The organism is Salinicola rhizosphaerae (genome assembly GCF_014652715.1).
GTDB classification, from domain to species: Bacteria; Pseudomonadota; Gammaproteobacteria; order Pseudomonadales; family Halomonadaceae; genus Salinicola; species Salinicola rhizosphaerae.
Genome location: NZ_BMZI01000002.1, coordinates 517,118 through 574,788, shown reverse-complemented (window position 1 = coordinate 574,788; position 57,671 = coordinate 517,118). Strand labels below are relative to the sequence as shown.

Annotated in this window: 44 protein-coding genes (1 of these 44 cut by a window edge); 20 read left to right on the top strand and 24 right to left on the bottom strand. The window is 62.9% G+C overall.

From position 1 onward, the window contains the following. Window positions 1-535, top strand: partial view of an alkaline phosphatase D family protein gene (locus IE125_RS06060; RefSeq protein ID WP_189443725.1) — the 3' portion only. Its footprint begins 1,049 nt before the window's first position; only the last 535 of its 1,584 coding nucleotides appear in the window; the start codon falls outside the window, past its left edge; the stop codon is at window positions 533-535. Between the two features lie 108 nt (window positions 536-643). Here the strand turns inward: IE125_RS06060 and IE125_RS06055 are convergent, their stop codons facing one another. From IE125_RS06055 to IE125_RS06045, 3 genes are all read right to left on the bottom strand, one after another. After that, window positions 644-1,753, bottom strand: a complete 1,110-nt coding sequence (locus tag IE125_RS06055) for a Gfo/Idh/MocA family protein (protein WP_229808947.1) — start codon at window positions 1,751-1,753, stop codon at window positions 644-646. 87 nt (window positions 1,754-1,840) lie between these two features. Next, window positions 1,841-3,256, bottom strand: a complete 1,416-nt coding sequence (locus IE125_RS06050) for an FAD-binding oxidoreductase (protein WP_189443723.1) — start codon at window positions 3,254-3,256, stop codon at window positions 1,841-1,843. A 144-nt stretch (window positions 3,257-3,400) separates the two neighbouring features. Further along, window positions 3,401-4,018, bottom strand: coding sequence for an NAD(P)H-dependent oxidoreductase (locus tag IE125_RS06045; protein ID WP_189443722.1), 618 nt, complete (start codon window positions 4,016-4,018; stop codon window positions 3,401-3,403). Between the two features lie 236 nt (window positions 4,019-4,254). Between IE125_RS06045 and IE125_RS06040 the strand changes: the two genes are divergently transcribed. Next, on the top strand, window positions 4,255-5,157 hold the full coding sequence (locus tag IE125_RS06040) for a LysR substrate-binding domain-containing protein (RefSeq protein ID WP_189443721.1): 903 nt from the start codon (window positions 4,255-4,257) through the stop codon (window positions 5,155-5,157). A gap of 51 nt (window positions 5,158-5,208) precedes the next feature. Here the strand turns inward: IE125_RS06040 and IE125_RS06035 are convergent, their stop codons facing one another. Both IE125_RS06035 and IE125_RS06030 read right to left on the bottom strand, forming a co-directional pair. Next, window positions 5,209-7,032: a glycoside hydrolase family 15 protein gene (locus IE125_RS06035; protein WP_189443720.1), complete on the bottom strand. Its 1,824-nt coding sequence runs from the start codon at window positions 7,030-7,032 to the stop codon at window positions 5,209-5,211. Window positions 7,033-7,396: 364 nt separating this feature from the next. Further along, window positions 7,397-8,245, bottom strand: coding sequence for a LysR family transcriptional regulator (locus IE125_RS06030; protein WP_189443719.1), 849 nt, complete (start codon window positions 8,243-8,245; stop codon window positions 7,397-7,399). 132 nt (window positions 8,246-8,377) lie between these two features. On the opposite strand from IE125_RS06030, the gene IE125_RS06025 reads away from it, so the two are divergent. Then, window positions 8,378-9,127, top strand: coding sequence for an NAD(P)H-dependent oxidoreductase (locus tag IE125_RS06025; protein WP_189443718.1), 750 nt, complete (start codon window positions 8,378-8,380; stop codon window positions 9,125-9,127). A 46-nt stretch (window positions 9,128-9,173) separates the two neighbouring features. Here IE125_RS06025 and IE125_RS06020 read toward each other — a convergent pair whose 3' ends face one another. The 3 genes from IE125_RS06020 to IE125_RS06010 all read right to left on the bottom strand — a co-directional run bounded on the left by IE125_RS06020 (window position 9,174) and on the right by IE125_RS06010 (window position 12,047). Further along, the gene (locus tag IE125_RS06020) at window positions 9,174-10,373 is read right to left on the bottom strand and encodes a GGDEF domain-containing protein (RefSeq protein WP_189443717.1); all 1,200 of its coding nucleotides are present in this window, start codon (window positions 10,371-10,373) and stop codon (window positions 9,174-9,176) included. Between the two features lie 273 nt (window positions 10,374-10,646). Next, complete coding sequence (locus tag IE125_RS06015; RefSeq protein ID WP_189443716.1) at window positions 10,647-11,576, bottom strand: DMT family transporter; 930 nt, start codon at window positions 11,574-11,576, stop codon at window positions 10,647-10,649. A gap of 141 nt (window positions 11,577-11,717) precedes the next feature. Further along, window positions 11,718-12,047, bottom strand: coding sequence for a hypothetical protein (locus tag IE125_RS06010; RefSeq protein ID WP_189443715.1), 330 nt, complete (start codon window positions 12,045-12,047; stop codon window positions 11,718-11,720). 221 nt (window positions 12,048-12,268) lie between these two features. Here IE125_RS06010 and recC point away from each other — a divergent pair, with 221 nt between their 5' ends. The 3 genes from recC to recD are packed head-to-tail and all read left to right on the top strand — an operon-like array spanning window position 12,269 to window position 22,223. Further along, the gene (recC, locus tag IE125_RS06005; RefSeq protein ID WP_189443714.1) at window positions 12,269-15,967 is read left to right on the top strand and encodes an exodeoxyribonuclease V subunit gamma; all 3,699 of its coding nucleotides are present in this window, start codon (window positions 12,269-12,271) and stop codon (window positions 15,965-15,967) included. Beyond that, the gene (recB, locus tag IE125_RS06000) at window positions 15,964-19,941 is read left to right on the top strand and encodes an exodeoxyribonuclease V subunit beta (protein WP_189443713.1); all 3,978 of its coding nucleotides are present in this window, start codon (window positions 15,964-15,966) and stop codon (window positions 19,939-19,941) included. The genes recC and recB overlap by 4 nt, the downstream gene beginning before the upstream one ends. Beyond that, window positions 19,938-22,223, top strand: coding sequence for an exodeoxyribonuclease V subunit alpha (gene recD / locus IE125_RS05995; protein ID WP_189443712.1), 2,286 nt, complete (start codon window positions 19,938-19,940; stop codon window positions 22,221-22,223). Before recB ends, recD begins: the two co-directional genes overlap by 4 nt. A gap of 158 nt (window positions 22,224-22,381) precedes the next feature. Here the strand turns inward: recD and IE125_RS05990 are convergent, their stop codons facing one another. Then, entirely contained in the window at window positions 22,382-23,614 is a 1,233-nt protein-coding gene (locus IE125_RS05990) for a hypothetical protein (protein ID WP_189443711.1), read from the bottom strand. A 113-nt stretch (window positions 23,615-23,727) separates the two neighbouring features. Continuing rightward, complete coding sequence (locus IE125_RS05985) at window positions 23,728-25,512, bottom strand: ATP-binding protein (RefSeq protein WP_189443710.1); 1,785 nt, start codon at window positions 25,510-25,512, stop codon at window positions 23,728-23,730. A gap of 556 nt (window positions 25,513-26,068) precedes the next feature. Between IE125_RS05985 and IE125_RS05980 the strand changes: the two genes are divergently transcribed. The 3 genes from IE125_RS05980 (at window position 26,069) to IE125_RS05970 (ending at window position 28,400) form a co-directional block, all read left to right on the top strand. Further along, window positions 26,069-26,866 (top strand): amino acid ABC transporter substrate-binding protein, encoded by a 798-nt coding sequence (locus IE125_RS05980; protein WP_189443709.1) that lies wholly within the window; start codon window positions 26,069-26,071, stop codon window positions 26,864-26,866. A gap of 113 nt (window positions 26,867-26,979) precedes the next feature. Beyond that, window positions 26,980-27,654 (top strand): amino acid ABC transporter permease, encoded by a 675-nt coding sequence (locus tag IE125_RS05975; RefSeq protein WP_189443708.1) that lies wholly within the window; start codon window positions 26,980-26,982, stop codon window positions 27,652-27,654. Continuing rightward, a complete protein-coding gene (locus tag IE125_RS05970; protein WP_189443707.1) occupies window positions 27,651-28,400 on the top strand; it encodes an amino acid ABC transporter ATP-binding protein in 750 nt (249 codons plus the stop codon). Before IE125_RS05975 ends, IE125_RS05970 begins: the two co-directional genes overlap by 4 nt. 227 nt (window positions 28,401-28,627) lie before the next feature. Here the strand turns inward: IE125_RS05970 and IE125_RS05965 are convergent, their stop codons facing one another. From IE125_RS05965 to IE125_RS05940, 6 genes are all read right to left on the bottom strand, one after another. Next, window positions 28,628-29,218 carry a sugar O-acetyltransferase gene (locus IE125_RS05965; protein WP_189443706.1) on the bottom strand — a complete coding sequence of 197 codons (591 nt, stop codon included), beginning with the start codon at window positions 29,216-29,218 and terminating at the stop codon, window positions 28,628-28,630. Window positions 29,219-29,588: 370 nt separating this feature from the next. Continuing rightward, window positions 29,589-31,382 (bottom strand): alkaline phosphatase family protein, encoded by a 1,794-nt coding sequence (locus tag IE125_RS05960; RefSeq protein ID WP_189443705.1) that lies wholly within the window; start codon window positions 31,380-31,382, stop codon window positions 29,589-29,591. Window positions 31,383-31,403: 21 nt separating this feature from the next. Beyond that, window positions 31,404-32,552 (bottom strand): mandelate racemase/muconate lactonizing enzyme family protein, encoded by a 1,149-nt coding sequence (locus IE125_RS05955; RefSeq protein WP_189443704.1) that lies wholly within the window; start codon window positions 32,550-32,552, stop codon window positions 31,404-31,406. Beyond that, the gene (locus IE125_RS05950) at window positions 32,549-34,075 is read right to left on the bottom strand and encodes a tripartite tricarboxylate transporter permease (protein WP_189443703.1); all 1,527 of its coding nucleotides are present in this window, start codon (window positions 34,073-34,075) and stop codon (window positions 32,549-32,551) included. The genes IE125_RS05955 and IE125_RS05950 overlap by 4 nt, the downstream gene beginning before the upstream one ends. Before the next feature lie 162 nt (window positions 34,076-34,237). Continuing rightward, entirely contained in the window at window positions 34,238-34,675 is a 438-nt protein-coding gene (locus tag IE125_RS05945) for a tripartite tricarboxylate transporter TctB family protein (protein WP_189443702.1), read from the bottom strand. A 34-nt stretch (window positions 34,676-34,709) separates the two neighbouring features. Continuing rightward, the gene (locus tag IE125_RS05940) at window positions 34,710-35,681 is read right to left on the bottom strand and encodes a Bug family tripartite tricarboxylate transporter substrate binding protein (protein ID WP_189443701.1); all 972 of its coding nucleotides are present in this window, start codon (window positions 35,679-35,681) and stop codon (window positions 34,710-34,712) included. Window positions 35,682-36,068: 387 nt separating this feature from the next. On the opposite strand from IE125_RS05940, the gene IE125_RS05935 reads away from it, so the two are divergent. Continuing rightward, window positions 36,069-37,091: a LacI family DNA-binding transcriptional regulator gene (locus IE125_RS05935; protein ID WP_189443700.1), complete on the top strand. Its 1,023-nt coding sequence runs from the start codon at window positions 36,069-36,071 to the stop codon at window positions 37,089-37,091. A gap of 121 nt (window positions 37,092-37,212) precedes the next feature. Here IE125_RS05935 and IE125_RS05930 read toward each other — a convergent pair whose 3' ends face one another. Then, window positions 37,213-37,965 (bottom strand): SDR family NAD(P)-dependent oxidoreductase, encoded by a 753-nt coding sequence (locus IE125_RS05930; protein ID WP_189443699.1) that lies wholly within the window; start codon window positions 37,963-37,965, stop codon window positions 37,213-37,215. 121 nt (window positions 37,966-38,086) lie between these two features. Between IE125_RS05930 and IE125_RS05925 the strand changes: the two genes are divergently transcribed. Both IE125_RS05925 and IE125_RS05920 read left to right on the top strand, forming a co-directional pair. Beyond that, window positions 38,087-38,995, top strand: a complete 909-nt coding sequence (locus IE125_RS05925; RefSeq protein ID WP_189443698.1) for a LysR family transcriptional regulator — start codon at window positions 38,087-38,089, stop codon at window positions 38,993-38,995. A 140-nt stretch (window positions 38,996-39,135) separates the two neighbouring features. Further along, window positions 39,136-39,423, top strand: coding sequence for a DUF4235 domain-containing protein (locus tag IE125_RS05920; protein WP_189443697.1), 288 nt, complete (start codon window positions 39,136-39,138; stop codon window positions 39,421-39,423). A gap of 83 nt (window positions 39,424-39,506) precedes the next feature. On the opposite strand, the gene fhuE is transcribed toward IE125_RS05920, so the two are convergent. After that, entirely contained in the window at window positions 39,507-41,696 is a 2,190-nt protein-coding gene (gene fhuE / locus IE125_RS05915; protein WP_189443696.1) for a ferric-rhodotorulic acid/ferric-coprogen receptor FhuE, read from the bottom strand. 109 nt (window positions 41,697-41,805) lie between these two features. Continuing rightward, entirely contained in the window at window positions 41,806-42,744 is a 939-nt protein-coding gene (locus IE125_RS05910; RefSeq protein ID WP_189443695.1) for a LysR family transcriptional regulator, read from the bottom strand. 107 nt (window positions 42,745-42,851) lie between these two features. Here IE125_RS05910 and IE125_RS05905 point away from each other — a divergent pair, with 107 nt between their 5' ends. From IE125_RS05905 to IE125_RS05885, 5 genes are all read left to right on the top strand, one after another. Then, complete coding sequence (locus IE125_RS05905; protein WP_189443694.1) at window positions 42,852-43,793, top strand: DUF1177 domain-containing protein; 942 nt, start codon at window positions 42,852-42,854, stop codon at window positions 43,791-43,793. Then, window positions 43,790-44,503, top strand: coding sequence for an AroM family protein (locus IE125_RS05900; protein ID WP_189443693.1), 714 nt, complete (start codon window positions 43,790-43,792; stop codon window positions 44,501-44,503). The genes IE125_RS05905 and IE125_RS05900 overlap by 4 nt, the downstream gene beginning before the upstream one ends. Window positions 44,504-44,585: 82 nt before the next feature. Further along, window positions 44,586-46,229 (top strand): OPT/YSL family transporter, encoded by a 1,644-nt coding sequence (locus IE125_RS05895; RefSeq protein ID WP_189443692.1) that lies wholly within the window; start codon window positions 44,586-44,588, stop codon window positions 46,227-46,229. A 63-nt stretch (window positions 46,230-46,292) separates the two neighbouring features. After that, a complete protein-coding gene (gene pepE / locus IE125_RS05890; RefSeq protein WP_189443691.1) occupies window positions 46,293-47,024 on the top strand; it encodes a dipeptidase PepE in 732 nt (243 codons plus the stop codon). Next, the gene (locus IE125_RS05885) at window positions 47,021-47,677 is read left to right on the top strand and encodes an aspartate/glutamate racemase family protein (RefSeq protein WP_189443690.1); all 657 of its coding nucleotides are present in this window, start codon (window positions 47,021-47,023) and stop codon (window positions 47,675-47,677) included. Before pepE ends, IE125_RS05885 begins: the two co-directional genes overlap by 4 nt. A 107-nt stretch (window positions 47,678-47,784) precedes the next feature. On the opposite strand, the gene IE125_RS05880 is transcribed toward IE125_RS05885, so the two are convergent. Then, the gene (locus IE125_RS05880; protein ID WP_189443689.1) at window positions 47,785-48,546 is read right to left on the bottom strand and encodes an IclR family transcriptional regulator; all 762 of its coding nucleotides are present in this window, start codon (window positions 48,544-48,546) and stop codon (window positions 47,785-47,787) included. A gap of 150 nt (window positions 48,547-48,696) precedes the next feature. On the opposite strand from IE125_RS05880, the gene IE125_RS05875 reads away from it, so the two are divergent. Continuing rightward, complete coding sequence (locus IE125_RS05875) at window positions 48,697-49,836, top strand: MFS transporter (RefSeq protein ID WP_229808946.1); 1,140 nt, start codon at window positions 48,697-48,699, stop codon at window positions 49,834-49,836. A 10-nt stretch (window positions 49,837-49,846) separates the two neighbouring features. On the opposite strand, the gene IE125_RS05870 is transcribed toward IE125_RS05875, so the two are convergent. The 4 genes from IE125_RS05870 to IE125_RS05855 form a co-directional block, all read right to left on the bottom strand. Beyond that, on the bottom strand, window positions 49,847-51,001 hold the full coding sequence (locus IE125_RS05870; RefSeq protein WP_189443687.1) for an ABC transporter ATP-binding protein: 1,155 nt from the start codon (window positions 50,999-51,001) through the stop codon (window positions 49,847-49,849). A 7-nt stretch (window positions 51,002-51,008) separates the two neighbouring features. Next, window positions 51,009-51,902, bottom strand: coding sequence for a carbohydrate ABC transporter permease (locus IE125_RS05865; protein WP_189443686.1), 894 nt, complete (start codon window positions 51,900-51,902; stop codon window positions 51,009-51,011). Further along, a complete protein-coding gene (locus IE125_RS05860) occupies window positions 51,899-52,804 on the bottom strand; it encodes a carbohydrate ABC transporter permease (RefSeq protein WP_189443685.1) in 906 nt (301 codons plus the stop codon). The genes IE125_RS05865 and IE125_RS05860 overlap by 4 nt, the downstream gene beginning before the upstream one ends. Before the next feature lie 217 nt (window positions 52,805-53,021). Then, window positions 53,022-54,308 (bottom strand): ABC transporter substrate-binding protein, encoded by a 1,287-nt coding sequence (locus tag IE125_RS05855; protein WP_229808945.1) that lies wholly within the window; start codon window positions 54,306-54,308, stop codon window positions 53,022-53,024. 1,004 nt (window positions 54,309-55,312) lie between these two features. Here IE125_RS05855 and IE125_RS05850 point away from each other — a divergent pair. Both IE125_RS05850 and IE125_RS05845 read left to right on the top strand, forming a co-directional pair. Next, window positions 55,313-56,683, top strand: a complete 1,371-nt coding sequence (locus IE125_RS05850) for a maltoporin (protein WP_189443684.1) — start codon at window positions 55,313-55,315, stop codon at window positions 56,681-56,683. 98 nt (window positions 56,684-56,781) lie between these two features. Further along, on the top strand, window positions 56,782-57,671 hold an 890-nt coding region (locus IE125_RS05845; protein WP_189443683.1), incomplete at its 3' end, for a MalM family protein.

The following is a 57,671-nucleotide window of genomic DNA, read 5'->3' as shown; positions in this document are numbered from 1 at the left end:
ACGCCAAGCGCTGGTTGATTCCACCGCGACCTGGAAGATCATCGCCGCCGACATGCCGATCGGCATGGTGGTGCCGGATGGCGAGTCGTTCGAAGCGATCGCCAACAACGACCCCGGCCGGCCGCTCGGGCGCGAACTCGAGATTGCCCGGCTGCTGCAGGCCATTCGCGACGACGATATTCAAAACGTGGTCTGGTTCACCGCCGACGTGCATTACACCGCCGCGCACCACTACGCCCCAGAGCGTGCCAGCTTCAAGGCGTTCAAGCCGTTCTGGGAGTTCGTCAGCGGGCCGCTGCATGCTGGCACTTTCGGTCCCAGCGAGATGGACGCGACCTTCGGCCCGGAAGTCATGTTTGCCAAGGCCCCGCCCGAGGGCCAATCGAACCTGCCGCCCTCAGCGGGCTATCAGTTCTTCGGCCAGGCCGATCTGGATGCCGAGAGCGAGACACTGACCGTGCGGCTGAAAGACAGCGAAGGCAAGACACTGCATACGCAGGTGCTGGAGCCGGAGCCCCGCGTGGCGAGCGCGTGATGCGTACCGGACGCTTGGGAGAGGGAGAGGCAGACGCCGCCATCCGCGCCGCGGAGGCGAGCTCAAGCCGCCGCACGGCCAGGTGCGGCGGTTTGCGGGAAGGATTGCTCAGGCGGACTGGGTAATGACGCTTACCAGTTCGTCTTCGGCGGGCAATTTGGCGGGGGGCAGCTGTAGCGCCTGCTCCGGGACGACTCGGCGTTCCCGAGTCATGGGTTCCAGCGCCACCGTTTGTCCGGTCTCGAGCGACTGCTCCACGGCGGCCAGCACGCGAACGTCCAGCAACCCTTCCTGACCGTCCGGCTCGGGATGCCGATCATTGAGAATGCAGTCGGAGAAATACTGGGTTTCCCCACCGAACTGATCGACCGGCTCGAAGCGGTGCGTCTGACTCCCTTCCGCAGTCGTGACGACATAGCTGATCCCCACGTCAGGGCCGAAGCCGAAGCAGGGATGGGATTGCACGTTGGCTTGGGTGCCCACGACCGAATAGGTCTCGACCGCCGCCGTGGCGTAACTCACGGTGAACTGGGCGGTGCGATTTTCCGGGAACAGCAGCGTCACCGCGACCGAGTCGTGGAAATCGAAGCCGCGGGTGGGGTCTTTCGTGCCAATGGCGTGAACGGCGACGGGTTCGGCGGCGAAGAGATTGCGCGCTTCATTCAGCGGGTAGGTCCCCAGATCCGGCACCGGGCCACCCCAGTAGCCGTTATGGCCGCGAGAGTTGTTCTCGTCGACGTTCTGACCGAAGTTGGCGCAAAAGGCCCTCAGCGTGCCGAAATCCCCGCGTCGAGCACGCGTGAACAGATCGACCGTGCCGGGCTCGAAATGCAACCGATAGGCGGTCATCAGCTTGGCATTGCTTCGCTGCTGGGCCTCGAGCATCTGCTCGCACGCCTCGACCGAGGTTGCCAGCGGCTTTTCGCACATCACGTGGATGCCCGCCTCGAGCGCTGCGGTCACGAAGGAGGTGTGGCGGAAGTTCGGCGTTGCCACATAGACGGCATCGATCTCACCTGACTTCAGCAGGGTCTCGTAGTCATCATAAGTATAGGCCCGGATACCATATTGCGCCGCGAGCTTCTCGGCCTTTTCGGCATCACCCGTCACCAGCGCGGCGAGTTCGGAATTGTCAGTCTGGCCAATGCCCGGCATGAACGCCTGCTGGGAAATCTGGCCGCCACCAACGACGGCATAGCGAATCTTTCGAGCGGTCATGTCTAATCCTTTAGTCATGAATGGAGTCGCCCGATCAGCATGGCACAGACCTGCCGAGATGCCAGCGCTCGCGCTCAGGCTCCGTCGCTACACCAGCTTGCCGGGGTTCATGATGCCGAGCGGGTCGAGGGCGGCCTTGATCGCGCGCATCACGGCCCAGCCTTCACCGTGTTCGGCCTCCATGTACGCGCGCTTGCCGGTACCGATGCCGTGTTCGCCGGTGCAGGTACCGCCAGCGGCAAGCGCTCGGTCGATCAAACGTTGATTGAAGGCGGCCAGCGTTTCGAGTTCTTCCTCGCTATCGCGGTCCACGGCAACGACCAGATGGAAGTTGCCGTCGCCGACATGACCGAGCAGTGGTGCCACCAGGCCGCTCTCGGCGACATCCGCCTGGGTCGCCTCGATGCATTCCGCCAGTTGGGAGATCGGCACACAGATATCGGTGGCCAGAAATTCCATGCCGGGGCGTAGCGCCTTGGCCGCGTAGGCCGCATCGTGGCGCGCCTGCCACAGGGCGTTACGCTCCTCTTCCTGCGTCGCCCAGGCAAAATCGCTGCCGCCGAACTCCTGGCACAGTTCCGCCATGATCTCCGCCTGCTCCTTCACCCCGGCGTGGGTACCGTGGAACTCCAGGAACAGCGTCGGCTTCTCGGCATGGTCGAGCCCGGAGAATGCCTTCACCGCGCGCATGGCGAGCGCATCCATCAGCTCGATCCGCGCCATCGGAATGCCGTACTGGATCGAGGCGATGACGGTGTTCACCGCGCCGGCGACGTCGTCGAAGGCCACGGTGGCGCTAGAGATCGCCTCCGGCAGGCCGTGCAGTTTCACGGTCAGCTCGGTGATGATGCCGAGCGTCCCCTCGGCGCCGATCATCAGATGGTTGAGGTCGTAGCCGGCAGCGGACTTGCGCGCCCGCGAGCCAGTCCTGACCACGCGGCCGTCCGGCATCACCACGGTCATTGCCAGCACGTTGTCGCGGATGGTGCCATAACGCACCGTGTTGGTACCGCTGGCACGGGTCGAGGCCATGCCGCCCATGCTGGCATCCGCGCCCGGATCGACGGAGAAGAAAAGCCCCGTGGCGCGCAGGTCGGTATTGAGCTGGGTGCGGGTGACGCCTGGCTGTACCGTCGCGTCCATGTCCTCCGGGCGCACGGCGAGAATGGCGTTCATCTGCGAAAGATCGACGCAGAGACCGCCGTGATCGGCGATCACCTGACCTTCGATGGAAGTGCCCACGCCGTAGGGAATCACCGGCACGCGGTGCGCCGCGCAAGCCTTCACCACCGCGGCCACTTCCTCGGTGGAGTGCGGAAAACAGACCGCATCCGGCGCGGCGGGGTGGTGCCAGGACTCGTCGTGGCCATGCTGCTCGCGAATGCTCGCCACCGTGGTCAGGCGCTCGCCGAGCACAGGCTCGAGCTCGACGATCAGCGCCTGCAACGATTCAGTCGTGGGGCGGGCAGAAGATTCGGCGGAAAACGCGGCAGCGGATGACATGAACAGCACCTCGGATGAGTCGACTCGGGGAGAACCGTCTGAAAGAAATCCGTTCCGGCACGCTGGAACGGGTCGACAGTGAGCACGCTATCGACCCGTTCAGCATACCGGAGTTTCCCCCCTTCGGTCGCATCCGGCGCGCATTCAGGCGTCGAGTGTCTCGACGCCCTCGGAGACGGCCACCCGACCAAACACCTTCTCCAGATGCTCGCGGTACTCGCGCTGGTAGCGCTCGACCTCGGGCGCCTTGATGACGTCGTTGGCGATAAAGCTCGGCAGTCCCTCGAGACCGACGAATTCCTGGGACTTATGGAACGGGAAGTAGACGCCCTCGACGCCCTTGCCCTCGAAGAAGTTACCCGGCTCATCGAAAGCCTCGCGTGGTGCGTTCCAGGTCAGCGAGAGCAGGTAACGGCGGCCCTGGAGGAGACCGCCGCTGCCGTAGTGCTTGCTCGGATCATGGCGCGAACGTCCGTCGCTGGCGTATAGCGAACCGTGGCCGGCGGTGAACACCTCGTCGATATAGCGCTTCACCGTCCAGGGCGCGCCCATCCACCAGCCCGGCATCTGATAGATGACAACGTCGGCCCAGAGATAATGCTGCACTTCGGCGTCGATGTCGTAGCCATCTTCGATCACCGTCTCGCGCACCTCGTGGCCTAGCCCGGCGAGTGTGTCGCGAGCCAGCCCGTGCAGCGTATTATTGAGTTCACCGTGGGAATGGGCGAACGGCTTGCCACCATTGATCAGCAGAAATTTCATCGTCGTGCCTTCTCGAATTCGTTCGAAAACCGGTAAACGAGGCGCTCGAACTGTCAGAGTGCCTCCGGGAATGAGCGATATTCTGGGCAAAACGACACGGAGAAAAACCGTTTCTGAGGCAAGTCACTATTGATCCGGCATCAAGAACGTGGACCCTACGGCGTCAATAATTCTCGCACCAGCGATTATCTTGGGGGCAGGCTTTCCATGCAGGCTGGCATAACAGGACGATGGGAATGAAAAGCACGCTCGAGGAACAGCAGGCGTTCGTCGCCGTAGTCGACTGCGGCTCGATCACCGGCGCGGCCGAGCGGCTATCGCTGACCGTCTCCGGCGTCAGCCGCATGCTCAATCGGCTGGAGAAGAAGCTCGAGACGACACTGATGCGCCGCACGACGCGGCGGCTGGAGCTGACGCAGGAGGGCGAGACCTTTCTCGAACACTGCCGCCGCATTCTCGAAGCGGTGGAAACTGCCGAGGAGTCGGTCGGCAGCCATCACGATCAGCCGCGTGGGCGGCTGCGCATCAATGCGGCACCGAGCTTCATGCAGTACACCATCGTGCCTCTGATCGGCGAATTTCGGCGCCGCTACCCCGGCATCACACTGGAGCTCGATACGCACGACCGTTTCGTCGACCTGCTCGAGCAGGGTGTCGATCTCGCCATCCGCATCGGTGAACTGGGAGATTCGTCGCTACACGCCAAGCCACTGGTAGACGTGCCACGGCGACTCGTCGCGAGTCCGGGCTACCTCGAGCGTTGCGGTACGCCGACTCGCGTCGAGGATCTGGCCGACCACACGCTACTGGGTTTCAGTCAGCTCGATCATCTCAACGACTGGCCATTGATCGACAGCCAGGGCGATCCGTTTCACGTGAAACCGACGATCGCGGCCTCCAGTGGCCCGACGCTGCTCGAACTCGCCATTGCCGGCGAGGGCATCACCTGCCTGACCAACGACGTGCTTCAGAGGCCACGCAGCCGAGGTCAACTGGTCGATGTCCTCGCCGAACACATCCAGCCCAACGCGTTTCGCATCAACGCCGTCTACTATCGCCAGACGGCGCTGACCCAGCGCGCGCGGCTATTCATGGAGTATCTCGCCGAGAAGCTCGCGGGTGACTCTCTGCACCACTGAGACCCATCTCCCAATCAGCCGTCGTCCCACTGTCGGTTCCGATCCTGGCCTTCAATAGTTCCGATCCTCGATCGGGCCGCCGGAAAGCGCATTGGCGGCACAGATCTGCGCCAGATGGCTCAACCCCTGCGGCACGTTGCCGAGAAAGCTGCCGTCGGCCGGGTCGATCATCTCGGTCATCAGGCCCAGGTTGAGATCGGTCACGGCCTGCATCTCGTCCATCAGCGCGCGCGCTTCTTCGTGTTCGCCCATTGCTGCCAGCCCCTCGACCAGCCAGTAAGTGCAGGCGACGAAGGTACCTTCCGTCTCGGCGGCACCGGAGAAACGGTAGGTCAGCGGGCCACGACCCAGCTCTTCGCGAATGGCGCGATAGGTCGACAGCATCCGCTCGCGATTGACCGCGTTGCCATAGCGATGGACCAGCGCCATCGATGCATCCAGCCCCTCGGTCTCGGTATGGAACACATAGGCGCCACGAGACTCCGACCAGCCATGCGTCTCGATCCATTCACTGATCCGTTCGCGTTCACGCTCCCAGCGCGTTTTCCAGGTCGCCTCGAGATAACCGGCTTCGGCGAGCTGGACCGCGTGGGTCAGCGCCAGCCAGCAGGCCATCTTGGAGTGGACGTAATGGCGTTGGGCGGAGCGTTCCCAGATTCCCGAATCCCGCAGCCGCCAGCGGTCGGCACACTGGTTGGCGAGATCGCAGAGCAACCGCGCCGTCTCGAGATCGATCACGTGACCGGCATCGATGAAGAGCGTCGCCGTCGCCAGCATGTCGCCGTAAACGCCGAGCTGGCGCTGATAGCGCACGTCGTTGCCGATACGCACCGGCTTCGAATCGCGATAGCCCGGCAGATCGGGGTGCCACTCGGGGGCGATCATCTCGCCGTCGAGCTGATAACAGACATGCGGATCGGGACCGTGGCGTCGGATCACGCCGGCCAGCCAGGAAAAGGCCGCCTGCGACTCTTCCAACGCGCCGATCTGCAGGAACGACTTGATGGTCAAACAGGCATCGCGCACCCACGCAAAGCGATAGTCGTAATTGTCCACGCCACCGATGCCCTCGGGCAGCGAGGTCGTCGCAGCCGCCGCGATCGCGCCGCTTGGGGCGTACCACAGAAACTTCAGTACCAGCGCCGAGCGCACCACCGAATCGGCGTAGAGCCCGGTATAGCCGAGTTTGTCCGCCCAGTCCTGCCAGGCAAAGTGGCTCACTTCAATGCGCTCATCGATCTTCTCGATCGGCGGAATCGCCAGCGGCTGACTCTCGGAGGCCAGCAGCGCCACCATCGAACGGGAGTCGGCCCGCGTCGTCAGCTCGCCACTCACGCAGCGATCGCCCCACTCGTCGATCGTCACGTCGTCGGAGCAGCGCAGCATCGCCATGACGCCATCGACGTTGTGCACCTTGCCCTGCGGCGTCTCCTGCATCCACGGGCTGAAGCGGTCGTTCTGGGTGCCGACCACGAAGCGGATATCGAATTCGACTTCACCCTCCAGCCCCTCGACGCGCCGCGCCAGCTCGCACCACGGCTGACGTCCGGCGGTGGAGCTGTTGATCGACTCGGTCACGCGGGCCCGGCCACCCTCGGTGATGAACTCGGTCTCAAGCACGTTGCTGCGCTCGCGGTAACGGCGCTCGACGCGGTAATCGCCTCTCGGCGTCAGTGCAAAATGGCCGCCGACCTGCGGATTCAACAGCCGGTCGAACAGCGCGGGTGAATCCATCGACGGCACGCACCACCAATCGATGGCACCATCCAGCGCCACCAGCGCCAACGAGCGACCTTCACCGATCGCGGCATAGTCCTCCAGCGGCGCATTGCCGTCGAGTCGAGTCGGGTTCGTCTTCTCTCTGAGCATCGTCATCGGTTGCCTACTTCCCTGTCTGAGACGTGACGATCGTCCCTGTCGTCACGGGAACTACTCAGTAAAGCGTAGACGCTACGACACAAAAGCAAGCCGGCGAACGATATTCCCGTTCGCCAGAATCCATGCGGGAGTGAGCATCGGGAACGAAGCCGTTGAGTGGAGACCGTTGCGGCCATTCGCGAGCAAGCTCGCTCCTACCAGGATCCGTTCCATCCGGCCCTTTTCTTTCGAACCCGGTCGCCAGAATCCATGCGGGAGTGAGCATCGCGAACGAAGCCGTTGAATAGCCGCGACACCAAACGGCGTGCAGGCTCGGCCTATTAGCTGATCGATGAGTCATGTCATATGAACGTCGATGCATTCAGGCTAGTACCAACCCGGTCGCCAAAGCCTCGAACAGCGCCCGAACACTGGCCGCCCGGCGCATATCCGGATGCGTCAGCAGCCACAGCGGTATCGCCAGCGCTTCGATAGGCGCTCCGACACGACGCAGGTCGGGCATCGAGTCGGCCAGGTAGCAAGGCAGCACGCCCTGCCCCAGGCCGGCGCGGATCGCCGAAGCCATGCCGAGCGTGGCGTCAGCTCGCAGGCTGACGCAATCCGCCAGGCCCTGATCCGTCATCCAGCGCTCCAGCGTCCGGTAGCCCATCGCCGCATCCGGCCCGACCCAAGGCGTCGTCGTTTCGACGACCATGCTTCGGGGTGCGTAGACCGCCTGAGGAATTTCGCCGAGCGACTTGCCGACCCAGTGCTCGGGAGGCGAGAAGGTGGGCCGTAGCGCGACGTCAGCGTCACGCCGAGTGAGGTTTTGGCGTTCGGTCGACGTGCTCACTTCCAGGACGATACCGGGATGGGCGCGTCGATAATCGCCAAGTACCGGCATCGCGACGTTTAGCAGGGCATCCGTGGTCGTAAGACGTAGCGTGCCGGTCAACGATGTCGTCTGACCGAGCAGCAAACGCTCGGCCTCGGCAGCGGCGTCTCGCATGCGCCGCGCCCGCTCGACTACGGTCTCGCCGGCAGACGTGGCCGAGTACCCGCCGACCGCGCGCTCGAAAAGACGAATGCCAACCCTCGCTTCCAGCTTTTCCAGCCGCCGATAGACCGTCGCGTGATTGACCCCGAGCGTTCGTGCCGCCCCCGCGAGCGAGCCGGCCTCGGCAATGGCAAGCACGACGCGAAAATCGTCCCAGTGTTTAGAGGCCTGCATGATCGAGCCTTGCCTTTATGCAATATCGATTTGCCACTATCGGGAATACTCGTGCCTTTTTGCAATCGGTAGCCTGTCCTTTCTCCGCCCTATCACGCCCGACAGGGCACGAGACGCTGTGAGGTAACCGTCATGAACGTACTGATCGTGCATTGCCATCCCGAACCTGAGTCATTCAACGCGGCACTCACCTCCTCGGCGCATGAAGCGCTAATACGGAATGGTCATGACGTGAAGGTCAGCGACCTCTACGCCGAGGGGTTCGAGCCGCTGGAAGGGCCGGAACGCTACGCGACTCGCCGGGAACCTGGCTACTTCCAGGCGCTGGACGAGCAGCGCTGGCATCACGAACGAGACGATCTGGCTGCCGATGTACGCCGCGAGATCGACCGTCTGACGTGGGCAAATCTGGTCATTCTGCAGTTTCCACTCTGGTGGCATGGGGCGCCAGCGATGCTGAAAGGGTGGTTCGACCGTGTCCTCGTCTACGGGGGTCTCTACACCGGCAATCGTCGCTTCGATCGGGGGCCGCTGCGCGGACGGCGCGCCATCTGCTCCGTCACGACCGGCGCCCCGGAAATAACCTTCGGCCCCTTCGGGCGCAGCGGTGATATCGCGACGCTCATGTGGCCCACCCACTGTTCGCTCTACTACGTCGGCTTGTCGGTACTCGCTCCCCATCTGACTTATGGCGTACAGGGGGGCGGTTTGAGCTATCGGCAGGAGGCCGATTTCCGTGAGCATCTGGAGGCAGAGAAGCGGCGATGGGGACAGCGTGTGCTGACATTGGAGGAGGCCTCGCCGCTTCCTATGAGCGGCTGGTCGGATTGGAACGATCAAGGTGTATTGAACGGCGCGCATCCACTGCGCTGGCGCATTTGAAAGCGTCGGCGAGCCATCGATCCGTAGGTACGAGAGGCAATCAGTCTTACGATCTTGCGCCGAAAGTCACCTGCCGCATGTCCGCCACCTCACCGCCGGCATGAGATGGGTCATGGTAGTCGAGATACTCCACCCGGTTGCGCCCGTTCGCCTTGGCCCGGTACAACGCCTGGTCGGCACGCTTTAGCAAAGACTCGATGCCTCGCGTGAGTGATTTCGATGATGCGCGGTTGAGACTCGAGACGCCGACGCTGACCGTCACGCTGGCCTTTTTACCGGCAGCCGCGTTGGGAATCAGCAAACGTTCGACCGCTTCTCGCAACTTCTCGGCCAGATACCGAGCGTCCAATTCGCCCGTGTCCGGAAGCAGCAGCGAAAACTCTTCGCCTCCATAACGCACCGCCAGATCGGCAGGCCGGGAAAGTACGCCGCTCAGCGCCTTCGCGACCTGACGCAGGCAGCGATCGCCCGCGTCATGACCATAATAGTCGTTGAATTTCTTGAAGTGATCCACGTCACACATGATCACGGCCAGCTTGCCGGGATGCCGAGAAAGCCGCGACCGCTCCCGTTCGAGAGCAGCGCCCAGCGCCCGACGGTTGGCCAATCCTGTCAGCGGATCCGTATGGCTTAACGTCTCCAGATACGCATTGTTGAGCGTCAGTTCTTCCTCGGCCTGATCGATCTGCTGGCGAAACAGATAGAGTAGCGTTCCTGATAAAATCAGCACGCCAGCCACACTGCCCGCGTACATGATCTCGACCCATGGCGACGGGACAGGTGCCACAGCGTCACCCGACGCGAACAGAAAGTGCGTCAGCAGATACAAAATACCCAGCGAGGCCATGATCGCAGTGTAAAGCCACTTGGACAGGCGCTGATAGAAAAAGCACAGCACGGCGGCAAAGGTGAAATAGAACAGGTTTACCCCTGCCTCGGCGCCGATGAAATAGGTCACCACGAAAAGCTGCGTGCAGCCGTTGACCAGTAGCACATTGCTTGCCGCGTTGTACCATTGCCGATAATTGCACAGCAGGACAAACAAGTAAGCAGCAATGAAGACCAGGTTGGCTAAGAAGACATCACGGTAGATGGCAAAATCATAAAAGCAATAGAACAGCTGGTAGGGCGTCGTTGCGGCAATACCGAACACGCCGACCTGATTGCACAATGCCACCTGACGGCGCAAATTCACCGAATTGCCGCCCAAGCCGGGTGACCATAGCATCTTAATCATCTCGATCATGAAACCGCCTCTACGACACACTGTGGAAAACCACCTGCCGCTGCTGCCGTATGATCAGCGGTCATCACTCTATCGGCAGACTCTCCAGATTGGCTTAGCCATTATGACTCCCCTTTTCGCCGAGACGGCCATCGTCTAACACGTCACTACCATCACCCCCGCCAGCAGCAGGACACCACCGGTCAGCGATGCCGCCCATTCGCGAGCAAGCTAGCTCCCACCAAGGTCAAAAGCTGTTCCATCGAAAGCAGGAAAGATCGGCAGGACCCGAGTCTAACGCGTCACTACCATCAACCCCGCCAGCAGCAGCGCACCACCGGCGATGAAACCGCCCGTCAGCGGCTCATCGAGCAGTAGCGCGCCGAACAGCACGCCGAAGACGGGAGAGAGAAACGAGAAGATACCGAGCTGGGAGGCGAAGTAGCGGCGCAGCAGCGCGAACCATAAAAGCAGCGCCGCCAGCGAGATGACCAGCGTCTGGAACGCGAGACTCGTCACGGCCGCGCTGGTGAACTGGATATCGCCCAGGTAGCCCAGAAACCCGGTTACCGGCAGCAGTAACAGGCCGGCGAACGGCAGCTGATAGCAAAGCGTGTGCACCGGCGGCACTTCCGAAAGCGTCGAGCGGCGGATGATCAGCGTGGTCGCGGCCCAGGAGAGGCCAGCCAGCAGGCCCAGGAAATCCCCCAGCAGAATGTCGCCGGCATCGTCGATCGCCGTCGATGGTGCCATCGCGAGCACCATGCCACCGAACGCCAGGCCTACGCCCAGCCACTGGCGACGTGAGAGCTGCTCACCCGGCACCAGCCAGTGCAGGCCGAGCGCGGCGAATATGGGCGCCGTGTAGAGGAAGACGGACATGTGGGACGCCAGCGTGTAGTTGAGCCCCCACGCCACGAATACGAACTCCGCGGTGAAGCCCGCACCGACCAGCAACCCCGGTGTCAGATGTGCACGCAAGTCAGGCAGCCGGATGCCTTGGCGAAAGGCCAGAACGGCGATGAACAGTGACGCCATCGCCGAGCGCAGCGCGATCTGCGCCAGCGGCGCGATATCGGTCGCGACCGCCTTGATCGCCACCTGCTGAAAACCGAGCGCAAGACAGAACACGACCATCAGCGAACCGCCCTGGAGATCCAGCCGCCGGCGGACCGATGCGGGTACTGATGATGTCGTCTGCCTCGACCGATCCGTCTGCTGCATGACCTTCTGCTCCGATGAGGACATTTTTTCTGAAAGCTCGGATCGGATGGACGTCAGCCGAGCGGCACCGACAGCGAATCCGCTCGGACGGCGCCTAGACTAGGCCGTCTCGATTTGACCGTCGAGCCTGCCTGGCGCCGATCACGTCGTTGCCAACCCCGCATACCAGTCCGCGTAGGGCGTGTTTTCGACCTTGTACTGGGTATAGTCCGGCGCGCCGTCCTGCCACCAGACCGGGCCGCGTTCGCCCAGTGCCCGCTTGGCGTCGTCGACCTCGTCTCGCGCAGCGCGCTCGGCCTTTTCATCATTCGCTCGCTTGGCCTGCCCCACCGCCCGGCGCGCCCGCATCAATTGCTGCACCCGGCTTTCGCGCTCCGACTCCGCGAGCTCGGGATTCGTGCAGCGCCACAGTCGGCCACGCACCACGATGTAGCGCCCGTCCGGCGTGGTCGGAGGTGACGATGAACTCATGAACTCCCGCTCCCGATACGATGGGAAAAACAACATGGCGCACTCATCGGCTGGCGCCGCCTGGAGAGCAGAATAGTCGGTTTTGCCGGTAGACCTAGCCGACGGCCCCTGATGCCTCCACATCGCGCCCTCGGCATCCACGGAAAGACGCGCGATCCCGACTTCATGCTCCCACCGTTTTACGGCACCATGAAGACCCCTTTCGCGCCGAAGGATGCCTCATGCCCGCCAGCCTTTTCCATGGCCCCGAACTCCAGCCCGGCTTCATGGTGATTCACGGCAATCGCCTGGAGTCGCTGCGCGATCTCGCCGTGGAGTGGCTGCGCACGCATCCGCTGGGGCCGCTGGAGGACGAGGTGGTGCTGGTGCAGAGCAACGGCATCAGCCAGTGGCTGAAGCTGGCGCTGGCCGCCGATCCGCCCGCGGGGGCGGGGATCGCGGCGGCGATGGAGATGCCGATGCCGGCGCGCTATCTGTGGCAGGCGTACCGCGCGGTGCTGACCCAGCGCGACGGCCCGGATGCCGTGCCGCAGTCGTCGCCGCTCGACAAGCCACGTCTTGTCTGGCGGCTGATGCGCCTGCTGCCCGAGCTGCTGAATGATCCTATCTTCGCCCCGCTGGCGCGCTTTCTGTCCGACGACGATGACCTGCGCAAGCGCCACCAGCTCGCCGAGCGACTGGCCGACCTCTTCGACCAGTATCAGGTCTATCGCGCCGACTGGCTGGCGGCGTGGGCCGAGGGGCGTGACGAGTTGATCGACGCCCGCGGTCAGGCACGCCCGCTGGCGGAGGACCAGTGCTGGCAGCCCGCGCTGTGGCGAAGACTGCGTGACGACATCGGCAGCGACGGCCTCGCTGCCAGCCGCGCCTGGGTGCATAACCGCTTCATCGAGGCGTGCCGGGAACTGACACCCGAGAGCCCTCAGCGGGGTTCTGGAAAGAGCAGACCGCGCGACCTGCCACGCCGCGTGGTGGTGTTCGGCATCTCATCGCTGCCGCGCCAGACACTGGAAGCGCTCGCCGCCGTCTCGACGGTCACTCAGGTGCTGCTGTTCGTCCACAACCCTTGCCGCCACTACTGGGCCGATATCATCGAGCACAAGGATCTGCTGCGCGCGGCGCGACGCCGCCAGCGCCAGCGGCCGGGCATGCCGATCGACCTGGACGACACCCAGCTTCACCTGCATGCCCAGCCGCTATTGGCGGCGTGGGGCAAGCAGGGGCGCGATTACCTGCGTCTGCTCGACGAGTTCGACGACCACGGCGGCTACCGTGCGCTGTTCGACGCCGAGTCGCTGCGCATCGACCTGTTCGACTCGCCTACCGAAGACTCCGACGCCGCGCCCGGCCTGCTACAGCAGCTGCAGGACGATATTCTCGAACTGCGCCCGCCGCAGGAGACCCGTGAGCGCTGGCCCGCCGTCGACCCGACGCACGACCGTAGCCTGCGTTTCCATATCGCCCACAGCGCCCTGCGCGAGGTCGAGATCCTGCACGACCAGCTGCTCGCCGCCTTCGATGCCGATCCGAGCCTGCGCCCGCGCGACGTGCTGGTGATGGTGCCGGATATCGACACCTACGATGCCGCCGTGCAGGCTGTCTTCGGCCGCCTGCCGCCGGAAGACCCGCGCCATATTCCGTTCACGCTCTCCGACCGCAGCCGACGCCATCGCCAGCCGCTGCTGGTCGCGCTGGAGTCGCTTCTGCATCTGCCGGAAGCACGGCTGACCGTGAGCGATCTGCTCGACCTGCTCGAGGTCCCCGCGCTGCGGGCCCGCTTCGGGCTGGACGCGGAGGCCCTGCCGGTGCTGCGCCGCTGGATCGAGGGGGCCGGCATCCGCTGGGGGCTGGATGCCGAACAGCGCGCCAGGCTCGACCTGCCGGACGGGCTGGCGGCCAACACCTGGGCCTTCGGCCTGCGCCGGCTGCTGCTGGGCTACGCCGTTGGGCCCGATACGCGAAGCGACGCTGCCGACGAACCCTGGCACGGGATCGAGCCCTTCGACGATATCGGCGGCCTGGAGGCGGCGCTCGCCGGCCCGCTGGTGGACCTGATCGACGTACTGGAAACGCAGTGGCGCGCGCTCTCCGAGCCCGCCGACGTGCCCGGTTGGTGTCAGCGACTGCGCGAACTGCTGGCGGCCTGTTTCCGCGCGCAGGACGAAACGGATCTCGCCACCCTGAGCCGGCTCGAGACGCTGCTCGAGGAATGGCAGGAGACTACCGAAGACGCCGGCCTGACGGAGACGCTGCCGCTCTCCGTGGTGCGCGAACACTGGCTCGGCCAGCTCGACGAAGACCATCTCTCGCAGCGCTTTCTCGCCGGCGCGGTCAATATCGCCACGCTGATGCCGATGCGCGCGATCCCGTTTCGCCATGTCTGCCTGCTGGGCATGAACGACGGCGAATACCCGCGCACCCAGCGCCCGCTGGATATCGACCTGATGGGGCGCGACTACCGCCCCGGCGACCGCTCGCGGCGCGAGGACGACCGCTATCTGTTTCTCGAGGCGCTGCTCTCCGCGCGCGACAGCCTGACCATCAGCTGGGTCGGGCGCAGCATCCACGACAACGCCCCCTGCCCGCCCTCGGTGCTGCTCGGCCAGTTGCGCGATCACCTCGCCGACGGCTGGCGGCTGGTCGGCCATGAGCGAGGGGACGACGGCGGCCCAGCCCTGCTCGATGCACTGACCACCGAACACCCGCTGCAGCCCTTCAGCAAAAGCTACTTCTCTGAAGGTGGCACTCTTTTCACCTACGCCCACGAGTGGCGCGCGGTGCATGCGGCCCAGCCCTCGCCGGTCGCCGCCGATGCCGAACTGCCGCCGCTCGCGCTAGAGACACCGCTGACGCTCGCACGCCTCGCCGCCTTCCTGCGCGATCCGGTCAAGGCGTTCTTCACCACCCGGCTCGGCGTCTTTCTCGAGCGCGACGCGCAGGAGAGCCCCGACCACGAGCCGTTCGCACTCGACGGCCTCGACACCTGGCAGCTGCAGCAGGCGTTGGTCGAATCCGGGCGCCGCGCGGTGGACGACGGCCACTCGCCCACGCCCGCCGTCGACGCCACGCTTGCGCGGCTGGAGCGCGAAGGCCGCCTCGCCATGGGCGGTTTCGCCGAGCGCATGCGCGAAAGCCTGGTCGAGCCGCTGGATAAGCTGTTCGAGGACTACGCCGAGAAACTCGCGGCCTGGCCTCATGCCTGGGAGACCTCGGCCGCCGTCTCGCTGACGCTGGCGACGCCCGAAGGGCCGCTGGCGGTGGAAGACTGGCTCGACGGCCTGCGCGAGAACGACGCCGGCGATCGCTGCCGGCTGGTGCTGATGACCAGCAGCCTGGTCAGCCAGGGCAAGTACAACTGGAAGCACTGGATCGCCTCCTGGGTCGCGCATCTCGCCGGCCAGATCGCGCTCGGCCCGATGACCACCGTGCTGCTCTCCCGCGCTGGCGGCGGCACGCTGGAGCCGCTGCCCGCCGAGACCGCCCGCGTGCATCTGGAAGCCATCGCCTGTGCCTGGCGCAGCGGCATGGCTGCGCCGCTGCCGCTGGCCCGAGATACCGCCTTCATCTGGCACGAGAAAGGCGGCGACGAGCGCGCACTGGCGCGTCTCTTCGCCGACGAAGAGACGGCGGAAGAGACCGACCTCAAGGCGTGGAAGGCCGCGCAGAGAACCTTCGAGGGCGACGACTACAACGCGGGCGAGCGAGACCGCGACCCGTACCTCGCCCGCCAGTGGCGCGATCTCGAGAGCCTGGCCCGCCATCGCGTCGCCGGACGCCACTTCACCGAGCTGACGAATACGCTCTACGCCCCGCTGCATGACCGGGTTAAGACGCGAGGCGACAAGCGCGGGGGCGGGAGCGGAGACAAAGGCGGCAAACAGCTAGCCGGCAAGCCAACGGGAGAGGGAGCATCGGCATGACGGCCAGCGAAGCACAGTCACCGGCCACGCCGCGCCTCGACCCCGTGGCCCTGCCGCTCGTCGGTAGCCGCCTGATCGAAGCCAGCGCCGGCACCGGCAAAACCTTCACCATCGCCCTGCTCTACGTGCGACTGGTGCTCGGCCCGCGCGATACCGACGATCGCGCCAGCTTTCCCCGGCCGCTGACGCCGCCGGAGATTCTGGTGGTGACCTTCACCAATGCCGCCACCCAGGAGCTGCGCGACCGTATTCGCGCCCGGCTGGTCGATGCGGCCACGGCCTTTTCACAGGCGCCTCTCTCTATGGCGCCCGACCATACGCCTATCTCCATGGCGCCTGAAGCCGCGCCATCGTCTTCAGCAGAGCCCGATGACCAACCGGGTGTGGACAACACGGCACCGCCGGGCGGCGATCCGCTGATCGGCGATCTGTTCGCCGAACCGGCTGTGGATAACGCAAGTGTCGAGGCGGCTGCCCCGCCCAGCGGCGATCCGCTGATCGCGCTGCGCGACAGCTACCCGCGCGAGAGCTGGCCGGCCTGCGCCCGCCGTCTGCGGCTGGCCGCCGAGTGGATGGACGAAGCGGCCGTCTCCACCATCCACGCTTGGTGCCATCGCATGCTGCGCGAGCACGCCTTCGACAGCAGCAGCCTGTTCGCGCTGGAGATGGCGCTGGATCAGTCGGAGATGAATCGGGAGATCGCCCGCGACTACTGGCGCACCTTCTATTACGACCTCGATCCGGACGCGCTGGCCGTCATCGCCCGCTACTGGACGACACCGGATGTGCTTAACGACACCGCCGGCCGGCTGCGCAATCACGCCGCCGCCCTGCCCGTCGCCCCGCCACCGGGCGAGGCGCTGGCCCATTACCGCGAACAGCGCGCCGCCGCCCTGGCCGAGCTCAAGGCGCCGTGGCCAACCTGGCTCGACGAGCTGGAAGCCGTGCTCGAGGACGCCGCCAAGCGCAAGGCGTTCAACGGCCAGAAACTCAACGCCAGAAGCCGCGCCAACTGGCTCGCCGCGCTGCGCGAGTGGGCCGTTGATCCCGAACTCGCTAGCCCGGCACTGACCGACGCCGCCTGGAAACGCCTGACGCCGGAAGGGCTAGCGGAGATCTGGAAGGATGGCGCGCCGCCCAACCTGCCGGCTCTGGCCGCGCTGGCCGAACTGCCCGAACGACTGGCCGCGCTGCCCGACCCGTTCGCCGACCTGCTCGCCCACGCCGTGCACTGGATTGCCGCACGCCGCGAAAGCGTGCAGCGCCGCCGCGCCGAACTGGGCCCCGACGACCTGCTCCACCGTCTGGACGCGGCGTTCGAGGGCGAAGCGGGCGAGACGCTCGCCGCGCGCATTCGCGAGCAGTTCCCGGTCGCGCTGGTCGACGAATTCCAGGACACCGATCCGGTGCAGTATCGGCTCTTCGACCGCGTCTACCGCCTGGCCGAGAATCGCGGCGGTGGCGATGACGATCAGGTAATCGTAGGAGCAGGCGCGGCTTCGGGCGCCATAGAAAGCGGCGCGGCCCCGGGCGCCATAGACAGCGCCAGCGCCCTACTGCTGATCGGCGACCCCAAGCAGGCGATCTACGCCTTTCGCGGCGCGGATATTCACACCTACCTGCAGGCCCGCCGCGACACCGCCGGCCGCCACGTCACGCTCGGCACCAACTTCCGTTCCGCCGAGGCGATGGTCGCAGCGGTCAATCGCGTCTTCGGCTATGCCGAGAGCGAACGCGACGCCGGCGCCTTCTTGTTCCAGCAGGGTCACGACAACCCGGTCCCCTTCAGCCCCGTAGACGCCAACGGCCGCAAGGACTCACTCACCCGCCACGGCGCCACGCAGGCGGCGTTGACGCTCTGGCACCTACCGAGCGACAAGCCGCTCTCAAAATCCGCCTATCTCCATGAGCTGGCCGGGCGCTGCGCCAGCGAGATGGCGAGCCTCCTGCGCGAAGGCCTGGCGGGGCAGACCGGCTTCGTCACCGGCGAGGATGGCACCCTACGCCCGCTGGCGCCGTCGGATCTCGCCGTGCTGGTCAACAACGCCAGCGAGGCCCGCGCCATCCGCAGCGCGCTGCTCGCCCGTGGCATTCGCAGCGTCTATCTCTCCGACAAGGAGGGCGTGTTCGAGACCGAGGCCGCCCTGGAGTTGGAGGTATGGCTGGCCGCCTGCGCCGCGCCGGACGACGAGCGCGCCCTGCGCGGCGCGCTGGCCACGCCCAGCCTGGGTCTCGGGCTCGCCGAGCTGGATGCGCTGAACGGCGGCCCGCAGCAGGACGAGCTAGCGTGGGAAGCGCGGGTGATGCAGTTCCGCGATTACCACCGCCAGTGGCAGCGGCGCGGTGTGCTGCCGATGCTGCACCGGCTGCTGGCCGATTTCGGCGTGCCCGGCCGCCTGCTCGCGGTGCCGGAGGGTGAGCGAAGACTCACCGACCTGCTACACCTCGGCGAACTGCTGCAGGAAGCCAGCGCCGAGATCGACGGCGAACACGCCCTGCTGCGCTTTCTGAGCGAATCCCGCGCGCAGCCGCAGGCGCAGTCCGACGCCCACCGGCTGCGCCTGGAGAGCGACGCCGATCTGGTCCAGGTGGTGACGATCCACAAGTCGAAGGGGCTGGAGTATCCGCTGGTATTCCTGCCGTTTATCGCCGCCTTCCGCGCGGTGAAAGCCGGCGATCTACCGCTGCGCTGGCACGATGACGACGGCCGGCTGCATCTCACGCTGGAGGCGGACGACGTGACGCTGGCCCGCGCCGACCGCGAACGCCTGGGCGAGGACCTGCGCAAGCTCTACGTCGCGCTGACCCGCGCCCGCCACGCCACCTGGCTCGGCCTCGCGCCGCTGGAATCGATGGAGCGCAGCGCCATCGGTTATCTGCTCCACGGTAGCGAGCCGCTGACGCCGGATAACCTGCGCGCCGCACTGGAAGCGCTGGCCGGCGGCGATTCGAGCCACATCGCGATCCACGACGCGCCCGATCCCGACCCGACACCGCTGCGGATCGAGGCCGACGAGACCCCGCTGGCGGCAGCCCGCGCGCCGACGCGGGCGATTCGCGAACACTGGTGGATCGCCAGCTACTCGGCGCTGCGCACCGGCGCCACGCCCGAAGGGTTCGATCCGAGCGAGGAGATCGCGCCCGTCCCCGAACCGACCACCGCCGACGAGGCCACGGCGATGGAGGTGATCGACGAGCCCTTCGATGCCAGTGCCGCCACGGTGAGCGAGGGCTCACTACACCGCTTTCCGCGCGGCCCTTCTGCCGGCACCTTCCTGCACGGCCTGCTCGAATGGGCCGGCGAACAGGGCTTCGCCCGCGTCGCCGAGGACGCCACGCTGCGCGAGGATACGCTCGCCCGCCGTGCCAACCGGCGCGGCTGGGAGGGGCAGATTCCCGCGCTGGCCGCCTGGCTGCCGGCGCTGCTGACCACCCCGCTGCCGGTGCCGGAGGCCAGCACGCCGCTGCGCCTGGATGCGCTCGACGGCTATCGCATCGAGCTGGAGTTCTGGTTCGCCGCCCACCGCGTGAATACCCGCCAGCTCGACGCGCTGATCCGTCAGCACACGCTGGAAGGCCGCCCCCGCCCGGCGCTGGAACCCGATACGCTGAACGGCATGCTCAAGGGCTTTATCGACCTGGTCGCCGAACACGACGGACGCTTTCACGTGCTCGACTGGAAATCCAACCACCTGGGCGCGGACGACGCCGCCTATACCGAGGCCGCCATGCGGGATGCCGTGCTCGAGAAGCGGTATGACGTGCAGTACTGTCTCTACCTGCTGGCGCTGCACCGGCTGCTCGAATCCCGCCTGCCGGATTACGATATCGAGCGCCATCTGGGCGGCGCGCTCTACGTCTTCCTACGCGGAACTCAGGCGCCCTCTCGCGGCGTGCACGTCGAACGCCCGCCGAGCGCGCTGATTCTCGCACTCGACGCCCTGTTCCGTGACGCCGAGGAGGCCGCCGCATGACGACGAACGATTTCCATCAGCGGCCCCTTTCACAGCGGCCCGAAACCGCCGCCAGCATTTCACAGCGGCCCGAATCCGCGCCGTTCGACCCGGTCGCACTGGCGCTGGCCCCCGAGCGCGCCCTGAGCGAGACGGCGATGCTGTTCGCCCTGCTCGACCGCTGGGTGGATCGCGGCTGGCTACGCTCGCTCGATCGCGCCTTCGCCGCCTTTCTGCGCCGCGAAGTGCCGGATGCCCCGCCCCTGCTGCTGCTTGCGGCAGCGCTGGCGAGCCATCAGCTCGGGCGCGGGCATGTCTGCCTGGACCTGCAGCAGACGCTGACCACGCCGGATCTGGCGCTCTCGCTGCCGCCGGAGGGCGACAGCCTGGAAGACCCGCCGCCGCTGCCAAGCCGTGTCATGGCCGGGCTCGATCTGGACGTCTGGCGTTCCGCGCTCGATCGACCCGAATTGGTCGCCTCGGTTCTAGGCGCTGGCTCCGGTCCTGGCTCCAGCCCCGGCAACACGCCGCTGGTGCTGGCCGGCACCGGCGAGCGCCCGCGTCTCTATCTGCGCCGCTACTGGCAGCACGAGCAGGATATCCACACCCGGATTGGCGCTCGACTGGCTGGCGAAGCGGATGAGAAGGCGGGAGGCCAAGCCGAGCGCCAAGCACCGGACGCCACCCGCCTGCGCCCGATTCTCGACGCGCTCTTTCCCGGCCGAAACGGCGCGAATCCTCCTATTGACTGGCAGAAGACCGCCTGCGCGCTCGCCGTGCGTTCGCGCTTCGCCGTCATCACCGGCGGCCCCGGCACCGGCAAGACCACCACGGTCGTGCGGCTGCTCGCCCTGCTGCAGGCACTGGCGCTCGCCGAAAGCGGCCGAGTGGAAGGCACCGCAAATCATGGCGCGCTGCGCATCCGCCTCGCCGCGCCCACCGGCAAGGCCGCCGCCCGGCTGAATGAATCCATCGCCGGGCAGGTCGCGAGTCTCGATCTCGCTGGTCTCGCCGACGACCCCGAGCGGCTGCGCGAGGTGATTCCCAAGGACGTCTCGACGCTCCACCGTTTACTAGGTTCAAGACCCGATACTCGCCGCTTCCGTCACGACCGCCACAACCCGCTGCCGCTGGACGTGCTGGTGGTCGACGAAGCCTCGATGGTCGACGTGGGCATGATGGCCGCGCTTCTCGAGGCGCTGCCGCCCCGCGCCCGGCTGGTGCTGCTGGGCGACAAGGACCAGCTCGCCTCAGTGGAGGCCGGCTCCGTGCTCGGCGACCTCTGCACCCGCGCCGACGGCGGCCACTACACGCCGGCCACCGCCGCCTGGTTAGCGGAGGCCACCGGCCAGCCGCTGCCCGAGACGACGCTCGCCCCCAACGGCCAGCCGCTCGATCAGGCCATCGCCATGCTGCGGGTCAGCCATCGCTTCACGGCGGAAAGCGGCATCGGCCAGCTCGCGAGCGCGATCAACGCCAACGCAGAACCTGCTGCCAAGCGCCAGGCCATCGGCGCCGCGCTCCGCCACGGCTTCGCGGATCTCTCGCATCTCAAGCTCGCCAGCGACGACGAGCGCGGCCTGGCCCGGCTCGCCGTCACCGGTTGCCCGGAACGCTTCCCCGGCGCCGAGGCCGCCAACGCGCCGCCCGTGGGCTACCGGCATTTCCTCTCGGTGATGGCCGAACGGCGCCCGGCGGATGACGCCCCGCAAGAGGCGTTCGATGCCTGGGCCCGAGCCGTGCTCGCCGCCCACGGCGACTTCCAGCTGCTCTGCGCGCTGCGGCGCGGCCCCTGGGGCGTGGAAGGATTGAACGAACGCGTGCGCGACGCGCTGGAGCGGGAACGGCTGATCGACAGCCAGCAGGGCCGCCAACGCTGGTACCCCGGCCGCCCGGTACTGGTGACCAAGAACGACTACGGCCTGGGGCTGATGAACGGCGATATCGGCATCACGCTGGACTGGCCGCGCCCGGATGGCACGTTGGGAAGCGAATACTCGCGACTGTTGCGCGTCGCCTTCCCTGCCGGCGACGGCACCGACCGCATCAAATGGGTGTTGCCCTCGCGCCTGCAGTCAGTGGAAACCGTCTTCGCGATGACGGTACACAAATCCCAAGGCTCCGAATTCACCCACGCCGCCCTGGTGCTGCCCGACGCCCCCAACCCCATTCTTACCCGCGAGCTGGTCTACACCGGCATTACCCGCGCCCGCCACTGGCTCACGCTCGTCGAAACCGGCCGCGGCCAGCTGATGGACGCGGCGCAGCGACGCGTCATGCGGGTCAGTGGGTTGGGGGGATGAGGAGTGGAACTTGATCCGAGCTGGAAGGAATGTCCGCTTTGGCCAGAAGCGGTCGTTCAGCCAGAGTAGATCTAACGCCTGCAGCATGCGCGGCTTTGTAGTGGAGGCGAAGCCGCAACGGAAAAGCTGTCGCCGTGCTTGGCCTTGTTAGAAGCATCTCAGTGGGCAAGTAAGATGAACGAGTCCATCACATGAATGCATGCTGATCTTATCGTCATAATCTTATTATTAACCTTCCATAAACGAAGACCAAAGGGATACTCAACCAGCTCCATTGAAAACGTAAACATTTGAGGATACCCGCCGGTATCGTTTGCCCGAATATGACCATCGCCACTTTTGTAGAACTTCACTTCCAAGTTGCCCCTTTGAATGTTGAAGCTAGAGCCTTCGTCTCGAATGGTAATCTGCGCTTTACTATCCGCCTTGGAGTTTATTTTCTCTGCTATCTTCTCAATACTGTTCCTGCACTTTTTTAGTGCTGCCTCAGTATCTTCAATCAAATGAGCGCGCGCAGGGCGAAATTGCATCCTTGGGAGTGTTTTTGATTTTAAGTTAATTAAAGGCAAGATCACGCAGCATGATGTGATTTGCCTGAATAACGCCTCAACAAGAGCGCCGATCAATTTAAAAACTTTTAAAGGATAGGTGGCAATATTTCTTATTGACCAAACAGGCTTCATTAAATAAAAACCTATATACTTACCACTTATGCCTTTATAAATTCCAATTTCAGGCGGCTTTAGTGAATTAGCGGCCTCTTTCCTCGCAACTGAATTATCTAGCAAAGAATACTCTATGACCCCATTTGGATCTTCTTGCTCGTTGTGTCCTTTAAAGTAATACGGCATGAAAGACCCAGAAATTCTCCAACCTTTTTTAGGAAGGTAATAGAGTAAATCCAACTTTAAGCCTCCCTCAGGTTTTAAAGTGACGCCCATGTATTTTTCAGGCTTAAATTCTACAACAATATTTTTAGTTGACCTGCCTAGAATAGAAGCTGGAGAAAATGAGCTAAATTCACCTTTTCCGAAATATGAAGATTTACTTGGTAGTTGCTCAAGCACATTCTCAGCATAAAGCATAAAACCAGAAGGAAAAGTAGCTCTTGAGTCATATATTCTTATTGCGAAGTCGTCGATCCGGCCAATTTTGTTTCTCCTATTAATGGCTTCAACCTTCAATATGACAGATTCAAGAGACTTTCCTTGTATCGTTGGATGTTTTTCTTCAGTTTTATAGCGGAAAAACAGCCTGTTTGATATGTTCAGCCTTGGCTTGAACTTCAATATGTAATTGTCGATGAAGACAAAAAAGCCCAAAACGCCCCCGATCATGCCTACGATTGAGCTTAATAATTTTAAAGTTTCTACATTCAAGATGGAATCCATACGTAGCTTCTAACGCCTCAAACACCGGCTCAGCTTTGCTGCGTCCGTGTGCTTTGACTTGTATAACCCGCAGCACTAGTTTAGAAAGCCAGCCATTGTTGTGAACCACGCTTTCACTTCCCGTTAGGGTCTCTTTCATGAATCATATCCGCAGTCATAAGTGGAAATGCTCTTTCAGCAAGACGTATTTTGGCATTACTGTCTTTCATGACACCATCATATCCCTGTGCAACAGAATATACCTCTGCGAAAACCTTAGGCGTTGCTTTCCCATCTTCATTAGGGTGATCTGTTACAACAACATCCACATCAAAAGCCGCCTTTATTACATCCGAGTGTAGGTAACTCTCGATTTCGTGTTTTTGTGTAATAAAACCAATTGAGCCGTCGCCACGCGCATTAACCTGCTCAATTACACCAACATAGCTAGACACATCAGCATCGTAGATATGCAATTCAGGTCGTCCGAAATCTTTTAAATAATTATCGTTCACCCAATGTTTTAAATTACCACCACCAAGAACAACGAAAGCGACTCCATCATTATTAGTTAAATCAGGAATCGAATTGTCTTCCAAGTGTAATGCACGGCTTAGCGCTTTTAACGCTTTGACGTCTGTTGGGCCTTCAACACAGCAAATTAATTTAACTCGACTATCTGGCGTCACTCCCAAAGCTTCTGCTACTTTTCCGAGTACATCTATACCACCTTCAATGCAAGGTTTTGCATCTTTATCTCGTGTAACGAAACGAATACCTTCTATTGGAAGATCGCTCGCAAACCCAGGGCTATGAGTTGTAAGTATTACCTGACAATTATGTTCACTCGCAAGATCTGAAAATGCTTGTTGAAGTATCTTTTGATTGTTGGGATGTTGCGCGGTTTCAGGCTCCTCTACAGCGTATATAATTCCTTTTCTGCTGCCTTGAGTGAGAAGTCTTTCTGCTTCAGCTTTAAAGAAGCTAACTAAAACCAATCGACGCACACCGCTTCCACGTTTATTTAATGGTATCCCATCAGTACTAAGGCTTACGGAAAATAGGCCAGTCCATTTCGCTGGAGTTGGAGGAATAAAGTCGGGCACAAGTTCTGATGCAAGAGCTTTATCTATGGTTTCAAGTGCTTTATGAGTATTATTGGCAATCTCTTCCGTCCTTGATTTTACTCTTTCCTGAATCCGTTCAATATCATCCTTAACTTCCGCTATTGCTGTAGCAACAGCAGCCTTCATAGGATCTTGAACCTCGCCATCTGAATCTTTACTGCTTCTGTCACTTTGAAACAGAGCAAACAGAGGCAAATACTTATCAAGTTGTTCCCAGATCCTTTTGCTATCTTCCTTTGGTTTTGTTACCGGTATTTCTATTTCTTGAAGCTCCAAGTTTTGAGCATTATCCCATATAGCCTTTCGCATTAGAGGGTTGCCTTTAAGCGCGCTATCAATACCCTGATCTTTTATTATTTTTTGAAGATCTTTTTCTTTAAGCTCAAGTAAGTTGTTTACACCAGCGGCTGTAGGGTGGTGAGCAATAATAAAAACATCACAACTTGGTGTTTTCTTTCCACAATCAAAGGCCTTTTTGATTTTCAAAGTTGACTCAGACGTCAACAAATACTCATTCCCCAGGACAGTTTCATACCCACTATCAAGGATTAATTTGTGTGGAAGATTCGTGAATTCACAGGTGATACATACCACTTTATTCTCGTTGGAGATGTTTGCATCATCTTGACTAATCTTCACAGTATCATTATTGAAGAAGATCTCTAAAGCTTCTAATACCGTAGACTTCCCTATATCGTTTTTGCCAATAAAAGTAGTAAGGTCATCAATCTGAACCTTAACGCGCTCTTTGTAGCAGCGTATATTTTCGATTTCTACAGATACAAGTTTCATAAAAATCCCTTTTAAGGGTTATAACAGGTATTAGACCGCACGCTCGTTTATTGACTTGAACGAGCACGCGCGTTCAACATTCTTATATCGCCAGACCAACCCATTGTTTTTTCTTGGCATTTCCAATGACGTGGCTACATAACACTAATAAACGTGCCTGTTGTCTTTGCCGGAATGTCGACTTTGGGTCGATAGCGGACAACCCATCTTTCAACTCAGACTAATACGCTAAAAACATAATGTCACTACATTGTTACTATGCGATTCCACGCACCTTAAACATGTAGATGAAAGGCATTAATCACCGGCCCGAGGGTCCGCCCCTCCGCCAACGAGCCCTTCCCTCCCCAACCCTCATTGAAAATTCCAAAAGGGCATATAAATTAAAGTTCTTATTTCTTTTTCATCACTTGCGCTATCCTGCCGCCATCGTCGCGGTGGTCAGCGGCTTAGCAGAGCGTTGAATGGACCGCGAGGCGGTGCCAGGCCAGACTGAGTGTCAGTCGGCCATTCGCCGCACCCTGTTTTTTCTATCGGCAATCGGGAGTCTCTCTTCATGTCGCAGAATCGAAATCGCTTCCGGGCGGCGCTGCCGTCTTCTCTGGTCCGCCATGCGTTGGCGCTGGGCGTAGGTGCCGTCGTAGCGTTTGGCGCGGTCAGCGCGCAGGCGGATACGCTGCGCGTCGGCATGTCGGGCGGCTATTACCCGTTCACCTACGTCGAGCAGGATCAGCTCAAGGGCTTCGAGGTGGATCTGATGAATGCCATCGGCGAGATCACGGGGGATGACGTCAAGTTCGTCACCGCGAGTTTCTCCGGGCTGGCCGGCATGCTGGATTCCAACCGCATCGATACCATCGCCAACCAGATCACGATCACGCCGGAGCGCCAGAAGAAGTATCTGTTCAGCGAGCCGTACGTCTACGACGGCGCGCAGGTGGTGGTGCGCAAGGGCAACGACGAGATTCACGGCGTGGAGGATCTCAAGGGCAAGACCGTGGCGGTCAACCTGGGCTCCAACTACGAGCAGCTGCTCGAAGAGTTGCCTTACGCCGACGAGATCAATATCAAGACCTATGACTCCAACATCGAGCAGGATGTCGCGCTGGGCCGCGCGGATGCGTTCGTGATGGACCGGGTCAGCGCTACGCAGGTGATCAAGGACAAGCCGCTGCCGCTGCAGCTCGCCGGCCAGCCGTTCTCCAAGATCGAGAACGCCTATCCGTTCCGCGATGACGATGCGGGCAAGGCGCTGCGTGACCGGGTGAACGATGCGCTGGCGCAGTTGCGTGACAGTGGCAAGCTGAGCGAGATCTCCGAAAAGTGGTTCGGCACCGATATCACGCAGCCCTGAATCGTTAATATCGGCCACAATAAGGCCGTAGGCCCATGACGCCTCTCGCGTCATGGGCTTTTGTGTTGTAGAAGCCATCGCTTTTATCGAAACGGCGAACCGGGAGCCGCGGCATGCACGGACTCAATCTCGACTACATGGCAGAGCTGGTGCCAATTCTGCTCAGCTATCTGCCGCTGACGCTGGAGATGGCGGCGGCGGGCATGCTCTGCGCGCTGGTGCTGGCGTGCCTCTTGGCGGTGATCCGCGTGACGCGGGTGCCGGGCTTGAACGCGTTCGCGCTGCTGTTCATCTCGTTCTTTCGCGGCACGCCGCTGCTGGTGCAGCTCTTCCTGTTCTATTACGGGCTGCCGCAGGTGCTGACCTTCCTGGTCTCGATCAACGGGATCACGGCGACCATTCTCGGGCTGACGCTGCACTTCTCCGCCTACATGGCGGAGTCGATCCGCGCGGCCATCGTGGGTATCGACCGTAGCCAGACGGAGGCCGCACTCTCCATCGGCATGACCCAGAGCCAGCTGATGCGGCGCATCGTGCTGCCACAGGCGACCCGCGTGGCAACGCCGACGCTGATGAACTACTTCATCGACATGATCAAATCGACCTCGCTCGCCTTCACCCTCGGCGTGACCGAGATGATGGGCGCGACCCAGAAGGAAGCGGCGAGCAGCTTTCTCTACTTCGAGGCGTTTCTGGTCGTCGCGGTGATCTACTGGATCGTGGTGGAAGCGCTGTCGTGGCTGCAGAAGTGGCTAGAAAACCGACTCAACCGGGCCTATCAGCGATGATCGAACTCAAGGGAATCGGCAAGCGCTTCGGCGCGCACAGCGTGTTTGAGGGCATCGACCTCTCGCTGGAACGCGGCGAGATCATCGTCATCGTCGGGCCTTCCGGCACCGGCAAGTCGACGCTGTTGCGCTGCATCAACTTTCTGGAAACGCCGGATGCCGGCTCGCTCACGGTGGGCGATCTGACGGTCGATGCGAGCCGCGCCACGCGCGAGCAGATTCTGGCGCTACGCCGGCGCACGGCGTTCGTGTTCCAGAACTATGCGCTGTTCGCCAACAAGACGGCGCTCGAGAACATCGCCGAGGGCATGATCGTGGTCGATCACATGCCGAAGCGCGAGGCGCATGCCCGGGCGCGGGAGATCCTCGAGCGGATCGGGCTTGCCGACAAGGCGGATGCCTACCCCGCCTCACTCTCCGGCGGCCAGCAGCAGCGCGTCGGCATCGGCCGCGCCATGGCCGCCAACGCCGAGGTGATCCTGTTCGACGAGCCAACCTCGGCGCTCGACCCGCAGTGGGTCGAAGAGGTACTGGGGCTGATGAAGCAGCTCGCCGCCGAGCACCAGACGATGATCGTCGTCACCCACGAGATGCAGTTCGCTCGCGAAGTCGCCGACCGCGTGGTCTACATGGACCAGGGCCGCATCATCGAACAAGCCCCGCCGAGCGAGCTGTTCACCGCGCCGAAGGACGAACGCACGCGGCAATTTCTGAGGAAGATACTGCCGGCGCAGGAAGGAGTGTGAACCGTTATTACAGATCAGGTGCCTGCGACACGACGCATCAGCGCCTGGTTTCTGATATGACGCGGGCCCAATCTTCCACCGTCAGCGTAAAACGTTCGTGATCTCGCCACTGCCCGGCGATCTTGAGATAACGCGGCGAGTAGCCTCGGATGACTCTCCCGGCAAGCCATAGAGACGCACATTTCGCACATTCGCTTGATCGTGCGTGGCGCTGGGCTGCGTGACGGCTATGCCCGGAATCCCGTCCGGTCGGCCTCGGTAATCTCGCGAATCGGCCTGGCGGGAACGCCCGCGGCGATGACGCCAGCCGGGATGTCTTTGGTAACGACGCTCCCCGAGCCAATGATGCTGTCTTCACCGATCGTCACGCCGCCATTGATATGGACCCCGGCGCCGATCCAGACACGATGGCCGACAGTGACCGGGCGAGCGCGGCAGGCGCCGGCCGCGCGCTCTTCCGGATGAATCGCATGATCGGAGGTATAGATGCCGACTCTAGGGCCGAACAGCACCTTGTCGCCGATCGTGACGCCGCCGGCATCCAGTATGATGCAGTCGAAATTGGCGTAGAAATCATTGCCGATCTCGATACCGACGCCGAATTCACAGCGAAAGGTCGGCTCGAAGTGGACGCCTTTACCGACTCGGCCCAGCAGCTTTCTCAGCAACGCTTCCCTTTCATCCGGCGTCGCGCCGAAGCTGGCGTTGTAGCGGTTGGTCAACAGAACGGTTTGTTCTCTGGCGTCGATCAGCTCGGCCGTCAGATCGTTATAGACCGCGCCCGTGCGGGCGTGGGCAAGTTGCTCGGCAAGCGTCATCCAGGCTTCCTGTCAGTGTCATCCGTGGGCTTCGTCAGGATATTGCCTGAGCCAAGGATCGCCCGCGACCCGATTTCTCGTGTTTCGCAGAAACTGAAACCTGAGCACGTAAATGGTATCGATATCAGCGATGCGGATGCTCGATCAAGCGCTCGCGGTAGGAGGAGTGGGTGATGTGCTGATCCATGCGCTGAAACTCCCTGTCATAACTGAGCAAAAGTCTGGAATATCCGAATCTGCCCACGCTAATTTGGCCCCAGCCAACTTACCACTCTCCAACCCATCCTGAAGTAGATCTGCAGGGATCATCGAAAAGGCATCGCCGAGCAAGATCGCCGCGAGCATCGAGCGACGCCTTTTCAACCACTTCCTACTCCACCAACCCCTCCAACACTTTCCCGTCCAGCGAATCCGTCGAGAGCCCGAGTAGCCGAGCGAAGGTGGCGCCGGGGCTATCCATGCGCTGGACGCCGCGGGTGGTATCGAACGGCAGTTCGACGCCGGTGCGAATCCCCGCCCCGTGGAAGAAGGCAATGCCGTGGTTGGAGGCGAACGCGGTACTCGCGGAGGGTATCTGCGGGCCGTGGTTGGCGCCGGGGGTGACGAGCTCGGCGACGGTATCGCCGCGCTGATTGGTGCCCCAGACGAAGCCGGGGGCGTAGGCGAAAAGCACGTCGCCCATGCGCTCGCCCCAGTAGCCGAGCGGTGCGGCATCCTGCTTCTTGAGCGCGAGTGCCACGACATTGCGCTCACCAGCGTCGGTCTCGACATACCAGGTCGTCAGCGCCTTGAGGATGCGCGTCTGCACGCGTGCGATCTCGGCGGCCGGCACGAGATCGCGGTTGACGAAGATCTCCAGCCCGCCGCGCTCGTCCTTGAGAAAGGCCTGGCTTTGCGCCACATCGGCCTTGCCTTCGGCGTCGATGGTGCACAGGTCGAATTCCGCCAACCGCCTGTGGATATCACAGAGGTGCGAGTTGGGCACGTCGCCGTGATCGGAGGCGAGCACCAGCGTGGTGTCGTCGTCGCAGCCCTCGAGGGCGCGGCCCACGGCATCGTCGAGAATGCGATACGAACCCCGAATCACCTCGAGATAGCGCTGGTGATCATCGGCCTGATAAAACTTCGACTCGGGATCGCACTGGGCGAGACAGGTGTGATGCGTCTCGTCGTTGAGCCGGAACACGGTGGCGAAGAGCGAGAAGCCCTCGTCATTGAGCAGCGTGAGGGCGCTGTCGACCAGCCATTCGAGCTGATAGCGCCCCTCCTCGAAACTGGTCTCGAAGTAGCGCGTGTCCGGGTCGGCGGAGACGGTCCATTTGGAGATGAACGGACCGTGGCGCTCGATCAGCCGGCGCGCCAGCCCCGGCCGGCCGCTGCCGCCCGCCGGCGCGGTGACCTGGGACTGCAGCAGGTCGATCTTGCCATTGGTAACGTCGTAATCGAGCAGCTTGAAGCGCACGGCGCCGGGTTTGCCCGTAATGGCGTGCACGCCCACCAGCGGCAGCCAGTCGCTCCATTCGCCCACGCCGAGGCTCGCTTCACTGCCCGCCACCGTCAGGCGCAGGCGTTCGCCGTCCGCTTGCAAGTTGACCCTCACCGGCTCAGCACGATGCGCGGGAATCAGCGCGACGAAGCCATCGTCCGTGCGCTCGATGGCGAATCGGTTGTGCTTCTGATGATGGGCGAGCGTGCCGGTCGGCGGCCAGCCCAGCGCTTCGGTCGTGGCAGTCGAAACGGTCCTGGTCCACTGATCGAGATGGGTGCTGTGCAGACACGCCGGCGCCAGCTCCATCGGCGCGGGGCCGCTGCCGCTGTAGAACGGCGCGAAGCAGAGATCGCGTTCGCCCGCCGGCACCAGGCTCTCGGGGAAGTGGACCAGCGCGGCGCGCTGCCCGGCATCGCGCATCAGCTCCAGCAGATGCCCGGTGCCGCTCGGCGGCTGGCGCTGGCCGACCCAGCTCGTGCCCGGCGCCTGGCCGGTGAGAAAGCTGACGAAATTGGTGTCGCCCCAGGTCGAGATATAGGGCAGCAGGCGCGTCGAGCCGCCCTCGTCGCGCAGGCGCTGGATGTTCGGCAGCACGCCCTCGGCGCAGAAGCGCTCGACCAGTTCGGGGATCAGGCCGTCGACGCCCAGCAGCAGAACTTTTCGATTCCGGTTCATGCGATCTCCTGTCGGCGTCGATTAGCGGATTGTGTACTGGTCGATGATCGAACGATCGATCTCGATGCCGAGGCCGGGCTTATCGAGCACCTCGACGCAGCCGTTGGCGTTGAGCGAGAACTCGCCGCCAATCAGCTCCTGACGGAACGGGTGCGCGGACTGGTCGTATTCGAGCATCGGCTCATCCGGCGTGAGCGAGAGCGGCTGTGGCGGCAGTGTGGCGATGAACTGCACCGCCGCGGCCAGGCCGACACCGGAGCCCCAGACGTGCGGAATCAGCGGCACGTGAAACGCCTGGGCGAGCGCGGCGATCTTCTGGCATTCGGTCAGGCCGCCGGCGGCGCCGAGATCGGGCTGGATCACGTCAAGCGCGCCTTCGCTGATCCAGTCGCGGTAGCCGATCTTCGAATATTCGTTCTCGCCGGCGGCGATCCAGGTGCGCGATATCCCCTTGAGTTCACGATAGCCGTGGCGGTTTTCCGGGCTCAGCGGCTCCTCGAACAGATGCACGCGGGTCTCCTCTAGCTCCATCAGAATGCGCCGCGCCGCCGGCACGCTGTAGGCGCAGTTGGCATCCATCATCAGGACGATGTCGTCGCCGACCGCTTCGCGCACCGCGCGCATGTCGCGAATGTCCGCCTCGATGCCGAAACCGGTCTTGAGCTTCATTGCCCGGTACCCGTTGGCCTGATGGCGCAGCGCCTCCTCGACGACCTCTTCGGGATACTTTCCGCCCTCGCGGCGGTAGAAGCCGGTGGCGTAGGGGCGAATCTCGTGGCGAAACGCCCCGCCCATCAGGCGGTGAATCGGCTGTTTCAGCGCCTTGCCGGCGAGATCCCACAGCGCGATATCGATCGCGGCGATACCGAAGAGCGCCGCGCCCTTCTGCCCGAATGGCCGGGTCTGGTTGTACATCGTCTCCCACAGCACTTCGCGCTCGAACACGGAACGCCCGATCACCAGCGGCTTGAGCGCGTGCTCGACCATCGCCTGGGCGACCTGCGGCGGTTGCAGCCCGTGGTTGACGCATTCGCCCCAGCCGATCAGGCCATCCTCGGTATGGATCTCCACCAGCATGGCGGTGCGTTGATGCACCCAGCCCTGAGAGAACGAGAATGGCTGCTCCAGCGGCGCGGCGAGGACGTGTGTCTTGAGATCGGTGATGATCATTGGCGGTTTCCTGATGACGGAACGGCATCCGCGCGCGCATTCACGTGCTGGCGCCATTGGATAAACGAGGACCACAGCGTCCACACCACGAACAGGCCGATCAGCACGAACAGAAAGCTCGCGATGCCGCTGTGAGTGAAGAAGGCGAAGAAGTCGCCGCGCGAGATCAGAAGTCCTCGGCGCAGCGAGCTCTCGAGCTCCGGCCCCAGCACCATGCCTATCACCAGCGGTGCCAGCGGATAGCCACCGCGGCGCAGCACGTAGGCCAGCACGCCGGTCAGCGCCATGACGATGAGATCGAGCGGATTGCCGCGCACGGAGACCGCGCCGATGAAGCTGAACATGACGATGCCGCCCATCACGTAGCCTTGCGGCAGCTTGAACAGATAACGGAACAGACCGATCGATGGTTTGCTCAAGATCAGCATCGCCACGTTGACGATGATCAGCACCACGAACAGCGAATAGACGGTCTGGGCCTGGTCGGCCATCAGCCGTACGCCGGGCGTGATGCCGTGAATCACCATCGCGCCCATCATCATCGCGGTGACCACGTCGCCGGGAATACCGAGCGCCAACGTGGGGATGAACGAGCTGCCGGTGACGGCGTTGTTGGACGACTCCGAGGCGATGATACCGTCCGGCTCGCCCTTGCCGAGATTGGCGCGGCGTGGCGAGAGCTTCTGTGCCGAGGCGTAGCTGATGAAGGCCGCCGCCGCCGCGCCGGTGCCCGGCAGCGCGCCGACGAAGCTGCCGATGAACGAGCCGCGTATCAGCTCGATCCCGCGGCGCACGATCTCGCGCAAGCCGGGGAGACGCAGGCGCGCTTCGGGAATCTTGGCCGCCTCGTCGTCACGGGTGGCGAAACGCACGAACACTTCCGACAGCGCGAACGCACCGACCACCACCGGAATCAGCGTCAGGCCGGCGCTGAGCGAGTAATTGCCGAAGGTGAACCGATCCGCGCCGGTGATCGGGTCACTGCCGACCATCGAGAAGAAGAAGCCCATCATCCCGCAGACTAACCCCTTGAGCGTGCTGCCCTGGGAGACGCCGACGATGCACAGCATCGCCAGACAGACCAGCGCGAACACCTCGACCGAGCCGAAGTTGACCGCAAACTTGGCCAGCTGCGGCGCGCAGAAGATCAGCAGCACACACGACAGCACGCCGCCGAAGAAGGAGGCGAAGGTCGCCCAGCCCAGCGCCTCGTCGACGCGGCCCTGCTGGGTCATCGGGTAGCCGTCGAAGGTGGTCGCCGCCGACTGCGGCGTGCCGGGCGTGTTGATCAGGATCGCCGTGATCGAACCGCCGTAGACGGAGCCACAATAGACGCCGATCAACAGCGCCATGCTGGTGATGACATCCATACCGAAGGTAAACGGCAGGAAGATAGTCAGCCCGACGACCGAACCGAGCCCCGGCAAGCCACCGATGATGATGCCGGCCCAGGTGCCGACGACGATGGCGAGCAGCGCGTGCCAGGTGAAGGCATCGCCGGCCGCAGCGAGTATCACGTCCATTTTCGACCTCTCCTATGTTCGCAGAATCTGCTCACGATTTAGCGAGCTAGCGCTATGCAAGGCGAAATCAGGCGAGAAGGCGCAGTTTACGGGGGTGTAAATGAGCATTTGGAGCCTGTTTTCAACGCGGCAGAGCCGACGCGCAGCAGATCGTGTAGGTTTTCAGATCAGCCCACTAGTCAGCAGCGCCGGTAGTCGAATCAGCAGCACGTGGTGGAACAGAAACCACAGTCCGCCGCCGATGATCAGCGTGCCCAGCACCAGCGGCAGCGGACGCTGAATGCGAAACAGCCACAGCGTCAGCGCGACCAGCGGCAGAATCGGGATCAGAAAGCCGAGACTCGCCATGGCGATCGCCGCCACCAGTACCGCCGCCATCAACAGCGGCAGTGGCGAGAGGCCGCCTCCCTCTCGCGGCAGGCGTTTGGCGCACTCGCCGATCAGCACCAACGCTGCCACCGCGCACCAGATCGTCAGCACGATGCGCGGCACCAGCATGGCGTCCGCCGGCCCCTGCCAGGCGCTGATCGAGAGACCAGCGCCCGCCAGCAGCAGCATCAGTGCGGTCAACACACGGGGATGAATCAGGCTTGCCAGCATGGATCGCTCCTCCAACGTGGCGCGGATTCGCGCATCACTCGGTCAGGCCAGCGTCTTTCAACACTTGCTTGTTGGCCTCGACGCGCTGCTCGACATATGCCTTGAAGTCATCCGGCCCGAGATAGGCGATCCCCGCCTTGGCCTTCTCGGCGAAGGTCTTGAACTTCTCCGACTCGACCGTCGCCTTGCAGGCATCGGCGTACTGCTGGGCGCGTTCATCCGAGATGCCCTTGGGCGCGACGACGCCCTGCCACACGGCGAAGTCCATCTCCGGCAGGCCAAGCTCCTGCATCGTTGGCACGTCGGGATAGCCCTCGACGCGGTGCTCGGCAAACACCGCCAGCGGGCGCAGATCGTAGTTCTCGAGAATGGTCTCGGTATCCGCCATGATCTGGATCTCGTTGCCGGCGAGCGCGTTCATCGCCGGGCCCGAACCGCTGTAGGGCACGTGCTGGGCTTTCAGATCGCTATTGACGGTGAGCGCAGCCATTGCCAGATGCGGCAGCGTGCCGGGGCCGGAAGAGCCGTAGAGGAACGGCTGCTCCTGGGATTCGTCCGAGAGCTGCTGGAACGAGGTGATGTCAGAGGATTTCGACACCATCAGGAACATCGGATTGGAGACGGTGCGGCAGATGTAGGTGAAGCTGTCCGGGCCGTAGGGCAGATCTTTCAGCGAGGGCTGAATGGTCAGGGCGCCGGCCGGCTCGTAGCCGATGATATTCGGGTTGCCCTCGCTGTTGGCGACCTCTGCCGTGCCCACCGTGGCGCTGGCCCCGGCCACGTTGCGCACAACCGAGGTGACGCCCAGCTGCTGCGAGAAAGTCGGCTCGAAACTGCGCGCGACGATATCGGTGGCGCCGCCAGCGGCGAACGGCACGACGACGTCCAGCGTGTCCGCCGCGCTGGCGCTCGGACTCGTGCCGATCAGCGCCGCAGCAACGAGAGAGGCGAGAGAGGTGAGAGACGCTACCCGTGTCGTGCCGCCGGAAGTGCGAATAGATGTCATGTCAGGCTCCATTTTCGTAGCGCTGCGATTTCTGCCGATACCGGCACTCTCAGCGCGATGCATCTCTTCAACGTTCGTCGATGGGCGAACAAGATCGAATTGGCTTAAAATCGTAGCGCTACGATTCAGGCGCAACAATCGACTGCCATCGTCCATTCGTCGCAGGTCGCGACCAAAGTCTTGTTCGACCGCAAGCGACCGAGGGCTGCAAAGTCACGCGCTTGAATCGGTACACTACCGCGACGGGGCGAAATGGGAACGATCAATAATTCATGACCTTATTGGCGCAAGGGGCTTGAGTTCATAGCGCTTCGATATATATCCAACAGGCGCAAGATAGCGGCTAGCCTGCTGACCAGCAGGTCAAGTCCGTAAGGAGAGAACGGATTGGCGAAACGACAGCGACGCGGTTCCCAACGCATCACCATGGGCGAGGTCGCGAGGCTGGCGAATGTCTCGCCCAGCACCGTCTCGCTCTACCTGCGCCGCCCGGACGAGGTCTCGCCGCAACGCGCCGAGCAGATTCAGTCGGCCATCGACCGGCTCGGCTACTTGCCCAACACCATGGCGGGCGGGCTCGCCTCGTCGCGCTCCAACGTCATCGGCGTGCTGGTGCCGACCATCACCAACTCGTTCTTCTCGGAGACACTGGAAACACTGGAGCGCCATCTGCGCAGCGCCGGCTATCAACTCCTGATCGGCAATACCGAATTCGACGTCTCCCGCGAGGAGGAGCTGATCCGCTCGATTCTGAGCTGGAATCCTGCCGGCCTAGTGGTGACCGGTTTTCTGCACAGCCGCAGTACGCTCTCGCTGCTCGCCAGAACCCGGACGCCGATCGTCGAGATGTGGGACTTCGGCCAGCCGGGGCTGGATATGGTAGTGGGATTCTCGCATCACGCCTGTGGCCGCCTGATCGCCGAGCACATGCTGACCAGTGGCCGCCGCCGTACCGCGTTCGTGAGTACCAACTTTCAGCGCGACGTGCGCGCGCGAGATCGCTACGCCGGCTTTCGCGATAGCGTCGAGGCCGCCGGCGGCACGGTCGAACTTTGCGAGCTGAGCGGGCGCAGCGACGCTTCGGAGACCGGCAAGCTGACCCGTGATCTGCTCGAATCGCACCCGGAGATCGAGGCGATCGCCTGCTCCAATGACATGGTCGCGCTCGGCGTGCTGTTCGAGTGCCAGCGCCAGAACATCGACATTCCCGGCCGCCTCGCGCTCGCGGGCTTCGGCAACCTCGACTTCACCCGCAGCACCGTGCCGCCGCTGACCACCATCGAACCGCCGCGCCGAGAGATCGGCCAACATGTAGCGCGGCTGCTACTTGCCAGTCTCGAAGACGAACTCGCCGAGGACGAGAAGCGACTCGACCTCGGCGTGAGACTGGTGGTGCGGGAGAGTGTCTGAGCACCTGAGCACCTGAGCATCCGACACGACGACTCGATCCAGGCTCGCTGCCGCTTGCCGCCAGGAGGTGGCCGGCTGACTTGCCGGCCACGCTCGGAGCGGCTCGCCGACGGCGCCGGACTTAGATCTGGGCCTGGCCGCCGTCGACGAACAGCTCGGTGCCGCTGATAAAACTCGAGTCATCCGAGGCGAGGAAGACTGCAGCCTTGGCGATCTCGTCGGGCTCGCCGACACGGCCCATGGGGATCTTCGCGGCCAGGAAGTCGAGCAGGCCCTGCTGCTCGGCAGCGCCGGGCCCGGCCAGTTCGACCAGACCTGGCGTCCGGGTGGCGCCGGGGCTCAGCGTATTGACGCGGATCTGGCGGCCCTTGAGATCAAGCACCCAGTTGCGGGCGAAGGCGCGCACGGCAGCCTTGGAAGCGGCGTAGACGCTGAAGGCTTCGGTCCCTTCGCTGGCCGCCGTCGAGCCGGTCAGGATTACCGAGGCGCCCTCGGCCAGCAACGGCAGCGCCTTCTGCACGGTGAACAGCACGCCCTTCACGTTGCGATCGAAGGTATCGTCGTACTGCTGTTCGGTGATGCTGCCGAGCGGCAGCATCGAGCCGCCGCCAGCGTTGACGAACAGCACGTCGAGACGCCCGTGTTCAGCCGTGATCCGTTCATACAGGGTATCGAGCTCTTCGAGCTTGCTGGAGTCGACCCGGATGCCGGTGGCGTTACCGACGGCGGCCACCGCCGTCTCGAGTTCGACGGGCCGGCGTCCGGTGATGATGACGTGGGCCCCCTCCTGCGCGAAGCGTTGGGCGGTGGCCAGGCCAATGCCGCTGGTGGCGCCGGTGACGAGTGCGATCTTGCCTTCGAGTTTGCGTGACATGGTGTTTTCCTCGGGTGGGTGTCAGTGACTGAGGAAAAGCATAATCCCGCCCCGAAAAACGCAAAATAGAATTGATTGCAAAGTATCATTGCAAAAATGAAGACCAAGAAAGGTTCCCGTCATGAGCAGATTGCCGGATTTCGAAGGCCTGGCCATTTTCGCCAAGGTGGCGGAGGAGCGTTCTTTCGCCGCAGCCGCGCGCGTGACCGGGCTTTCCGTGGCGACAGTTTCGCGGGCGATTGGCCGGCTCGAAACGCGTCTCGGGGCCCGGCTCTTCAATCGCACCTCGCGGCAGCTGGCGCTGACGGAGTTCGGTCAAAGCCTGCTGGCGCGCGCCAGCCGCCTTTACCAGGACGCCGAGGAGGTGGAACAGGCGGCGCGGGAGCTATCGGCCAGTCCACGGGGGCTGATACGGTTTGCGGTGCCGATGGCGTTCGGACTGCGCTGGGTGGCGCCGATCCTGCCGGACTTCTTCCGCGCCTACCCGGATATCTCGATCGATCTCCATCTCTCCGACGAGGCGGTCGATCTGATCGGCCAGGGCTTCGACGCCGCCCTCAGGATCGCGATTCTCCCGGACTCGTCGCTGGTCGCACGCCGCCTGTGTCCAGTGGCCCGCTATATCGTCGCGGCGCCGGCCTACCTCAAGCGCCAGGGCAGGCCGCGGCATCCACGCGAGCTCGATGGCCGGGACTGCCTCGGCTACGCCTATCGGGCGCGCAGCGACGCCTGGCGCTTTGTCGACGCGGCGGGAGCCGAGGAGACCGTCATGCCCGCTGGCTGCCTGCGGGTCACCAACGCAGAAGCCCTATTGCCGACGGTGCTCTCGGGCCTGGCCGTCGCCGAAATGCCGGAATTTATGATCGGCGAATACCTTCGCGATGGACGTCTGGAGACGATACTGACCGACTGGCCCCTGCAACAGGGCGGTCTGTACTTCGTCACCCCGACGATTCGCGCTCGCCCCGCCAAGGTAGAAGCGCTCGCCCGGTTCTTCGCCGAGCGGCTCACCGACCCGGTGTGGCGCTGAGCACCAGATGACGCACCGCCGAGAGCGTGAGTCATTCAGCCAAACCGAAGCGCCAGGCTGAACGGATAGCGAAGCGCCCGGCTGGAGAGATGACCAATCATCGGCCATTCTGAACACGATCATTCGGCAAGGAGGCCAGCATGAAACCGCAAACGCTCTGGACGATCATCGGCACATCCACCGCAATTCTCTCTGGCGTGGCGACGCGCCAATCGCTCAAGCACACCTCGCGGCGTCATGCCTTCGAGCCGCCGGTCAATCCGGACGATCCCGAGGTGCGCTGGCGCGAAGCGCTACTCTGGGGTGCCGCTTCCGGCATGGCAGTCGGCATCGGCCGCATCGTGGGCTGGAAGCTCGCCTCCAGCGGCATGCGCCGAGCTCGTCGGACGCGACGCGGGCAGAGAGTGCTTTCAAAGCTCGAGGATTGATCAGTCACAAGAGACGAAACGACCGCCATTCACCTCGCGTGGATGGCGGTCGAGTTTTTGGCGCCGCGAGAATCGCGACGGGATCAGAACGAGTACGACAGCGTCGACGTCACGTTCATCGGCTCACCGTAGACACCGTAGGTGTCGAAATAGCTGTAGTACTTCTTGTCGAACAGGTTGTGCACGTTGACCTGCAGTGCCAGATCCGGCGTGAACTGGTAGCGCCCGAAGACATCGACCAGCGTGTAGCTGTCCTGCTCGTACTCGCGATTCCCGCCACCGGGCGCCGGCTGATCGACGAAGGTATCACTCTGCCAGCGGGCCCCGCCGCCGACCGTCAGCTGGCGCCACTGCGGCACGCGGTAGCTGGCAAAGAGATTGGCCTGAGTGCGTGGGCGATCCGTATTGAATGAGCCCTCAGCCGATGTTGCCGTGTAGTGGGTGAATCCGGCCGTGACGTCGAGATCATCGGTCACGGCACCTGTGAGCTCGGCCTCGAAGCCTTCGCTGACCACCTCGCTGACCGGCGTGGCCGTGGTAATCAACGAGCCCGGCGTCAGGACGACATCCGCCACGTTGTCCTGCTCGAGCCGGAAGACCGAGAAGGAGGCGTTGAGCAGTCCGTCGAACCAGGCCGCCTTCAGGCCGGTTTCGTAGTTCTTGCCCTTGAGCGGATCGAGATAGCCATTGCCGCCCACCTCGAGATAACTCTGCGGCTGAAAGATTTCGCTATAGCTGACGAACGCCGACCAGACCTCGTTGATGTCGTAAATCAAACCACCGTACGGCGTAATGTCGTCTTCGCTTTGTGAGGCGTTGCCGAGGCCGCTCGACCAGGTTCTGCCCTGCCAGTCGGTATAGCGTGCACCGACGATCAGCGTCAGCGGGTCAGCTAGCGAGAAGCGCACGGCGCCGTACACGGCTTGCTGACGGGTACTCGCGCGCTCCGACGGCACGAAGGAGGGCCAGCCATCGTTCGGCGCCGCGCCGTTCCAGTTGTCGAGATCGCCGGGATCGAATCCATCGATGAAGCTGTTTTCGTAATCGTTGCTCTGGTCGCTGTAGCTGCCACCGACGACTAGCTCGTGCTCGCGTCCGAAAAGCGCAAATGGTCCCTTGGCATAGCCATCGAACGAGTCCACCTTGCGCTCGCCGCGATTCCACCCCGTAAAGAAGAAGGAACCTTGTCCTGTGGCCGGGTCGGGTGATGAGTAATAAGGCTCGTAATAGGGAGAAGCCAGCTTGCCGTCCAGATCCGTCTCTTCGTGGGTCACCGTACCGTGCAGTTCCCAACCGCTGTCGAAACGGTGCTCAAGCTGAGCAAAGACCTTCTTGGACTCGAAATCGTAGTAGGACCAATCCGGCGCCACGCTGAACGAACGCGTGTAATTGGTTTCGCTACCGTCGCTGTACCAGAGCGGCATCCCACCCCAGGTCGGTGAGGATGCGTGGGTATCCTGATAGTCGTAACCGACCGATATCGTCGTGTTGTCGGTGACGTCGGCATCGATGATCGCGTAACCGAACTTCTCGCGGCTTGAATAGCGATCCAGGTAAGAATCACCGGAGTCATAGCCACCGATAAAACGCGCCCTGACGTCGCCTGACCCAGTCAGCGGGGTGGTGACATCGACCACGCCTCGGCGCTGATCCCAACTGCCCAGCGTGCCGGATACCGAACCCGTCAGTTCACGACTGTCAGCGTGCTTGCGCACGAAGTTGACCGAGGCGCCGGGGTTCCCCGCTCCCGTCATCAGCCCGTTGGCGCCGCGAACGACCTCGACACGGTCATAGATCGCCGTGTTCTGAGAGCCCTCGCCAAAGTACCAGCGACTATCCGTATTGAGTGTGGGGATACCGTCGTACTGATAGCTGTTGAGACGAAAACCGCGGGAGTAGAACGACACGCGATTGCTGTCGATCTGGCTGGTGGAAATTCCCGTCGTATTGGAGAGCACATCCTCGATGTCCTGCAGGTCCTGATCCCGGATGCGCTGCTCGGTGACAATACTGACTGCTTGCGGAATCTCGCGCGGGCTCAAATCGAAGCGTGTCCCGGCCGTTGTCGAGCGACGCGTGTAACCCACATTCTCGTAGAGGTTGGAGGCAGTGACAGTTACCGCGTCAAGCTGGGCGGCCTCGTCATCGGTCTGCGCCGAGGCCAAGGGAGAGAGCAGTGCAGCCACGGACGAGAAAAGAACGAGCGGCGCTAGGCGAACGACATGGCCGTTCGCACACACCGGTATCACCGGCAGGCAGGAGCGTTTATTCATTGTGTTCCCTTGGAGGCGTGTCCGGCACGCCGAATTATCGATCAATCAGCCCAAGGATTGTTATCAGCCGCACCAAGACTGTCAATAATTATGACAATCATTCGCATTTTCAGGAAGAAGACTCGCGATCCACGGCCGGGCTCGGTAGCAGCGAGCGGTTGGCTTCGACGACCTCTTTCAACACTTCGATGAATCGCTCGGCGGCGAGCGAGAGTTCGCGCCGCCGGGAGGTGAGCACACCGATATCGCGATAGAGGCGTTCGCGGATCGGAATCAGACAGACGTCGTCGCGGCGAAACATCATCTTCAGCGATGACGGCAAGGCGCTGACGCCGATGTCGTTGGCGACCATGCCGAGAATGGTCGATTGATAGGCCGCGACCTGCACCGGCGTCATCGGTTTTCCCGCGATCTCGAACCCCCGCTCGGTCAGACGTCGCATGCTGGTGCGTGTCTTCATGGCGATGAACGGCCACTCGACGATCTGGTGCCAGCTCACCTCGTCGGCCTCCGCCAGCGGATGACGCGGCGAGCAGACGAAATAGAGGTAGTCCTTGTAGATCGGTTGAAAATCGACCTCGTCGACGGCGGCGGGCGCGACACTGACACCGAAGTCGACGTCGCCGGCCATCACCTGCTGATAGATCGGCTCGTCACTCTCCTCGAGATACTCCAGGCCGATATCCGGATAGCGCGACTGGAATTCGGCCATGGCGGCGGGAATCAGACTGCCGCCGACGGTGAGCAACGCGGCGAAGCTGAGCCGTCCACGCTGCCCTTCGGCCAGTGCGCGCATATCCTGCATGCCGCGTTCCAGCCTCGCCAGTACGCGCTCCGCGACCGGCAGGAACGCTTGTCCGGGCTCGGACAATCTCACCTTGCGCGTCGTCCGCTCGAACAGTTTCACGCCGAGGATATCCTCGAGCTGACGCACGAGATGACTCAGCGAAGGCTGGGATAAATGAAGCTTTTCAGCGGCTTCCGTGAAGCTGCCGAGATCGGCGACGGCGATCAGTGCTTCGAGCTGGCGGGCGGTAACGTTATTCATCGGAATATCCAATCAATCCATTCTTCATTCAAATTTATCCGATTAATTCCGCCACGTATTCTGCCTTGACTCGAAAATCCCTTTCTCGCCTATCTGGACCGACAACCATGCTGAAGCAAGTCATCGATCTGCACGAAATCCTGGATAGTCCGAGCGCCTCGGGCGAGCGGGTCAAGGCATACCTGGTCGCCTGCGGCGCGGCGCCCGAGACGGTCAAGGTCACCCGTGTCACCTCCGAGAAAGGCGCTTCGGATTTTCTGCATGTGGTCATTGCCGGTCACAGTGGCAAGCAAGCCGGTGGCGACGCCCCGACACTCGGCGTCATCGGCCGCCTCGGCGGCATCGGTGCGCGTCCGGAGATTGTCGGCTATGTCTCCGACGGCGATGGCGCCCTGGCAGCGAGCGCCGCCGCGGCCAAGCTGATCGGCATGGCCGTCAACGGTGACCGGCTGGCCGGCGACGTGATCGTGACGACGCATATCTGCCCCGATGCGCCGACGCGCGAGCATCATCCGGTGCCGTTCATGGACTCTCCGATCAGCTTCGAGGACACCTGGGAGCACGAGATCGATCCGGCCATGGACGCGATCGTCTCCATCGACACCACCAAGGGCAATCGCATCATCAACGTACGTGGCGTGGCGATGTCGCCGACGGTCAAGCAGGGCTACATCCTGCGCACCAGCGAGAGCCTGATGGACGTGATGTCGCGCGTTACCGGTCGCCTGCCGGAGGTCTTCGCGCTGACCCAGCAGGACATCACGCCCTACGGCAACGGCCTGCATCACCTCAACAGCATTCTGCAGCCGGCCGTTGCCACGACGGCGCCGGTCGTCGGCGTGGCGCTGGCCGCCGAAACCGCCGTCGCCGGCTGTGCTACCGGCGCCAGTCATGAGGTCGATATCGAGCAGGCCGCGCGCTTCGCGGTCGAGGTCGCCAAGGACTTCACTGCCGGCCTCTGTCAGTTCTTCGATGCCGAGGAGTACGCACTGTTGGTGGAACTCTACGGCGAACAGACCCGCTTTCAGCAGGGCGGAGCGCGGGGATGAACACGGCCTCCGCCCACGTACGACTCGGCATCGTCACCATTGGCCAGGCACCGCGCACGGACCTGCACGACGATCTCGCCGTGCTCCTGGCAGCGGATATCGAGGTTGTCGAACGCGGCGCGCTCGACGCGCTGACGCTCGAGGAGATCGAGTCTCGCTATCCGGTCGGCGATCAGCCGCAGTTGCTGGTCTCGCGCATGCGCGACGGTCGCCAGGTGACCATCGCCGAACCGGATCTGGAGCCGCTATTGGACAGCGCGATCCGCACCATGGCGAGAGAAGACGGCGTCGACGCCATCGTCGTGCTGTGCACCGGAGAACTGCCGGACTATCGCGACCTGGGCGTGCCGGTGCTTTCGCCCAAACGCCTGGTGCGTCATGGCATCCAGGCGCTGTTCCCGGAAGGCCGCCTGCTGGTGATGAGCCCGGAAGCGCGGCAGATGGCAAATACGCGGGCGCGATGGGAAGCGGCAGGCTTTCGCGTCGGGACTTTGAGCGCCTCGCCTTATGGGGATCTCGCCGAGCTGGAGCGTGCCGCGCGCGAGGCGACGGCGTACCGAATCGACGGTGAAGCGCCGGACCTGCTCTATCTGGACTGCATGGGTTACACCCTCGCCCACCGGGCTCGAATCGCCGAACTCTCCGGGCAGCGCACGCTCACGCCGCGCCAACTCGTGTTCAACGCAGCGAACCTGCTGCTCGCACGCTGAACGCGGGCCCGAACCGCCGGCACGGTTCCTCGGCGCCCGCTGTAGCAACGACAACAACCGTAATGACGGGAACGACAACGACATGAACGACAACGATCTACAAGTCACTTCGCCGCCGACCGCCGTCAACACCGACGATGCCACGCCATCGGGCCGGCACCCGCGCTTTTTCTCGCCCGGGCAGATGGTCATCAACGTCATCGTCTGCGTGCTCGGTGCGATCATCGGCATGGAGTTGATCACTCGCGTCGGGGTGACACCCAATACTTCGATCATCGGTGCGCTGATCGCGATTCTGCTCTCCTACATCCCGCTGCGCATGTTCCGCCGCTACCGCTCGCTGGAAAGCCAGACGCTGGTTCAGACGACTATCTCGGGGGCGACCTTCTCCGCCGCCAATGGTCTGCTGCTGCCGCTGGCGATTCCGTTTCTGATGGGCGAATCCGAGATGCTGATACCGATGCTGATCGGCGCCGCGTTGGCGGTCATCACCGACGCCTCGATTCTCTACTTCTCGTTCGACAGCAAGATCTTCTCGGCCCGCGCGGCCTGGCCACCGGGGCTGGCCACGGCGGAAGCGCTCAAGGCCGCTGCCGCCAAGGGCCATAACGCCGTGATTCTGCTGGTCGGCATGGTCGGCGGCGTGGTCGGCAAGGCGTTCGGCATTCCCGCCGACATGTTCGGTATCGCCTGGATCGCCAACGTCTTCGCCATGTGCGCGCTGGCACTGGGGCTGATCCTGCGCGGCTATTCCGAGACCCTGTTCGGGTTCGACATCGCCAGCGCCTACATCCCGCACGGAATCATGATCGGCGCCGGGCTGGTCGCGTTGGCGCAGATTCTGCTGCTGATGCGCCGCGACCGCCGTCAGAAGGAGAGCGACGGCGAATCGACTCAGCGCCCGACCCGCTCCGCCCTGCAAATGCGTACCGCCATGCTGAGCGGCTTCGGCGCCTATCTGATCATTGCGCTGATCCTGGCGCTCGGCACCGGCGTCTATACCGGCATGTCGATGGGCATGCTGATCGGCTGGCTGGTGTTCGCGGCGCTGGCGGCCATGGCCTCCGAACTGATCGTCGGCATCGCGGCGATGCATTCGGGCTGGTTCCCGTCGTTCGCCACCGCGCTGATCTTCCTGGTCATCGGTATGCTGCTCGGATTTCCGACCACCGCGCTGGGCGTGCTGGTCGCATTCACCGTCGCCACCGGCCCGGCGTTCGCCGACATGGCCTATGACCTTAAGGCTGGCTGGACGATTCGAGATGAGGGTCGTGACGAAGCGTATGAGCTGGATGGACGGCGCCAGCAGTACTTCGCCGAACTGTTCAGCTTCGGCGTGGCGATCGTAATCGTGGCCTTTGCCTTCAGCGCCTACTTCGCTGCCGACCTAGTGCCGCCGGTCGCCCGCGTCTACGTCGCCACCATCGACGCCGGCGCCAGTCTCGAAGTCGCCAAGCAGCTCCTGATCTGGGGCGTCGTCGGGGCGATCATCCAGGCCGTCGGCGGCGTTTCGCGCCAGATCGGTGTGCTGCTGGCGACCGGACTGCTGATTACCTCGCCGATCGCCGGTATCGTGATCTATCTGGCCCTGATCATCCGCTGGCTCGTCGTCAAGCGCTTCGGCAACACCGGCAGCCAGAAACTCTATGTCCTCGGTGCCGGCTTCATCACCGGCTCGGCGCTCTACAGCTTCTTCTCCTCGACCCTCAAGCTGGGCTCGAAGTAAATCCGATACCGGACGGCCCCGTCCGCCAACGCCGGGCCGTCCGTTGCAGCCGGGAGTCATCGCATGTCACGTCTTCTGTTGTTGAGCAGTTCCCGCGCCGGCACCACCGGCTATCTCGATCACGCCCAGCCATTGATCGCCGATTTTCTCAATGCCAATCCCACGCCGATTCGTCGGGTGCTGTTCATCCCTTTCGCCGGTGTCGGCAAGACCTTCGACGCCTATCTCGAGCAGGTTCGCCCGGCGTTCGCGGCTATCGGACTGACGCTCGAGAGCCTCCATCAGGCCGCCGATCCCATCGCTGCCGTGCGTGATGCCGAGGCGGTCGCCGTGGGCGGCGGTAACACCTTCGCGCTGGTCAAACGGCTCTACGACGCCGACCTGCTGGACGCGCTTCGCGAGCGCGTCGCGGCGGGCAGGCCCTTTATCGGCTGGAGCGCCGGTTCCAACATCGCCGGCCCCACGCTCTGCACCACAAACGACATGCCGATCGTCGAACCGCCAAGCTTTACTACGCTCGGTCTGGTGCCGTTCCAGATCAATCCGCACTTCATCAGCGGCAAGGTGGCTGGTCACAACGGCGAAAGCCGCGAAGAGCGTCTGGCCGAGTATCTGGCGCTCAATCCCGAGGCGCGAGTGGTCGCACTGCGCGAGGGTACGGCGCTGCGCCGCGACGGCGATTCGTTGACGCTCGTCGGCGAACTCGACGGCGTGAGTTTCACCGCCGATGGCGAGCAGTCGATCGCGGCGGGCAGTCGCTTGGACGATCTGTTGACGACGAGAGCGAAGGCATGACACGCATCGGCATTCTGCGCGTGGTGACCTCGGCGGATCAGACCTTTCTCGAGCATCATCAGCGCCTGATTCAAGCCAGTCTTGCGGAAAGATATTCGACGCTCGCCTTCGAAACCCGCTGCCTGCCCGATCAGCCCAATGGCATCCATGACGCCGCCACGCTGGCCCGAGCGCTGCCGCAGATCGAGGCGCTGGCGCGCGACTGGGCGCCGACACTCGACGGCCTGATAGTCAGCTGCGCCGCGGACCCGGGCCTCAAGAAGCTCAAGGCCACGCTATCGATTCCGGTCGTTGGCGCCGGTGAGGCATGCTGCGAGCGGGCGCTGACACTCGGGACTCGTATCGGCGCCATCGGCATCGAGCTGGACGCCCCGCCGGTCTTCCACGCCCGCCTCGGCGAACGCCTGATGCGCTATCGCCAGCCGGACGGTGTCGCCTGCACTCACGACATTCACACGGACGCCGGCAAGCTGGCGATCATTGCCGCCGTGCAGGCACTGGAGGCCGAAGGCGCCGACACCATTGCGCTCGCCTGCACCGGTATGGCGACGACCGATGTCGCCGCACTGGTCGCGCCTTACACGAATCTCCCCGTCGTAAATCCGGTGCTGGCGGCGGGCGCGGTCATGGCCAGGCGGCTGACGGATGTCTGAGCTTGCGTCGAGAGCTCACTGACTCGGGCCGTTAAACGGGTCGCCGTAACCGGCTCGATCTGGCGCCGGCGTCGGCCTGATCGTCAGCCAGCCAGGCCGCTGCCGGCTCATGTCATACCGAGCTTCGATTCGATCTCGGCCGCACACTGGCGCAGCGCCGCTTCCAGCTTCTCCTGCTGACGCGCGAAGCGCTGCGACGGCACCGCCAACGACAGCGCATAGCGCTCGGTGGCGCCGGTGTTCAGGACGATACCCAGCCCGCAAACGCCTTCGGCATGTTCTTCCCGGTCCACGGCCACGCCGCCTTGCCGAATCGTCGCCAGCTGCCGCATCAATGCGGTGGCGTCGGTCACCGACGCTGGCGTGCGAGCCTCCAGCGGCGATTCGTTCAGCACGCGCTCGGCTTCCGTCACCGACAGCGCCGCCAGCAGCGCCTTGCCATGCGCGGTGCAGTGAATGGGAAAGGCGGTACCGACTGGCGAGACGACGCGCAGCTCCTGATCGGAGGCGAACTGGTCGACCGAGACCGCGTGCCGGCCGCGATAGACGCTGAGATCGACCGTCTCACGCGTGCGCCGCCCCAGCGACTCGACGAACGGCCGGGCAATATCGGCCACGTCCACATGGGCCGCAGCGGCCAGCCGCGCCAGCGCCGGGCCCAGGCGGATGCCCTCGCTGCCACTCGCGACCAGCTGCTGCGCTTCCAGCGAGACGACCAGCCGATGCACCGTGGTACGCGGTAGATCGGTCGCCTTGGCGATTCGTCCAAGGCTCATGCCCCGCGGCTCGCTCTCCAGCGCGTTGAGAATCGCCGCGGCCCGCGCCACCACCTGCTTGCCGCCGCTGTCGTTTCCGCCTGTCTCGCTCACCTCGTCTCCTTTTACGTCATCCGCCTGCCAGCTCGTGGCTTCCTCCTATCGCGCCCCGAACCCGGCGCGCTCGTCGCTTGACAGCATAGCGACCGCCAACCAGCATGACACCATCCCTATATACGGAACAGTGTACCGATGAACGGACAAGTGAAAATTTCTCGTCTAGGGGCCTTCACGCTACTGATGGTGGCATGCCTGACGATCATGGTCGGTTGCGTCATCGTGCCCGGCCTGCCGGCGATCGCGCGGGAGCTGGGCGTCGCCGATGCAGCCAGCTGGCTGGTGACGATTCCGTCGCTGGGCGTGGTCCTGTTCGGGCCGCTAGCGGGCCGGGCCATTCAGGCGCTCGGGCTCTATCGCGCGCTGTGCATCGGTCTGTTTCTCTACGGCTTGCTGGGCGCTGGCGGCGTCTTTCTGCATGGCCTCGTGCCGGTATTTCTGGACCGACTGCTGCTGGGGGGAGCCACGGCCGTGGTGATGTCTGCCGGTACGGGGCTGATATCGGCGTTTTACGAAGGAGAGGCGCGTCTGAAGATGATCGCGCGCCAGGGCATGAGCATCGAGTTGGGGGGCGTGATCTTTCTGAGCCTGGGCGGTTTTCTCGCCGGACTCGCCTGGTCGTGGCCCTTCGCGCTCTATCTCTTCGCCTGGCTGATGCTGCTCATGGTGTGGCTATTCGTGCCCCGACCGCCGGCTTCCTCGGAAGGGGCACAAACGCCGGACTCGACTGCGCTGGGGCGTGCGTTGAAGCGGGTCTACGCCGCCGCCTGTGCCTCGATGATCGTGTTTTTCCTCGGCGTCATCGTGCTGCCCTACCAGCTTCACGACCTGGGGTTGAACGAAGCGGAAACCGGCAACTTTCTCTCGTTCGTGTCACTGGTGGCGGTCGGCGCCGCCGCGCTGATGCCCCGCGTCGTCGGGCGAGTCGGCGAATCGACAACGCTGCTCGTGGCATTCACGGCCTATGCCGTCGCCCACGGTCTGTTCTCGTTGGCCGCATCGCTGCCGCTGATGCTCGTCGGCGCGGTTCTCATGGGTATCGGCTTCGGCCTCTCCGTGCCGCTGGTCAACCACATGACGGTCGAGCAGAGCCACGCCGCACTGCGCGGCCGCAACCTGGCCTACCTGTCGATGGCGATCTTCACCGGCCAGTTTCTCTCCGCCTTCAGCGAATTCATTCCCGGCTCGCGCAGCCTGATCTTTCTCGTCGCCGCCATGTTCGCGCTGATCGTCGGTGTCTGGCTATGGACCAGCGCCCGTGTAGATCGGCGGCTCGCCAATATGTAAGGAGCCGATATCAGGCCGAGCTCGCGAGCGGCGCCGACCCGACGCTCGCCCTATCGCGAATTCGCGCTTCACTGTCCGGATCGAAGGCCACCATGCGCGAGACGTCGAAGGCGAAGCGGGTTTGCGTTCCAGATTGCGGTGGCGAACCGGGGCGCATGCGGGCGTTGACGTTGGTGCCACCGAGCCGGGTGACGACGTAGAGATCGGCCCCCGTCGGTTCGACCAGATCGACCTCGAGATCAGCCTCGAAGATCTCGCCACCGTCACGATTGGCGCTCGCCGGGTCGGTGATCGCCTCCGGGCGCAGCCCTAGCATCACCGCTTTATCACACCAGTCGGTGAGCGCCTGCCGGTCGCGTACGATGGGCAGCGCGAGGGTGGCTTTCTCGGTCTCGATCAGCGCCACCAGGGCGCCCGCCTTCTCGGCAATACGCGCTGGCACAAGATTCATCGACGGCGAGCCCATGAAACCGGCAACGAAGAGGTTGTTGGGATCGTCGTACACCGACTGCGGCGTGCCCAATTGCTGAAGCTCGCCAGCACGCATCACGGCGATTCGTGTCGCCAGCGTCATCGCTTCGATCTGGTCATGGGTGACGTAGACGATTGTGGTGCCGAGGCGCTGATGCAGCTGCTTGATCTCGGTACGCATGTCGACGCGCAGCTTGGCATCGAGATTCGATAGCGGCTCGTCGAACAGAAAGAGCTGCGGATCGCGCACTAGCGCTCGCCCCATGGCGACGCGCTGGCGCTGGCCGCCGGAAAGCTGGGCCGGTTTACGCTTGAGCAGGTTCTCGATCTGCAAAAGCTCGGCGACACGCTGGATGGCGGCCCGCCGCCCCGCCCGCGGCACCTTGCGCATCTCCAGGCCGAAGCCGATATTGCCGGCGACCGTCATGCTCGGGTAGAGCGCGTAGGACTGGAACACCATGGCGATGTCGCGCTTCGAGGGGTGCAGTTCATTGATGCGCTGGCCGTCGAGACGCAGCTCGCCTTCGCTGATCGAGTCGAGCCCCGCGATCATGTTGAGGAGTGTCGACTTGCCGCAGCCGGAGGGGCCGACGAGTACCAGGAAGTCGCCCTTTTCGATCTCGATGTCGACGCCCTTGAGCACATGGGTCTCGCCGAATCGCTTGTGAACGTGATGAATGTGCAGAAAGCTCATGAATTCCTCAGCCCTTGACCGATCCCGACATCAGACCGCGCAGAAAGTATTTGCCCGCCAGGATATAGACGAGCAGCGTCGGCACCGCAGCCACCATCGCCGCCGCCATGTTGACGTTGTAGGCCTTCACGCCGGTGGAGCTGTTGACCAGATTGTTGAGCGCGACCGTGATCGGGGCGCTGTCACCGGAGGCGAAGGAGACCCCGAACAGGAAGTCGTTCCAGACGTTGGTGAACTGCCAGATGATCGTGACCACGATGATCGGCACCGAGGCCGGCAGCAGAATCCGGAAGAAGATGGTGAAGAAGCCGGCGCCATCGAGTTGCGCCGCGCGCACCAGCTCATCGGGGAAGTTGGCGTAATAGTTGCGGAAGAACAGCGTCGTGAAGCCGATGCCGTAGACGATGTGCACCAGCACCAGGCCGGAAGTGCTGTTGGCCAGATGCAGAATTCCCAGCACCCGCGCCATCGGCAGCAGGATGATCTGAAACGGAATGAAGCAGCTGAACAGAATGAGGCCGAAGACGATCTTGTGGCCGCGAAACTTCCATTTGGTCAGCACATAGCCATTGAACGCCCCGAGCAGGCCGGAGATCAGCACCGCCGGCACCACGATCTTGATGCTGTTGAAGAAATAACCGTGAACCCCGCTGCACTCCAGGCCGATGCAGGCGCTGCCCCAGGCCTCGCGCCAGGGGGCGAAAGTCCACTGCTCGGGCAGCGCCAGCATGTTGCCCTGATGGATTTCGGCCAACGGCTTGAACGACGTCGTCAGCATCACGTAGAGCGGCAGCAGATAGAGCACGGCGAAGAACAGCAGGAGCGCATAGAGAATCGCGCGGCCGAGGGTGATACGACGCCCCGGTGACGAGGCCGCGCGGGCGGACGTGGCGACACTCATGAGCGCGGCTCCCGCAGTTCGGAATAGAGATAGGGAATGATCAGCGCAGCGATCACCGCCAGCATGAACACCGCACTGGCCGCCGCGATGCCCATCTCGTTGCGCGAGAAGGCGTAGGAGTACATGAAGGTCGCCGGCACGGCGGTGGCATTGCCCGGCCCGCCGCCGGTCATCGCCACGATCAGGTCGAAGCTCTTGATGGCGAGATGGGCGAGCACGACGATGGCGCTGAGGAATACCGGCCGCAGCTGCGGAATGATGATCCGCGCGTAGATCTTCCAGGCCGGCGCGCCGTCGATCTGGGCGGCCTTAATCATTTCCCCGTCGATGCCGCGAAGGCCCGCCAGGAACATCGCCATCACGAAGCCGGTCGCCTGCCACACCGCCGCGATCACCACCGTATAGATCGCCATGTTGGCGTCGATCAGCCAGTTGAAGCTGAAGCTCTCCCAACCCAGGTCGTGCATCGTCTTCTCGAGCCCGAGCCCGGGATTGAGAAACCACTGCCACGCCGTGCCAGTGACGATGAACGACAGCGCCATGGGATAGAGATAGATGGTGCGCAGCGCGCCCTCGGCACGAATGCGCTGGTCGAGCAGAATCGCCAGCAGCAGCCCCAGGACCGTGCAGCTGACGATATAGAGCAGCCCGAAGACCCAGATGTTGTGCAGCGCGATGCCCCAGGTCCAGGAACTCCAGAGACGCGACCACTGACGCAGCCCGGCCCAGGCGTAGTCGGGCATCATGCCGGAGTCGCTGAACGAGATATAACTGGTCCAGGCAATGAAGCCATAGACGAAGAACAGAATCAGAACGCAGGAGGGCGACAGCACGAGCTTGGGCAACCAGTGCTGCAACCGCTCACGCACTCCCTTGCCGTGTGGCGAAGCGGTATCGGACATCGTGACCTCGATACGTGGTTTCGATCCAGGGATCTAAGGAAGCGCTGCATAAATCGACGAGCGAGATAACCGGGGCGGCGTTCCGCCGCAAGGCGCATGGAACACAGAACACGAGACATAACTTGGGGTTAGGCGAGTGTCGATCGGACTGGCGCCCCAGTACCACGCAACGCAGCGATTCGCTCGCGCAGACATTTATGCAGTGCTTCCCTAAAGGTCAGGAGGTCGCGCTCTGTACTGCCGCCGCGAGTTGCTCGGCCGCCACGTCGCTGGGCATGTCGCTGTTGACGAACGACGAGATGATGTCGAATACGGCGTTCTTCACGGAAGCCGGCGCGGCGTAGCCATGAGCCAGACTGCCCATCAGCGTATCGTTGTCGGCGGCGGCCTTGACCTGCTCGTAGCCACGCTGGGCGCAAGCGTCCAGTTTGTCGGCGGAGAGCCCCGTGCGTGCAGGTACCGAGCCCTTGATCTGGCTGAAGGCGATCTGGAAATCCGGCGAGCCGATGATCTGGGCCATGGTCTTCTGCATCGCTTGTTGCTGACCGTCGTCGGTCTCGAACATGATCATCAGGTCGCTGTTGAACGTGACGGCATCCTGCGTACCCGGCGTGCGGAAACACATGAAATCCTTGCCCGGTTCCAGGTTGGCGTTGAGGAATTCCCCTTTCGCCCAATCCCCCATGATCTGATAGAGCGCCTTGCCGTTGATCACCATGGCCGTTGCCAGGTTCCAGTCCCGGCCCGGCGAGTTGTCATCCTTGTACTTCAGCAGTTCGCGCAGATTGTCGAAGGTTTCGACCATGGTGTCGGAGTCGAGCGCCTGTGGATCCAGATCGATCAGCGCCTGACGGTAAAAATCCGCGCCACCGGTGGCGAGCACCACGTTTTCGAAGACGGTGGTGTCCTGCCAGGGCTGTCCACCGTAGGCGAGACCGGTATAGCCCGCCTCCTTGGCTTTCTTCAGAGACGCGATGAACTCATCCCAGCTGGTCGGCTGTTCGATGCCCAGTTCATCCATCATCGATTTGTTGGCCCAGACCCAGTTGGTCGAGTGGATCTCGAACGGCGCCGCGATCCAGTGACCGTCGTGCTTGGCGAAGTCCTGGATCGCGGCAGGAAACACGTCGTTCCACTGCTCCGACGTTGCCACGTCATCGAGCGTGGCCAGCGCATCGCGCTCGGCCCAGTCACGGGCGTCATAACCGAGAACCTGAGCGGCGGTTGGCGGATTCCCCGAAGTGATACGCGAACGCAGCACCGCCATGGCGTTGGTGCCCGCGCCGCCGGCCACCGGCATGTTTTTCCAGCCGATGCCCTTTTCGGCAAGATCGTCCTTGAGTGCTCCCAGGGCTTTTGCCTCACTCCCCGATGTCCACCAGTTCAGAACCTCGACTTCGCCGTTATCCTGCGCCTGGGCGACGCCAGTGATGGCCAAGGCCAAAGGCAATAATGCGCAACTCATGCAGTTGAGCAGCGTTCTAGCTTTCGTTGTTCTCGTCATGGCGTGCATTCCCAAAGCCCTCGTTTTTATTGATTGCCCCGGTTCGCGTCCACGCGAGATTCCACTAGCGCAACCATGCCGACCGGACTGAGGGGGAATATCATGCAGCCATTCAAGAGTCACAATACAACCATAGACGCAGACCGTTAACGAACTATCTTCCAGCCCCCTTCATCACCATCCCGAGCGTATAAATCTGACAGCTCGCGGACCGAAATAGCACACCGCACTCACACTCTCCCGCCACCTTTCACAAACATGTTTTATAAAGAAAAGTTGAGGGCAGCCGCGCGGCTTGTCTGTCTTTAACGCGACAAAGATCAAGGGTAACAAAACCACCAGGCTGCGTAATATTTAATACTTTTGTATGAACAAACGTTTGAATAATATGCCGCCGCATGACTAATACCCTATTCCACAAGGCTTTATATCGAACCCCTGCAGAGACAGCTAAGACCTTGGTCTGCCTAGACCATAGTCAGAATGAAAGTTTACAGAAACCTGTCATTATCGGCGCGAGATGCCAACGCCGCACTTTCGACGACGTCTTTATCAAAGATGTCTTTATCGACAACGCCACGCTATCGACATCCTCTCGCCGAAAAGCCGTTGGCCGATGGAATTCATCCAATGAATCGAACAATCAGCAGGACATGATGAAACGCCGCCTCGATCATCAAGTCGATAGGGCGTCACGGGCGGAACACATTCGAGACCAAACGAGAGAGATTTCAATGATAAAAATCTCCATTCACACGGCCACGATTCAATGAACAGACCTGGGTAAATCCGTTACCCATTGTCTCATTATCGATAAAAAAGCCCCGCGGACTTTAAAGCCGAAGGGGACGACCGAGCACGGCCATCGGCAATGTCAGGAAGGCAAATGGCATTCGTCATGAGGCGCTTGTCATTGGCGATGGATGTTGCGGCAACACTCGATGGATCGAACAACGCCAATCGACATTCAAGACACCACTCGACATTCAAGAGGAACGGGAACCATGCTGGGCTCACACGACTTGCCTCGCCGACGGCTATGCGCAGCCATCGTTGGCGCCTTTTGTACGTTACCGATGTTGGCGCATGCCGATATCGACCCGGAATTCTTCGGTTACGCTCGCTCGGGCATCGGCTCGACCTCCGGTGGAGGTAGCCAGACCTGCTTCAAGGCCGCCGGGGCACCTGCCAAATATCGTCTCGGTAACGAGTGCGAGACCTATGCCGAGATAGGCCTGGGCGCGCAGCTCTATCAGCAGCAGGACACGACCTTCGATTTCGCCAGCCGCGTCGCCTACGTCACCGCGCAGGACAACGACGACGAGTCGTTGAAGGACGACGACAACAATATTTCCCTGCGAGAGATGTACGTCTCCGGCACGAACGTGTTCGGCGGCCTGCCCGGGGCGACGCTGTGGGCGGGCAAACGCTTCTACAAGCGTCACGACATTCATATGAATGACTTCTATTACTGGGATGTCTCCGGGCCAGGCGTGGGCATCTCGGATATCGACGTCGGCACCGGTGCGCTGAGCTTCTCGTGGACACGAAGCGAGGGCGACGACGATGGCGATGGACTCTTCCCCGACGCCGGACAGCAGATTTCCGACGACACGCTCGACGTTCGGTGGGGTGGCATCCCCGTCAATCCCGGTGGCTCCCTGGAAGTGGGCCTCGATTACGGCCGCTCGTCGCTTTCCGATTGGCAAAAGGATTACTACGACGAGTACGGCGTCGACTACGACGAGGGTGACAAGGGCTGGATGGGCACCCTCGAGCATACCCAGAGCGACTGGTTCGGCGGCAGCAACAAGTTCGCCGTGCAGTACGCCACCGACGGCATCATCACGCGGGATGGTAATGCGGTCGGCCGTGGCACCGGCTCGCTGCGCCAGGAAGGCAGCATGTGGCGAGTGCTCGATCATGGTCAGGTATGGCTGGTGCCGGATCAGCTCGACATGCTCTACGCTCTCGTCTACGAGGACAAGGACATGGACGACAACACAGGCCGGCAGTGGTTCTCCGCCGGTGTGCGCCCGGTCTACTACTGGAGCGACATCATGAGCACCGCGGTCGAGCTCGGCTACGATCACATCTCGCCGCAAAGCGGTGGCGTCGGCTACAACGACAGCGACCATCACGTGACCAAACTCACCATCGCTCAGCAGTGGTCGGCGGGACGCGGCGCCATGATCAGACCGACCATTCGCCTGTTCGCCACCTATGCGCAGTGGAACGGGGACGCCTACGTGGAGCAGAACGACGTTCGCAGTTCCAATTCCCTGGATACCGGCGCCGGGCCCAACAACGTCGACTTCGACGACACGGACGGTTTGACGTTCGGCGCGCAGATGGAGGTGTGGTGGGGTAGCTGAGAACGCCGGTCGGCCGTCTGCCGACGGTACTGTTTCGATCCTTGCGGCTCCGGAGCGTGATGCTCTGGAGCCATTTTCGACGCCGCGGGAGTTCTCGAATGTCGAATTCGTATCGCCTGATCTTGCCCTTGGGGGCGCTGATGCTCGCCTTGGCGGGATGCAGCACCCCTTTGATGACGCCACCACCACAGAGCGTTTCCGCGCAGGCGGGAGAGCAGGCCTTGGCCACCGCTCCCGACTGCTGTACCTCGCTGGCCTCGCTACCCTATCGCCCGTTGGACGTGCAGGAGCGCATCACGCTGAATGCCACACCGCAATCGCCGGCGCACGACTTCGGTGACGGCAAGAGCTTCTTCCATGCCTTCGAACTGCCACAGAGTCGGGGCCCCCTCTCGTTGAGCGTGACCAGCCCGATTCGCGACGGTCAGCTCTTTGCGCCCACGATACTGATCCTGGATGCTTCGTACCGCCCCGTCAGGGAGATGCCGAGCGAAGCGCTGACGCTGCGTCGCCCGAGCGGATTTTCCGGCGCCCGTCTGACGGGTGAATTCAGTCTGACGCCCGGTCCGGCCGCGAGCTACCTCATCGTCTACTCCAGCGCCGCGGACCGCGCGTCCACGACGCGCTACGAGTCGGAAGAGAAAGCCTATGCCCGGGTAAGAGGGCTGGCCGAACCCGCGACCGCCGACCCGCTCGCGACGCACACGGCAACCGGCGATATCATCCTGGAAGTGGCTCCCTTGATGGGCGAAGCGCCTATGCTCGTCTCGGATCAGAGCCCCCGGCCAGCACCTATGCAGCGCACGGCTGAGGTCGCCGAGCCGCCAGCGTCGGTCAGAGGCCGTGAGTCTCCCGAGACGAGTGAACCGCTGGATTACCGCCGCATGATCCAGGCAGCACTCAAGGCCGGCGATATCGAACTGGCGCTTCAGCTAGCGGACCGTGCCGAGCGCGAGGGCCAAGCCGGCACACGGGCCTGGCTCGCGGA

Coding starts and splice junctions, on each gene's coding strand:
- IE125_RS06055 (WP_229808947.1), bottom strand. CDS start 1,753: ATGACCGCTCGAAAGATTCGCTATGCCGTCGTTGGTGGCGGCCAGATT.
- IE125_RS05885 (WP_189443690.1), top strand. CDS start 47,021: ATGACACGCATCGGCATTCTGCGCGTGGTGACCTCGGCGGATCAGACC.
- IE125_RS05940 (WP_189443701.1), bottom strand. CDS start 35,681: ATGACATCTATTCGCACTTCCGGCGGCACGACACGGGTAGCGTCTCTC.
- IE125_RS05980 (WP_189443709.1), top strand. CDS start 26,069: ATGTCGCAGAATCGAAATCGCTTCCGGGCGGCGCTGCCGTCTTCTCTG.
- IE125_RS05920 (WP_189443697.1), top strand. CDS start 39,136: ATGAAACCGCAAACGCTCTGGACGATCATCGGCACATCCACCGCAATT.
- pepE (WP_189443691.1), top strand. CDS start 46,293: ATGTCACGTCTTCTGTTGTTGAGCAGTTCCCGCGCCGGCACCACCGGC.
- IE125_RS05870 (WP_189443687.1), bottom strand. CDS start 51,001: ATGAGCTTTCTGCACATTCATCACGTTCACAAGCGATTCGGCGAGACC.
- fhuE (WP_189443696.1), bottom strand. CDS start 41,696: ATGAATAAACGCTCCTGCCTGCCGGTGATACCGGTGTGTGCGAACGGC.
- recB (WP_189443713.1), top strand. CDS start 15,964: ATGACGGCCAGCGAAGCACAGTCACCGGCCACGCCGCGCCTCGACCCC.
- IE125_RS06010 (WP_189443715.1), bottom strand. CDS start 12,047: ATGAGTTCATCGTCACCTCCGACCACGCCGGACGGGCGCTACATCGTG.
- IE125_RS06030 (WP_189443719.1), bottom strand. CDS start 8,245: ATGCAGGCCTCTAAACACTGGGACGATTTTCGCGTCGTGCTTGCCATT.
- IE125_RS05930 (WP_189443699.1), bottom strand. CDS start 37,965: ATGTCACGCAAACTCGAAGGCAAGATCGCACTCGTCACCGGCGCCACC.
- IE125_RS05990 (WP_189443711.1), bottom strand. CDS start 23,614: ATGGATTCCATCTTGAATGTAGAAACTTTAAAATTATTAAGCTCAATC.
- IE125_RS06020 (WP_189443717.1), bottom strand. CDS start 10,373: ATGATCGAGATGATTAAGATGCTATGGTCACCCGGCTTGGGCGGCAAT.
- IE125_RS05855 (WP_229808945.1), bottom strand. CDS start 54,308: ATGACGAGAACAACGAAAGCTAGAACGCTGCTCAACTGCATGAGTTGC.
- IE125_RS05850 (WP_189443684.1), top strand. CDS start 55,313: ATGCTGGGCTCACACGACTTGCCTCGCCGACGGCTATGCGCAGCCATC.
- IE125_RS06040 (WP_189443721.1), top strand. CDS start 4,255: ATGAAAAGCACGCTCGAGGAACAGCAGGCGTTCGTCGCCGTAGTCGAC.
- IE125_RS06045 (WP_189443722.1), bottom strand. CDS start 4,018: ATGAAATTTCTGCTGATCAATGGTGGCAAGCCGTTCGCCCATTCCCAC.
- recC (WP_189443714.1), top strand. CDS start 12,269: ATGCCCGCCAGCCTTTTCCATGGCCCCGAACTCCAGCCCGGCTTCATG.
- IE125_RS05955 (WP_189443704.1), bottom strand. CDS start 32,552: ATGATCATCACCGATCTCAAGACACACGTCCTCGCCGCGCCGCTGGAG.
- IE125_RS05925 (WP_189443698.1), top strand. CDS start 38,087: ATGAGCAGATTGCCGGATTTCGAAGGCCTGGCCATTTTCGCCAAGGTG.
- IE125_RS06025 (WP_189443718.1), top strand. CDS start 8,378: ATGAACGTACTGATCGTGCATTGCCATCCCGAACCTGAGTCATTCAAC.
- IE125_RS05860 (WP_189443685.1), bottom strand. CDS start 52,804: ATGTCCGATACCGCTTCGCCACACGGCAAGGGAGTGCGTGAGCGGTTG.
- IE125_RS05985 (WP_189443710.1), bottom strand. CDS start 25,512: ATGAAACTTGTATCTGTAGAAATCGAAAATATACGCTGCTACAAAGAG.
- IE125_RS05975 (WP_189443708.1), top strand. CDS start 26,980: ATGCACGGACTCAATCTCGACTACATGGCAGAGCTGGTGCCAATTCTG.
- IE125_RS05960 (WP_189443705.1), bottom strand. CDS start 31,382: ATGAACCGGAATCGAAAAGTTCTGCTGCTGGGCGTCGACGGCCTGATC.
- IE125_RS05970 (WP_189443707.1), top strand. CDS start 27,651: ATGATCGAACTCAAGGGAATCGGCAAGCGCTTCGGCGCGCACAGCGTG.
- IE125_RS05950 (WP_189443703.1), bottom strand. CDS start 34,075: ATGGACGTGATACTCGCTGCGGCCGGCGATGCCTTCACCTGGCACGCG.
- IE125_RS05900 (WP_189443693.1), top strand. CDS start 43,790: ATGAACACGGCCTCCGCCCACGTACGACTCGGCATCGTCACCATTGGC.
- IE125_RS05965 (WP_189443706.1), bottom strand. CDS start 29,218: ATGACGCTTGCCGAGCAACTTGCCCACGCCCGCACGGGCGCGGTCTAT.
- IE125_RS05910 (WP_189443695.1), bottom strand. CDS start 42,744: ATGAATAACGTTACCGCCCGCCAGCTCGAAGCACTGATCGCCGTCGCC.
- IE125_RS05945 (WP_189443702.1), bottom strand. CDS start 34,675: ATGCTGGCAAGCCTGATTCATCCCCGTGTGTTGACCGCACTGATGCTG.
- IE125_RS06015 (WP_189443716.1), bottom strand. CDS start 11,576: ATGCAGCAGACGGATCGGTCGAGGCAGACGACATCATCAGTACCCGCA.
- IE125_RS05895 (WP_189443692.1), top strand. CDS start 44,586: ATGAACGACAACGATCTACAAGTCACTTCGCCGCCGACCGCCGTCAAC.
- IE125_RS06035 (WP_189443720.1), bottom strand. CDS start 7,032: ATGACGATGCTCAGAGAGAAGACGAACCCGACTCGACTCGACGGCAAT.
- recD (WP_189443712.1), top strand. CDS start 19,938: ATGACGACGAACGATTTCCATCAGCGGCCCCTTTCACAGCGGCCCGAA.
- IE125_RS06050 (WP_189443723.1), bottom strand. CDS start 3,256: ATGTCATCCGCTGCCGCGTTTTCCGCCGAATCTTCTGCCCGCCCCACG.
- IE125_RS05865 (WP_189443686.1), bottom strand. CDS start 51,902: ATGAGTGTCGCCACGTCCGCCCGCGCGGCCTCGTCACCGGGGCGTCGT.
- IE125_RS05905 (WP_189443694.1), top strand. CDS start 42,852: ATGCTGAAGCAAGTCATCGATCTGCACGAAATCCTGGATAGTCCGAGC.